The organism is Synechococcus sp. BSA11S (genome assembly GCF_014224355.1).
In the GTDB taxonomy this organism is placed as follows: domain Bacteria; phylum Cyanobacteriota; class Cyanobacteriia; order PCC-6307; family Cyanobiaceae; genus Regnicoccus_A.
The window spans coordinates 163763-219461 of record NZ_VNWP01000004.1 but is presented as its reverse complement, the minus strand read 5'-3'; the positions used below and the strand labels follow the sequence as shown (position 1 = coordinate 219461).

55 protein-coding genes and 1 tRNA gene (1 of these 56 only partly in view) are annotated in these 55699 nt (G+C 66.4%); 17 read left to right on the top strand and 39 right to left on the bottom strand.

Features of this window, described 5'->3' with window-relative positions; all coding sequences use genetic code 11:
• Positions 1-364: 364 nt before the first annotated feature.
• The 4 genes from FPZ61_RS05700 to FPZ61_RS05685 all read right to left on the bottom strand — a co-directional run bounded on the left by FPZ61_RS05700 (position 365) and on the right by FPZ61_RS05685 (position 8085).
• A complete protein-coding gene (locus tag FPZ61_RS05700; protein WP_185465353.1) occupies positions 365-2923 on the bottom strand; it encodes an ATP-binding protein in 2559 nt (852 codons plus the stop codon).
• Positions 2924-3750: 827 nt separating this feature from the next.
• A tRNA-Pro gene (locus tag FPZ61_RS05695) sits at positions 3751-3824 on the bottom strand.
• A gap of 68 nt (positions 3825-3892) precedes the next feature.
• The gene (locus FPZ61_RS05690; RefSeq protein WP_185465352.1) at positions 3893-6901 is read right to left on the bottom strand and encodes an AAA family ATPase; all 3009 of its coding nucleotides are present in this window, start codon (positions 6899-6901) and stop codon (positions 3893-3895) included.
• Entirely contained in the window at positions 6898-8085 is a 1188-nt protein-coding gene (locus FPZ61_RS05685) for an exonuclease SbcCD subunit D (RefSeq protein WP_185465351.1), read from the bottom strand. Before FPZ61_RS05685 ends, FPZ61_RS05690 begins: the two co-directional genes overlap by 4 nt.
• Positions 8086-8197: 112 nt before the next feature.
• Here FPZ61_RS05685 and FPZ61_RS05680 point away from each other — a divergent pair, with 112 nt between their 5' ends.
• A complete protein-coding gene (locus FPZ61_RS05680) occupies positions 8198-8974 on the top strand; it encodes a TIGR01458 family HAD-type hydrolase (RefSeq protein ID WP_185465350.1) in 777 nt (258 codons plus the stop codon).
• Positions 8975-8980: 6 nt separating this feature from the next.
• On the opposite strand, the gene FPZ61_RS05675 is transcribed toward FPZ61_RS05680, so the two are convergent.
• Together FPZ61_RS05675 and FPZ61_RS05670 are read right to left on the bottom strand one after the other, a co-directional pair.
• A complete protein-coding gene (locus FPZ61_RS05675; protein ID WP_185465349.1) occupies positions 8981-9253 on the bottom strand; it encodes a hypothetical protein in 273 nt (90 codons plus the stop codon).
• A gap of 141 nt (positions 9254-9394) precedes the next feature.
• Entirely contained in the window at positions 9395-9790 is a 396-nt protein-coding gene (locus FPZ61_RS05670; protein ID WP_185465348.1) for a RidA family protein, read from the bottom strand.
• Positions 9791-9801: 11 nt separating this feature from the next.
• Here FPZ61_RS05670 and FPZ61_RS05665 point away from each other — a divergent pair, with 11 nt between their 5' ends.
• Complete coding sequence (locus tag FPZ61_RS05665) at positions 9802-11019, top strand: ABC transporter ATP-binding protein (protein ID WP_255441395.1); 1218 nt, start codon at positions 9802-9804, stop codon at positions 11017-11019.
• Here the strand turns inward: FPZ61_RS05665 and gloB are convergent, their stop codons facing one another.
• On the bottom strand, positions 11020-11781 hold the full coding sequence (gene gloB, locus FPZ61_RS05660) for a hydroxyacylglutathione hydrolase (RefSeq protein ID WP_185465347.1): 762 nt from the start codon (positions 11779-11781) through the stop codon (positions 11020-11022).
• A 29-nt stretch (positions 11782-11810) separates the two neighbouring features.
• Here gloB and hisG point away from each other — a divergent pair, with 29 nt between their 5' ends.
• Both hisG and FPZ61_RS05650 read left to right on the top strand, forming a co-directional pair.
• Positions 11811-12479: an ATP phosphoribosyltransferase gene (gene hisG, locus FPZ61_RS05655; RefSeq protein ID WP_185465346.1), complete on the top strand. Its 669-nt coding sequence runs from the start codon at positions 11811-11813 to the stop codon at positions 12477-12479.
• Positions 12479-14278, top strand: a complete 1800-nt coding sequence (locus FPZ61_RS05650) for an ABC transporter ATP-binding protein (protein ID WP_185465345.1) — start codon at positions 12479-12481, stop codon at positions 14276-14278. Before hisG ends, FPZ61_RS05650 begins: the two co-directional genes overlap by 1 nt.
• Before the next feature lie 3 nt (positions 14279-14281).
• Here the strand turns inward: FPZ61_RS05650 and FPZ61_RS05645 are convergent, their stop codons facing one another.
• Entirely contained in the window at positions 14282-15034 is a 753-nt protein-coding gene (locus FPZ61_RS05645; protein ID WP_185465344.1) for an alpha/beta fold hydrolase, read from the bottom strand.
• Positions 15035-15114: 80 nt separating this feature from the next.
• On the opposite strand from FPZ61_RS05645, the gene FPZ61_RS05640 reads away from it, so the two are divergent.
• Complete coding sequence (locus FPZ61_RS05640) at positions 15115-15603, top strand: GNAT family N-acetyltransferase (protein WP_185465343.1); 489 nt, start codon at positions 15115-15117, stop codon at positions 15601-15603.
• A gap of 32 nt (positions 15604-15635) precedes the next feature.
• On the opposite strand, the gene FPZ61_RS05635 is transcribed toward FPZ61_RS05640, so the two are convergent.
• The 3 genes from FPZ61_RS05635 to FPZ61_RS05625 are packed head-to-tail and all read right to left on the bottom strand — an operon-like array spanning position 15636 to position 18144.
• Positions 15636-16346: a TIGR04283 family arsenosugar biosynthesis glycosyltransferase gene (locus FPZ61_RS05635; protein ID WP_370593387.1), complete on the bottom strand. Its 711-nt coding sequence runs from the start codon at positions 16344-16346 to the stop codon at positions 15636-15638.
• Complete coding sequence (locus tag FPZ61_RS05630) at positions 16343-16990, bottom strand: TIGR04282 family arsenosugar biosynthesis glycosyltransferase (protein ID WP_370593386.1); 648 nt, start codon at positions 16988-16990, stop codon at positions 16343-16345. Before FPZ61_RS05630 ends, FPZ61_RS05635 begins: the two co-directional genes overlap by 4 nt.
• Positions 16987-18144: a trypsin-like peptidase domain-containing protein gene (locus tag FPZ61_RS05625; protein ID WP_255476134.1), complete on the bottom strand. Its 1158-nt coding sequence runs from the start codon at positions 18142-18144 to the stop codon at positions 16987-16989. The genes FPZ61_RS05630 and FPZ61_RS05625 overlap by 4 nt, the downstream gene beginning before the upstream one ends.
• 54 nt (positions 18145-18198) lie before the next feature.
• Here FPZ61_RS05625 and dnaA point away from each other — a divergent pair, with 54 nt between their 5' ends.
• Complete coding sequence (gene dnaA, locus FPZ61_RS05620) at positions 18199-19677, top strand: chromosomal replication initiator protein DnaA (RefSeq protein ID WP_370593385.1); 1479 nt, start codon at positions 18199-18201, stop codon at positions 19675-19677.
• Positions 19678-19680: 3 nt separating this feature from the next.
• Here dnaA and cbbX read toward each other — a convergent pair whose 3' ends face one another.
• The 14 genes from cbbX to FPZ61_RS05550 all read right to left on the bottom strand — a co-directional run bounded on the left by cbbX (position 19681) and on the right by FPZ61_RS05550 (position 33688).
• Positions 19681-20604, bottom strand: a complete 924-nt coding sequence (cbbX, locus tag FPZ61_RS05615; protein WP_185465342.1) for a CbbX protein — start codon at positions 20602-20604, stop codon at positions 19681-19683.
• The gene (locus FPZ61_RS05610; protein WP_185465341.1) at positions 20601-20849 is read right to left on the bottom strand and encodes a 4a-hydroxytetrahydrobiopterin dehydratase; all 249 of its coding nucleotides are present in this window, start codon (positions 20847-20849) and stop codon (positions 20601-20603) included. Before FPZ61_RS05610 ends, cbbX begins: the two co-directional genes overlap by 4 nt.
• Before the next feature lie 9 nt (positions 20850-20858).
• Positions 20859-22103: a CO2 hydration protein gene (locus FPZ61_RS05605; RefSeq protein ID WP_185465340.1), complete on the bottom strand. Its 1245-nt coding sequence runs from the start codon at positions 22101-22103 to the stop codon at positions 20859-20861.
• The gene (locus tag FPZ61_RS05600) at positions 22100-23644 is read right to left on the bottom strand and encodes an NADH-quinone oxidoreductase subunit M (protein WP_185465339.1); all 1545 of its coding nucleotides are present in this window, start codon (positions 23642-23644) and stop codon (positions 22100-22102) included. The genes FPZ61_RS05605 and FPZ61_RS05600 overlap by 4 nt, the downstream gene beginning before the upstream one ends.
• Positions 23645-23669: 25 nt before the next feature.
• Complete coding sequence (locus FPZ61_RS05595) at positions 23670-25514, bottom strand: NAD(P)H-quinone oxidoreductase subunit F (RefSeq protein WP_185465338.1); 1845 nt, start codon at positions 25512-25514, stop codon at positions 23670-23672.
• A 132-nt stretch (positions 25515-25646) separates the two neighbouring features.
• A complete protein-coding gene (locus FPZ61_RS05590; protein WP_185465337.1) occupies positions 25647-26117 on the bottom strand; it encodes a ferritin-like domain-containing protein in 471 nt (156 codons plus the stop codon).
• 5 nt (positions 26118-26122) lie between these two features.
• On the bottom strand, positions 26123-26674 hold the full coding sequence (locus FPZ61_RS15800; protein WP_304623089.1) for a BMC domain-containing protein: 552 nt from the start codon (positions 26672-26674) through the stop codon (positions 26123-26125).
• 49 nt (positions 26675-26723) lie between these two features.
• Entirely contained in the window at positions 26724-26975 is a 252-nt protein-coding gene (locus tag FPZ61_RS05580) for a carboxysome peptide B (RefSeq protein WP_185465335.1), read from the bottom strand.
• Complete coding sequence (locus FPZ61_RS05575) at positions 26975-27259, bottom strand: carboxysome peptide A (RefSeq protein ID WP_185465334.1); 285 nt, start codon at positions 27257-27259, stop codon at positions 26975-26977. Before FPZ61_RS05575 ends, FPZ61_RS05580 begins: the two co-directional genes overlap by 1 nt.
• A 1-nt stretch (position 27260) precedes the next feature.
• The gene (locus FPZ61_RS05570; RefSeq protein WP_185465333.1) at positions 27261-28823 is read right to left on the bottom strand and encodes a carboxysome shell carbonic anhydrase; all 1563 of its coding nucleotides are present in this window, start codon (positions 28821-28823) and stop codon (positions 27261-27263) included.
• A gap of 38 nt (positions 28824-28861) precedes the next feature.
• Positions 28862-31300 (bottom strand): CsoS2 family carboxysome shell protein, encoded by a 2439-nt coding sequence (locus tag FPZ61_RS05565; protein WP_185474765.1) that lies wholly within the window; start codon positions 31298-31300, stop codon positions 28862-28864.
• A gap of 159 nt (positions 31301-31459) precedes the next feature.
• Positions 31460-31801: a ribulose bisphosphate carboxylase small subunit gene (locus tag FPZ61_RS05560; RefSeq protein ID WP_094513225.1), complete on the bottom strand. Its 342-nt coding sequence runs from the start codon at positions 31799-31801 to the stop codon at positions 31460-31462.
• A 92-nt stretch (positions 31802-31893) separates the two neighbouring features.
• A complete protein-coding gene (locus FPZ61_RS05555) occupies positions 31894-33306 on the bottom strand; it encodes a form I ribulose bisphosphate carboxylase large subunit (protein ID WP_185465331.1) in 1413 nt (470 codons plus the stop codon).
• 70 nt (positions 33307-33376) lie between these two features.
• Positions 33377-33688 carry a BMC domain-containing protein gene (locus tag FPZ61_RS05550; RefSeq protein WP_035828781.1) on the bottom strand — a complete coding sequence of 104 codons (312 nt, stop codon included), beginning with the start codon at positions 33686-33688 and terminating at the stop codon, positions 33377-33379.
• Between the two features lie 268 nt (positions 33689-33956).
• Here FPZ61_RS05550 and FPZ61_RS05545 point away from each other — a divergent pair, with 268 nt between their 5' ends.
• From FPZ61_RS05545 to bchL, 3 genes are all read left to right on the top strand, one after another.
• Entirely contained in the window at positions 33957-35210 is a 1254-nt protein-coding gene (locus FPZ61_RS05545; protein ID WP_185474764.1) for a ferredoxin:protochlorophyllide reductase (ATP-dependent) subunit N, read from the top strand.
• Positions 35201-36805: a ferredoxin:protochlorophyllide reductase (ATP-dependent) subunit B gene (locus FPZ61_RS05540; protein ID WP_185465329.1), complete on the top strand. Its 1605-nt coding sequence runs from the start codon at positions 35201-35203 to the stop codon at positions 36803-36805. The genes FPZ61_RS05545 and FPZ61_RS05540 overlap by 10 nt, the downstream gene beginning before the upstream one ends.
• A 293-nt stretch (positions 36806-37098) precedes the next feature.
• Positions 37099-38025 (top strand): ferredoxin:protochlorophyllide reductase (ATP-dependent) iron-sulfur ATP-binding protein, encoded by a 927-nt coding sequence (gene bchL / locus FPZ61_RS05535; protein ID WP_255441393.1) that lies wholly within the window; start codon positions 37099-37101, stop codon positions 38023-38025.
• Between the two features lie 23 nt (positions 38026-38048).
• On the opposite strand, the gene FPZ61_RS05530 is transcribed toward bchL, so the two are convergent.
• The 5 genes from FPZ61_RS05530 to psaM all read right to left on the bottom strand — a co-directional run bounded on the left by FPZ61_RS05530 (position 38049) and on the right by psaM (position 41268).
• Entirely contained in the window at positions 38049-38936 is an 888-nt protein-coding gene (locus tag FPZ61_RS05530; RefSeq protein ID WP_185465328.1) for a hypothetical protein, read from the bottom strand.
• Between the two features lie 4 nt (positions 38937-38940).
• On the bottom strand, positions 38941-39450 hold the full coding sequence (locus FPZ61_RS05525; RefSeq protein WP_255441392.1) for a hypothetical protein: 510 nt from the start codon (positions 39448-39450) through the stop codon (positions 38941-38943).
• A gap of 16 nt (positions 39451-39466) precedes the next feature.
• A complete protein-coding gene (locus FPZ61_RS05520) occupies positions 39467-40462 on the bottom strand; it encodes a protochlorophyllide reductase (protein ID WP_185465326.1) in 996 nt (331 codons plus the stop codon).
• 118 nt (positions 40463-40580) lie between these two features.
• Positions 40581-40979 carry a hypothetical protein gene (locus tag FPZ61_RS05515; protein WP_185465325.1) on the bottom strand — a complete coding sequence of 133 codons (399 nt, stop codon included), beginning with the start codon at positions 40977-40979 and terminating at the stop codon, positions 40581-40583.
• A gap of 184 nt (positions 40980-41163) precedes the next feature.
• The gene (psaM, locus tag FPZ61_RS05510) at positions 41164-41268 is read right to left on the bottom strand and encodes a photosystem I reaction center subunit XII (RefSeq protein ID WP_185465391.1); all 105 of its coding nucleotides are present in this window, start codon (positions 41266-41268) and stop codon (positions 41164-41166) included.
• Between the two features lie 89 nt (positions 41269-41357).
• Between psaM and FPZ61_RS05505 the strand changes: the two genes are divergently transcribed.
• A complete protein-coding gene (locus FPZ61_RS05505) occupies positions 41358-41849 on the top strand; it encodes a CRR6 family NdhI maturation factor (RefSeq protein ID WP_185465324.1) in 492 nt (163 codons plus the stop codon).
• Here FPZ61_RS05505 and FPZ61_RS05500 read toward each other — a convergent pair.
• A complete protein-coding gene (locus FPZ61_RS05500; protein WP_185465323.1) occupies positions 41830-42591 on the bottom strand; it encodes a sulfite exporter TauE/SafE family protein in 762 nt (253 codons plus the stop codon). The genes FPZ61_RS05505 and FPZ61_RS05500 overlap by 20 nt on opposite strands.
• A gap of 26 nt (positions 42592-42617) precedes the next feature.
• On the opposite strand from FPZ61_RS05500, the gene FPZ61_RS05495 reads away from it, so the two are divergent.
• Positions 42618-43466: a biotin/lipoate A/B protein ligase family protein gene (locus tag FPZ61_RS05495; protein ID WP_370593382.1), complete on the top strand. Its 849-nt coding sequence runs from the start codon at positions 42618-42620 to the stop codon at positions 43464-43466.
• Here the strand turns inward: FPZ61_RS05495 and FPZ61_RS05490 are convergent.
• Positions 43403-44629, bottom strand: coding sequence for a site-2 protease family protein (locus FPZ61_RS05490; RefSeq protein ID WP_185465322.1), 1227 nt, complete (start codon positions 44627-44629; stop codon positions 43403-43405). The genes FPZ61_RS05495 and FPZ61_RS05490 overlap by 64 nt on opposite strands.
• A gap of 82 nt (positions 44630-44711) precedes the next feature.
• On the opposite strand from FPZ61_RS05490, the gene FPZ61_RS05485 reads away from it, so the two are divergent.
• Complete coding sequence (locus tag FPZ61_RS05485) at positions 44712-45362, top strand: phosphoribosylanthranilate isomerase (RefSeq protein ID WP_370593381.1); 651 nt, start codon at positions 44712-44714, stop codon at positions 45360-45362.
• 12 nt (positions 45363-45374) lie between these two features.
• Here FPZ61_RS05485 and folE read toward each other — a convergent pair whose 3' ends face one another.
• The 6 genes from folE to FPZ61_RS05455 all read right to left on the bottom strand — a co-directional run bounded on the left by folE (position 45375) and on the right by FPZ61_RS05455 (position 50647).
• On the bottom strand, positions 45375-46118 hold the full coding sequence (gene folE, locus FPZ61_RS05480; protein WP_185465320.1) for a GTP cyclohydrolase I: 744 nt from the start codon (positions 46116-46118) through the stop codon (positions 45375-45377).
• A 7-nt stretch (positions 46119-46125) separates the two neighbouring features.
• Positions 46126-46836, bottom strand: a complete 711-nt coding sequence (locus FPZ61_RS05475) for an SDR family oxidoreductase (RefSeq protein WP_185465319.1) — start codon at positions 46834-46836, stop codon at positions 46126-46128.
• 24 nt (positions 46837-46860) lie between these two features.
• Entirely contained in the window at positions 46861-47850 is a 990-nt protein-coding gene (locus FPZ61_RS05470; protein WP_185465318.1) for an acetyl-CoA carboxylase carboxyltransferase subunit alpha, read from the bottom strand.
• A 70-nt stretch (positions 47851-47920) separates the two neighbouring features.
• Positions 47921-48967: a long-chain acyl-[acyl-carrier-protein] reductase gene (locus FPZ61_RS05465; protein WP_185465317.1), complete on the bottom strand. Its 1047-nt coding sequence runs from the start codon at positions 48965-48967 to the stop codon at positions 47921-47923.
• 86 nt (positions 48968-49053) lie between these two features.
• A complete protein-coding gene (locus FPZ61_RS05460) occupies positions 49054-49794 on the bottom strand; it encodes an aldehyde oxygenase (deformylating) (protein ID WP_185465316.1) in 741 nt (246 codons plus the stop codon).
• A 58-nt stretch (positions 49795-49852) separates the two neighbouring features.
• The gene (locus FPZ61_RS05455) at positions 49853-50647 is read right to left on the bottom strand and encodes a creatininase family protein (protein WP_185465315.1); all 795 of its coding nucleotides are present in this window, start codon (positions 50645-50647) and stop codon (positions 49853-49855) included.
• A 52-nt stretch (positions 50648-50699) separates the two neighbouring features.
• On the opposite strand from FPZ61_RS05455, the gene FPZ61_RS05450 reads away from it, so the two are divergent.
• Genes FPZ61_RS05450 through pgeF form a run of 3 tightly spaced genes read left to right on the top strand, consistent with a single transcriptional unit; the run spans position 50700 to position 53707 of the window.
• The gene (locus tag FPZ61_RS05450) at positions 50700-51986 is read left to right on the top strand and encodes a S1 RNA-binding domain-containing protein (protein ID WP_185465314.1); all 1287 of its coding nucleotides are present in this window, start codon (positions 50700-50702) and stop codon (positions 51984-51986) included.
• A complete protein-coding gene (locus FPZ61_RS05445; protein WP_185465313.1) occupies positions 51983-52882 on the top strand; it encodes a Tab2/Atab2 family RNA-binding protein in 900 nt (299 codons plus the stop codon). Before FPZ61_RS05450 ends, FPZ61_RS05445 begins: the two co-directional genes overlap by 4 nt.
• A gap of 12 nt (positions 52883-52894) precedes the next feature.
• On the top strand, positions 52895-53707 hold the full coding sequence (gene pgeF, locus FPZ61_RS05440) for a peptidoglycan editing factor PgeF (protein WP_185465312.1): 813 nt from the start codon (positions 52895-52897) through the stop codon (positions 53705-53707).
• On the opposite strand, the gene FPZ61_RS05435 is transcribed toward pgeF, so the two are convergent.
• On the bottom strand, positions 53677-55332 hold the full coding sequence (locus FPZ61_RS05435; protein WP_185465311.1) for an FAD-dependent oxidoreductase: 1656 nt from the start codon (positions 55330-55332) through the stop codon (positions 53677-53679). The genes pgeF and FPZ61_RS05435 overlap by 31 nt on opposite strands.
• A gap of 121 nt (positions 55333-55453) precedes the next feature.
• Between FPZ61_RS05435 and FPZ61_RS15490 the strand changes: the two genes are divergently transcribed.
• Positions 55454-55588: a hypothetical protein gene (locus tag FPZ61_RS15490; RefSeq protein WP_255441389.1), complete on the top strand. Its 135-nt coding sequence runs from the start codon at positions 55454-55456 to the stop codon at positions 55586-55588.
• 36 nt (positions 55589-55624) lie between these two features.
• A protein-coding gene (locus tag FPZ61_RS05430; RefSeq protein WP_185465310.1) for an MBL fold metallo-hydrolase crosses the window boundary here: on the top strand, positions 55625-55699 show its 5' portion. 705 nt of this gene lie beyond the right edge of the window; 75 of the gene's 780 nt are visible here — the first part of the coding sequence; its start codon is at positions 55625-55627; its stop codon lies beyond the right edge, outside the window.

Below are 55699 nucleotides of genomic sequence, written 5' to 3'. Positions count from 1 at the left end.
GCGATGAAGGTCTTTCGGAGTGCCTCGGCCAAGGATGGGTAGTCCTCCTTTGCGATTAGCTCCTGAATCCAGGCATAGTCCGATGCTGTTAGTCGGAAGCTGCACGGTATTGGACGTTTTTCAGGGGGAATCATCTTGAACGCCTGGCGTCTTGAACGCTTCACTACGCTCACAGCCTATGGAGATAAGCGGCACGTAAGCTGTCTAGATATGACACTTACTGTTCAAATGCCTGGCCGTTTGTCCAGAAGAGTCCATCTGAGTCCATTAGGGCTGACTACGATCAGAACTGGCACAGTGCATAAATACTTAGACGGACTGATTGGGACTAGAAAGCCCCGGTGGTTTACCGGGGCAATGGTGATCAAGCAGTGTCTTCGTCTCTGGCCAATTCCTGGATGGCGTCTTCCCAGCTCAGCCCGGTTCCTGTGATCCTTGCGAGCACCTTCGACCCCAGTTGATCGGGGGATGTAAGAAGTGCTGGATCACCGTCAGCCTGCTGCTCCTCCAGCAGGACTTCCACCGCCGCTTTCAGTGCATCAGTGCGGCGGACGTGCTGGTAAGCAGCGGCAAGGGTCGCCTCGTCCGGCACCACCTTTTTGACGCCGTGGGCATCGAGCTGGCCATGGACGAACTCGATGAACTGCGGTGCCGTCATGGCGTTCAGCTCCACCCGCAGGCCCTTCCACCCGCCTGTAATGGTGTCGCCCTCCTCGACCAGAAAGTCAATCTCATCCTCAGTGGCTCCGCATTTACGCAGGTTGCCGCGAGGATCTGTCTTCTTCTGTCTGGCCGGAAACCGGAACTCCTCACTCTCTAGCCCCATCTCCTGCGCCTGCTTCAGCCTCAGGCCAAGGTCCACCACATTGGGTGGAGTGTTGAACTTGTACCGGCGGCCATCGGTCTGGATCGTGTTGGCGATGGCCATACCAGCAGCATCAAAGTCATGCAGCAGGTAGATGGTGACGCCTTCTGCGCTCAAGCGGTCCACCAAGCGCCGTGCCGCCGTAGTGGACATCCCCTTGGTGCTGAAGATCGCTACGTCGTACAGCTCGGACGTTCGCGCCGCCTCAAACAGTGCAGTGAAGCCCTCCTTCTCGATGAACAGCGCCGCATGGAAGCGACCGCGGGGGCCGTTGGTGCTGATTCTGACCGGAACTGTCGCCTCCACATCACCGATGACGGGGTCCCTCCAACCCTGGATGTAGGTGCGAACTTTGACGGTTCCGATCGGGATGCGGCGACCCGTGTGAGGTTCGATCAGATTGCCTCGATCGTCATAGACCACATCCCAGCCCTCAGTGAGTTGGAAGTTCTCGGCCTGGAAATCCGGTAGCAGGGTCTGGGTGAAGTATTGATCATCCAGTTGCTTACCGGTCATCTCCTGGATCTGACCACGTGCGGCATACATCACCTGCCGAGCATTGGCGGGGAGCCTCCCACCGCCGCTTGCCTTTAGGTAGGCATCCTTCATCAAGGCCCAGGCTGCTTCCTTGATGGTGACGCCACGATGGCGAGTGAGCTTCTCCAGTTCACGTCTGGATGCCTGCTGATCACGATGCATCCGTGCCTTGATGCCCTTCCATTTGGCCAGCACTGAGTCCAGCACTATCCTAATCGCCTCGTGCTGTGCGGCGCTGAAGTGGATGCGCGACTTGCCTCGATCGATGTAGTCAAAGACAGGGCAACTCAAGTGCAGTACCACCATGATCGGATCGAGCTGATCTGCGTTGTTGTCCTGCATTGCATCCCAGATCAGATCCGAAGGACACTGCAGCACTGGCGAATGGTTCAATCCCACCATCAAAAGGCGGCCACCTTCAGCTGGATCCCTGCCAGCGAACCATGCCTCAACGACAAACGGCCTGGTGTCGTCCTCCACGATCGCTTTCTTGTAGGTGAAGCTGTCGGGTCTGACGCCCGCCATTTCTAGGCGCGGCAGGAGGTCTTTCCCGATAGGCCCAAGGCGACCCGCCTTGATCGAGGTGCTCCATAGAACGATGGCACCATGAAGTCTCTCGACTCCCTCGGTCAGCACCTCGCCATCTGCAGTAAAGGCATCAGCGATGGTGGTGCGCTGCAAGCCCAGCTCGTCCAGGATTGCCTTCTGGGTGTAGCTGGCGCTCATCCCATGAAACTGTTGGATGAAGTCCCGGGCGTACATCTCGGGATTGGTCGCTAGGAAGGCGCAGAGCAGCTGCTGGAACTGCTGGGGGTGGAACCACGACGCAGATGGCGGGGCGCTGGGTTTCCACTTGCGGAAGTTGAAGTCCCGATCAGTGCCCGGTGAGGCCGGCCACTGTTTGGCCTGGTCTGTCCCGACAAGCGTGATGGTGACGTGGGGGTTGCAGAGCCCATAGCGCCAGGCCAGCCAAAAAGCCGATGTAAGCGTTCGGTCCTCGAGCCTGCTTGCTGCACCGGGCCAGGCGATCCTTACAATGGTGCCTACGGCGGTGTCGCCCAGCGTCGTGTCATGGTCCAGCGTTGGCTCGTTGCGGATCTGGTCGAAGCCGATCGTGATGTGATGCTGGATCCCCTTGGCCGTGATGGTCACATCGCCGCAGCTATGGCGGACGAATCCAGCGGCATAGAGGCACTTCAACGCATTGCCGAGCTGGCCCCTGGTGGGGGAGACGTAGAGGTTGTTGGAGCTGGTCCGGCTGAGGTAGTCGAGTGACTTCTCGACCGTCTCTGGCGGGATGCCAGGGCCGTTATCGGCAACGATGAAGGCATCCTCCTCAAGGGTGATCGTGATCTCAGGGAGCGCGACTCCGGAGCCTTCTGCCGCATCAAGGGCATTGTCGATCAATTCCTTGAGCAGCATCGGGAGCCAGCTTTCACGACTGGCACCCATCTGCATCTCGAGTTCCTTCTCACTGAAGAACTCGGCCGCACGGCTCACCGTAAAGGTGGTACGGGTCATGCCGCACCTCCTTCCCCGGGCAGGTCGCTATAGGTCTCGGGAGAGGCATCGGGAGTACGGGACTCCTCTATTTGCCACTGCCGAATCGCCGGGACTGACCAGAGGATCCGACTGCCAGATCCGCTTGCATAAATAAAATGCTGGCCGGCTTTGAGGATGCTGGACTGCTTTAACTGATAGAGCCGAGATCGGCTCATAAAGAGTGTCTTGACGGCGAGATCCGTCGGCACCCATTCAGGCTTTGGACAAAACATGAAAACCAGTCAGGTGGACTGGCTGTTACCCCTTGTCGTTGCGCCGCATCTCCCTAGCCTTAAACCAAGCGCGATCACGACGAACGAGATAGTCCATCGCGTGGCGTGGCATCTCGTAAAAAGTGATGCCTGTGATCGCCCACCTGTTGCCTGTGCCTATTGGCGGGATCCACTCATCCATCAAAGCTTCCAACTCTTGAGCAGAGTAGGGAGCGTTCTTCGGGATCCTTGTTTTTCCCAACTTGGAGGTTGAGCGGAAGCGGGCGGATCTGGGCACAGCTGACGTGGAGCAACGACGTAGCGGCAACCCCGATCCGATTCCTGACCGGGTGCCATCCACGGTCGGCTCAGCTTGGAGGCGGGGGCCGAAGCGCTCACCCCATCGGTGTATCAATCGTACCACCTGAGTCCAGATAGTGGCAGCTGAACCAGAGAATCGTGGGAAGTCCGGGGTTACGCCAACCAGGAAAGGGCTAAGTGGGGGCAGTGCTTCCCACGAAACTTCCCACGCGGGCTTCTTAGGGCAAGAAAAAGGGCTCTCGGGATAGCCAAGAGCCCTTGGTATAACTGCAGTCGGGGCGACAGGATTCGAACCTGCGACCTAGTGCTCCCAAAGCACCCGCGCTACCAAACTGCGCCACGCCCCGTCGAGGCGGACTCTAACTGCCGATCCCCCAGTGCTTGTGTCACCTCCGAGCGGCCCATCCGGCTCCGGTCAGGCCAGAGCGTTGGTTCCCAGCTGCACCCGCGAGCCCTGATCGCTGGAGAGCACCTCGATGCCGTAGCGGATGCGTTCCTTGAGGGCTCCCACATGGCTGATGATGCCGATCATGCGGCCCCCCTCCCGCAGCCGATCGAGCTCGTCCATCGCCAGCTGCAGGTTGTCGGGATCGAGCGTGCCAAAGCCCTCGTCGATGAACAGGGCCTCGAGGTGCACGCCACCCGAGTGGGCCTGGACGGTGTCGGCCACCCCCAGGGCCAGGGCCAGGGAGGCCTGGAAGGTTTCGCCGCCCGAGAGGCTGCTCACCTCCCGCTCCTCACCCGTGTAGGCATCGAGCACCCTCAGACCCAGGCCCGCCTGGCGGCCGCCACGGCCCCCTTCATCCGTGAGCCGCAACTGGTAGCGGCCTGAGGTCATCAGCTCCAGCCGATGGTTGGCGTAGCGGCAGATGTCGGCCAGGTAGGCCGAGAGCACCCAGCGCTGCAGGGAAATGAACGGAGCCGCCCTGCCGCAGCAGCGATCGGCCAAGGCACTGAGCAGCTGCGCACGCTCCCGTCGGCTCGCCAGCTCGCCGGCCCCGGCCCGATGCTCCCGGCCCAACCGCTCGATCTCCGTCTGGGCCCCGCGGGCTTCGCTGTGGCGTTCCACGGCCCCCGTGCGGGCGGCGTCAGCGGCGACCACTACCTCCTGGGCGGCCATGGTGTCGGGCCGCTGCTCAGGCAGGTCCGCCAGATCGGGTGAGGCCAGGAGGCCCCTCAGTTCGATCACGTCCGTCTCGAACGCCCTGATCCGCTGCGCCCAGTGCTGACGCACCCTCTCCTCCTTCAGAGCCGCCTCCACGGCCTGGCCATCAGCAAAATCCGATTCGGCCAGGTCCCTCGCCAGACGGGTCGAGGCCAGCTCAAGCCCGGCCGAGCTTCTGGCACTGGCTTCGCAGCTCTTCGAAAGAGTTTTCAGCGCGACCTCCAGGGGCTCGAAGCTCTTCAGCACCAGTCGTGGATCAACGCCGTCCCCAAGCTTCCTGGCGATGTCGGCGGAGAGGGTCTGAGCCCGTTGGGTTTCCTCCTCGGCGGCCCTGGCCTGGATCGCCTGCTCCGTGCTGGCCGCCTGAATGTTCTGCTGCAGCGTCTGGAGGGCCTGGTCGTGATCGCTGATCGCCTGCTCCAGGCTGCTCACGCGCTCGGCCAGGGCCTTCGCCGCCGCCAGTGCCTCGTCTGCCTTCTGAGCCGCCCCGCGCGCGCCCTGCGGGTCGCTGGCGGCAGCGCCTGCTTTCTCGATCAGCGCCTTTCGTTCTCCCTGCACTTTTTCCACGGCCACCGCAGCCTGCTGGGCCGCGCCGGTGGCCGCACTCAACTCGCGCTCCGCCGCTGTGATCGCGTCATCACTGACGGCATCCTCCGAAGGCTGGGCCGGGGCCGGATGGTGCGCCGATCCGCAGACCGGGCAAGGGGCTCCGGGCTCCAGGCCCCTGGCCAGCCGGGCCGCCATGCCGGCGATCTGCCGTCGCTGAAGATCGAGCAGGACCGCATGGGCCTGGTGGAGCCGCCCATCGGCGCCGGCCTTTGCAGCCATGCTCTCGTTCTGCCGCTGCCGGGCCGGGCCGAGGGCCTCCACGGCCAGGGCGCGATCAAGGGCCTCCTGCGCCGCCCGCCGCAGGCCATCGAGCTGGTCACGGGCGGAGCAGGCCTGGATGAAGGCAGCCCCGGCCGCCTGCCGCGCCAGCTGCCGACTCTCCCTGGCGGCGGTGCTAGTGCTCAGCCGCTCCTCCGCTCCCCTGGCCAGTGCCGCGGCTGTGGTCGCCCTGGTTCTCGCTTCGCTGGCCTTGATGGCTTGGTTGACCAGGGCATCCACCTCCGCCCGTCGTGCGGCCAGATCGTTGCGCGCGCCGGCCAGCTCCTCGAGGCTGGGCAACGCCATCAGATCGAGCAGGACCACCGAAGCCGGCAGAGATGGTGCAGCATCCCTGGCCCGGTTTGCGCCCAGCAGTTGCCCTTTGACGGCGGCCTGAAGCGCGCTCAGATCCTCACGAGCTGCCCGCTCGGCCTCCAGGCTGGGTCTCAGGATCTCGGCCCGCTCCGCTTTGCTCAGCCGCTGTCGGAAATCCTCCACCACCTCATGCTTCGCCTCCAGTTCCGTGAGGCGGGAGGTGGCCGCTGCGCGTCGATCCCAGCGGTCGGCCAGCTGGTCGATGGCAGCCTTGGCCTTCTGGGCTGAATCCAGGCCAATGCTGGCCTGCTTCAAGGCGCGCTGCGTGCCCGCCACCACTGCAGCGATCTGCTCCACCAGCTGATCCAGCCCGGCCTGATCGCCGGGAGCCTCCACTGGCTGGATGGCATAGGGGCTCCACTCATGGGCCGCCTGGTGGCGCAGCACCTCCTGGGCCCGGTTCTGCTCAGCCACCTCGGTGCGCGCGGCCTTGGCCCGCTCCTCCAGCCAGCGGCCCGCCTGCTCATAGATCACCGTGTCGAACAGGGTCTTGAGCAGGTCCTCCCGCTCGTCGGCCCTGGCCCGGAGCACCTCCGCAAACTTGCCCTGGGGCAGCAGAATCACCTGGCGGAACTGGGCGGCATCAAGACCCACCAGCCCCTGCACCTCACGGGTGACCTCCGTGGTTCGGCTGGCGATCGGCTCCCAGTCGCCGCTGAGCAACCGGAACAGCACCGCCTGTGGTGCCTTCTCGGTGGTCCCCTCCCCCCGGGTCTTGAGGGCGGTGTAGGCCGGGGAACGCTCCACCCGGTAGCGGGTTCCACCGGAGGAGAACTCCAGGCTCACCCGTGGCACCGCCGCGGGTTCGGCGTGATCCGATTTCAACGCCTTGACGCTGCGATCACCCGACACCTCGCCGTAGAGCGCAAAGCAGAGGGCATCGAGCAGGAAGGTCTTGCCGGCACCGGTGGTGCCGTGGATCAGGAACAGGCCTTCCTGGCTGAGCTCATCGAAGCCGATCTCCACCGGCTCGGCATAGGGCCCGAAGGCCTCGATCCTGAGCTGGTGGGGCTTCAACGCTCCCCTCCCCGGCCAGCCGCCGCCAGCGCTTCCCGCAGCAGCTCGGCCTCGTCAGGGCTGGCGGCGCGCCCCTGCTGATCCGCGAAGAACGCCGAGGCCAGCTCAAGGGGCGAGGCCGCCTGCTGCACCTGCTGGTTGCGCTCGCTGGCGGTGGAGCGCAGCACCTCAGGCGGACGGTGCCGCAGTTCGGCCACATGCGGGAAGCGCCGACGTAGGCGGGCCATGGCCTGCAGGGGCAGCACCTCGTCGCTGAGGATCACCCGCACGCGGGCCTCCTCGGCCGAGGTGAACTGCGGATCCCTGAGCAGTGGCTCGATCCCGCCCTCGATGGTGCACAGCGTCCGCCCCACCTGCAGGGGCACGATCTCCACGGCTGCGTTGCCAGCGGCATCCAGCTCCACGATCCGCACCGACTTGGTGTGGTGCTGCTCCGAGAAGGAATAGGGCAGGGGGGTGCCGGAGTAGGCCACCCGGGGGCCATCCAGCTGCTGGGAGCCGTGCAGATGGCCCAGGGCCACGTAGTCGAAGCCGGCGAAGGCCTCCACGCTCACCCGATCGACATTGCCGATGGTGAGTTCCCGTTCGGACTCGGAGGTCTCCCCGCCAGCCACGAAGGTATGAGCCACCAGCACCGAACGGTGATTGGGCCGCCCCTGCAGATCCCGGCGGATCCGCTCCAGCGCCAGGCGGGTCACGTCTTCATGGCGCAGGCGGGCCGGAATCGTTGCAGCTCCCTCATCTTCAGGACTGGCCAGGCCGGGGCCATCAACTGCTGGCTCCAGATAGGGCAGCGGGTAGATCGCCACTGGGGCGCCGCCCAGCCGGGGGCTCACCAGCACAGGTTCGTGGGCCCGACGCACCTCACCCCGGATCGTCACCCCGAACGAGGCCAGCAGCGGGTCGTACACCGACACCCGCACATGGGAATCGTGGTTGCCTGCGATCGCCACCACCGCGGCTCCGGTCTCTCGCAGCTGGGCCAGGGTGTCGTTGAACAGCTGCACCGCCTCGGCCGGCGGGATCGCCCGGTCGTAGAGGTCGCCGGCGATCAGCACCGCATCGACGGCCCCGTCCCTGGCCAGTTCAACGATCCGCGCCAGGGCCACCGCCTGCTCCTGGAGCAGCGAGGCCCCATGGAAACTGCGTCCCAGGTGCCAGTCGGAGGTGTGAAGCAGGCGCATCGCCAGGAGCTCGCGCTCAGTTTCTCCCTGGCCTCGACGCTACGCGGACGTGCGCTCCGGCCTGCGGGCGCCAGACTTGAACCCAACAAGGGTCACGCCGGCGGGGGCAACCGTGATCAAAGCTGTGTTGCTCGATCTCAACGGTGTCCTCTTCGAGGACGGCAGCCCCTGTCCCGGGGCTGAGACCACGGTGGGCTGGTTGCGGCAGAAGGGGTATCGGCTGCGCTTCCTCACCAACACCGCCAGCCGCTCGCGTGAATCGCTGCAGCGGGATCTTGAGCGGATGGGCCTGGGGCCTGCGGATGACGAGTTGTTCACCGCGCCGATGGCGGCGCGGACCTACCTCATGCGCCATGGCCTGCGCCCCCACAGCCTCGTGCATCCGGCCATCGCCCCTCTCTTTGCTGATCTTCAGGCTGATGATCCGGAGGGACCTGAGGCGGACAGCGTCGTGCTCGGCGATGCCCGCGACGGTCTGAACTACAGCGCCCTCAATGCCGCCTTTCGTCTGGTGCGCCAGGGGTGTCCCCTGGTCGCCATCGGCATGAACCGCTGCTTTCGTGAGGGGGGCGAGTGGTTCCTCGACGCCGGAGCCTTTGTTCAGGCGATCGCCTGGGCTGCCCGGGTGGAGCCGATCGTGATGGGCAAACCGGCGGCACCCTTCTTCCTGGAGCTGTTACACCCGCTCGGCCTCGCGCCAGACGAGTGCCTGATGGTGGGCGACGACGTGGAGGCCGATGTGGCCGGAGCGATGACCGTGGGAATCGCCGGGTGCCTGGTGCGCACCGGCAAGTTCGAGGCGAAGGATCTGGAGCGCCTGCCAACCGGTGCTGCGGTGATCGGGTCGATCGCTGAACTGCCGGATCTGCTCAGCTGCCTGGCCCAGTGAAGCCGATCAGGGCGTCCAGCTGCAGTGGTTTCCGGGATAGCGCAGGGTGCGCCAGTCGCCTCCGGGTGTGCTCACCTCCACGCCGATACCGATCGGGTCCTCGCGTCCATTGCTGTGCATCTGCCACCACTTCTGGGCGGCGTCCCAGGCGGCATCCATCGAATCGAAATGGTCGTCGAGGACAGGATGGGGACAGCAACGCTGGTCGACCAACCGATAGAGGCGCACCCCGGAGGCCTGCTGACCGGCAGGGACGGTACGGAAGGAAGAGAACGTCATGGTCCGCACATCGACAACCTCCCTATGCTGGCTGCTGTGACAGCTGTTGACTGTCACCTTCATCACAAGTCACGGATCTCAAAGGATGCGTGCTGGATCCACGGGGGCAAGGGGGACGGCTGGGCCGGTGGCCACCAGCCCTCAGCCCATCAGGGCGATGCAGTCGATCTCGACGAGGGCTCCCTTGGGCAGTGCCGCCACCTGGACGCAGGCCCGGGCCGGCGAGACCCCGGCGGAGAAGAGCTCCGCGTAGAGGGCATTCACCTTGGCGAAGTCCGCCAGGTCGGTGAGGAACACGGTGGTGCGCACCACCTGCTGGGCCGTGCAGCCCGCCGCGCTCAGCACCGCCTGGAGGTTGGCGAGCACCTGCCGGGTTTCCGCTTCCACATCGCCTCCGCCCACCAGGGTGCCGGTGGCCGGATCCAGGGCGATCTGGCCCGAGCAGAACAGCAGGCCGCCTGCCTTGACCGCCTGGTTGTAGGGACCCACCGGTGCCGGTGCTGCGTCGGTGGTGATCGCCTCGGCGCCGGTGCCCATGGCAGGTGAAAATGGGGATTCGAGTGTACGGACCAGGCTCCATCGCCACTTCCACCCCGGCTTCACGTCCCGCGCCGATCACCCCCCTGGTGGAGAAGCGGCCTGACCCGGTGCGGCTGGAGAACGTGTGGCACCGCTATCCGGTGGCCCGCGGTGGTGCTCCCAGCCAGGACTGGACCCTGCAGGGGGTGAACCTGGAGCTCCATCAAGGGGAACTGGTGGGCCTGCTGGGCCCCTCCGGTTGTGGGAAAACCACCCTGCTGCGCCTGATCGCCGGCTTCGAGCGCCCGGCCCGCGGCCGGATACTGATTCATGGCCAGGAGGTGGCCGGCCCCCATGGCTGGCTGGCGCCCGAGCGGCGCGGGGTGGGGATGGTCTTTCAGGACTACGCCCTCTTCCCCCACCTCGATGCCTGGAGCAACGTCTGTTTCGGCCTCAAGCCCCATCAGGACCGCAGCCGCGCCACCTGGCTGCTCGAACTGCTCGGTCTGAATGGGCTGGAGCGCCGCTATCCCCATGAACTCTCGGGCGGCCAGCGTCAACGTCTGGCCCTGGCGCGGGCCCTGGCCCCTGGGCCGACGCTGCTGCTGCTGGATGAGCCCTTCTCCAATCTCGATGTGGAGGTGCGGCTGCGGCTGCGGGCCGAACTGCCCGGGGTGCTCAGCCGCTGCCAGGCCAGCGGCCTGATCGTGACCCACGACCCCGAGGAGGCCCTGGCCATCTGTGATCGGGTGGCGGTGCTCCAGGCGGGCCACCTGCACCAGTGCAGCAGTCCCCGCGAGATGGTCCGGGCTCCCGCCTCCGCCTTCGTGGGCCGCTTCGTGCTGCAGGGAAACCTGCTCGATGGCCACTGGAGCGGAGATCACCTGCTCACGGCCCTCGGTCCCCTGCGTCCGGAGGAGACAGGATCGGCGGCCTCCGCCGGCCATGGTCCCGGTCCCTGGCAGGTGCTGCTGGGCCCCTCGGCCTTCGATCTCAGCCCCGACCCGAACGGCACCGGCGAGGTGGTGGCGCGGGAGTTCCTCGGCCGTGAGTGGCTCTACCAGGTGCGGCTGAAAGCCACCGCATCGGCGGCGCCGATCGATCTCAGGTTCCGCCTGCCGCTCGAGCGCGACTATCCCCTCGGCCTTCGCTGCCGCCCCTGGCTGCGCCCCGGCGAGCCCGCCCGCCTCTTCCCCTCCGGCCTGAGCCTCTGGCCTGTGGTGGCCCACAGCCCTGAGGGTCCCTGATCACCCCTGCCAGTGGTCCTTGCTGCGACGCCGGGCGGCGAAGACCTCGGCATCGCCAGCCCTGAGCATCAGGTTCGTGGCCCGCTCCAGCGCGATCGTGCTGGGGATGGTGGGTTGCTTCCGGCGCCGCAGCTCTTCCACCGCAGCCAAGCGCTCCAGGATCGCCTGCTGCTCCGCTCCCGGCTGCGGGCTGTTCGCCGCCGCCCAGCGCAGGTTGGAGAGGGTGTACTCATGGGCACACCAGACGCGGGTGTCGCCGGGCAGGGCCCCAAGCCGCTGCAGGGAATGGTGCATCTCGCCGGGGGTTCCCTCGAACAGGCGCCCGCAGCCGCCCGCGAAGAGGGTGTCGCCGCAGAACAGCTCTCCGTGGCCTCCGGGAACGGCAGGAAGATGAAAGGCCAGATGGCATCTTGTGTGCCCGGGCACCTCCAGCACCGTCATGCTCCGCCCCAGCAGCTCGAAGTGATCGCCGTCCTGCAACGGCACGGTCTGGAAGGGGATGCGGGCCCGGTCGGCGCCGGAGGCCAGCACCGCTGCGGCCGGCCAGCGACGCAGCAGCCCCGGGGTTCCGCCGATGTGGTCGGAATGGTGGTGGGTCTGGAGCACCGCCACCAACTCCAGCCCACGCGCCTCCAGCCACTGGATCACCGGTTCAGCCACAGCCGGATCCACCACCACCGCCTGCACCCCGTTGTGAAGGACAGCCACGTAGTTGTCGTGCAGCACCGGGATCAGATCCACCTCGCTCTGGCTCGCGCCCATCGGTACAGTCCAGGTTGCGGTGCAAGTCCATGATCACCGTCGCTCTGGCCAAAGGGGCCCTCCTCAAGGATTCGGTGCGCTGCTTCGCCGCCGCCGGTCTCGACTTCAGCGCCCTGCTCGATGCCGACAACCGCCAGCTGATGGTGCCCAGCCCCTGCGGCAGGGCCCGGGCCCTGCTGGTGCGCAATGCCGATGTGCCCGTCTACGTGGCCTACGGCCAGGCGCAGCTGGGGGTGGTGGGCGACGACGTGCTGCGCGAGCACCAGCTGCCGGTGGCACCGCTGCTGGATCTGGGCTTCGGCGGCTGCCGCATGGCCGTGGCCGTGAAGGAGAACAGCGGCTACAGCCGAGCGGCGGAGCTGCCGGCCCACTGCCGCGTGGCCAGCAAGTTCGTGCGCTGCGCTGAAGCCTTCTTCGCCGGGCTGGATCTGCCCGTGGAGCTGATCCATCTCACCGGCTCAGTGGAGCTGGGTCCGATCACCGGCATGTCGGAGGCGATCGTCGATCTGGTGGCCACCGGCCGCACCCTGCGCGAGAACGGCCTGGTGGCCATTGATGAGTTGTTCCACAGCACCGCCCGCCTGATCGGCAACCCCCTGGCGCTGCGTTTCGATCTCGGTGACCTTCAGGGGATCGTCGACCGGGTCGCCACCACCACCACAGCGGCCGCGTCCGTTTCTGCCCCCTCCCTGCGCTGATGGCCGCTCTCGACCGACAACGGCTCCGGCGTCTGCTGCCCTTTCTCCGCCACGACCGGCGCCGCCTGATCCTGGTGGTTCTACTGCTGATCCCTGTGGCTCTGGCCGCTGCGATCCAGCCGCTGTTGATCGGCCAGGCGATCGCCGTGCTGCGCGGGGAGCCCACCGCTGCCTGGCTGGCGGGGCAGACCGTCTCTCAGGCGATGCGCACCCTGGTGCTGATCCTGTTCGGAGCAGTGCTGCTGAGGCTCGCGTTGCAGGGCGCCCAGACCTACAACGTCCAGGCCCTGGGCCAGCGGCTCACCGCCCGGATCCGCGACGACCTCTTCCGCCACGCCCTGGCCCTCTCCCTGCGTTTCCACGACCGCACCCCGGTGGGCAAGCTGCTCACCCGCCTCACCAGCGACGTGGACGCCCTCGCCGAAGTGTTCGGCAGCGGCGCCGTGGGGGTGCTGGCCGATCTGGTCACCCTGCTGGTGATCGGCGTCACGATGGTCAGCATCGAGCCGCGGCTCGGCGCCCTGCTGCTGGTCAGCCAGGTGCCTGCCACGCTGGTGATCCTCTGGCTGCAGGGCCGTTACCGCAAGGCCAACTACCGGGTGCGCGAGGAGCTCAGCCAGCTCAACGCCGATCTCCAGGAGAACCTGCAGGGACTGGAGGTGGTCCAGATGTTCCGGCGCGAGGCCACCAACAGCGCCCGCTTCGCCGTCACCACCAATGCCTACCGCCGTGCCGTCACCGGCACGATCTTCTATGAAAGTGCCGTCTCGGCCTTCATCGAGTGGGTAGCCCTCACCGCCGTGGCGGTGGTGCTGGCCCTCGGCGGCTGGATGGTGCTCGCCGGCACCATCGGACTGGGCACCCTCACCACCTTCATCCTTTTCTCCCAGCGCCTGTTCGACCCTCTGCGCCAGCTGGCGGAACGCTTCACTCAGATCCAGGGAGGTCTTACTGCGGTGGAGCGGATCGGTGAACTGATGGAGCAGCCGATCGAGATTTCCGACCTGGAGCTGCACCAGCGCAGCCCTGCCGCCCAGCGCTCCGGGCAGCAGCGCGCCAGCGCCGGCGAGGTGATCTTCGAGAACGTGAGCTTTGCCTACCGCCCTGATGATCCGATCCTCACAAACCTGAGCTTCCGCATCGCCCCTGGGGAGCAGGTGGCCCTGGTGGGTCCCACGGGCTCCGGCAAGACCACGATCATCCGGCTGCTCTGCCGGCTCTACGAACCCCAGAACGGCCGGATCCTGCTCGATGGCATCGACATCCGCGAGCTGCCAAGCACCACCCTGCGTCAGAGGCTGGGGGTGGTGCTGCAGGACACCTTCCTGTTCAGCGGCAATGTGGCCGACAACCTGCGCCTGGACGCCCCGATCGCCCAGGCCGAGCTGGAGCGGATCTGCGCCGAGCTGGGTCTGGATCCCCTGCTGCGCCGCCTGCCCGACGGGCTGGCCACGGAACTGCGCGAGCGCGGCGGCAACCTCTCTTCTGGCGAACGGCAGCTGCTGTCGGTTGCCCGGGTAGCGATGCGTGATCCCTCGGTGCTGGTGATGGATGAGGCCACCGCCTTCATGGATCCCTCCACGGAGGCCACCCTCCAGCGCGATCTGGAGCGGCTGCTCACCGGCCGTACCGCCATCGTGATCGCCCACCGCCTGGCCACGGTGGAGGCGGCCGATCGCATCCTGGTCCTGCGCCGCGGACGGCTGATCGAGCAGGGCACCCACCGGGAGCTGCGGGCAGCCGGCGGCCTCTACGCCGAGCTGGCGGATCTCCAGGAGCGTGGGCTGGCCCGCCTCTAGGGATCAGGGAAGCCGCTCCAGCCAGGCATCGATCAGAGCAGCCAGCTGGCGGGGGCTCTCCCGCATCGGCAGATGGCCGCAGTCCGGAATCATGGCCAGCTCGTGGTCGGGCGCGTAGCCGGCCAGGTGGCGCACGTAGCGGGGGGCCATCACCTGATCCTGGCTGCCCACGATCCAGAGGCTCGGCACCCGCAGGGTCGCGGTGAGCGAAGGCAGCTGACTGACAGCGCCGCGGTTGGTGCTGCAGGCCAGCAACCCACGGGCTGCGTGTGTCTCCGCCACCAGCGGGCTGCGGATCGCGGCCGTACCAGGCAATCGCGCCAGCCAGCCCGGGCGGAACCGCAGGAACAGGGAGCCACCGCGACGCACCCGGGCGAAGGCCCTGGGCTGATACACCCCGCCACCGGCGGCGATCTGGATCACCCCCCGCAGCCGACTCCCCAGGGAGCTGGCGGCGTGCAGGGCAATGCTTCCTCCCAGGGAGTGGCCCATCAGCACCATGGGCGAGTCGGGATCGATCCGGTGACAGGCTTCACCCACCCAGCGCCCGTAGCTGGCCAGGCTCGGTTGCAGGCCGGCCGGCCGGGGCTCCGATCCGAAGCCAGGCAGGTCTGGACACCAGAGGCGCCAGCGGGGTTCCAACTCGGCCGTCAGCGGATCCCACAGCCGACCGGAAAGCATCCAGCCGTGCAGAGCCACCAGCAGCAGCCTGGGCGGATCGGGATTGAAGGCCTGGGCGGGTGCAACCAATCCCATCAGGGGGTCAGACTCCAGCCTGCCCCGGAAGGCCCTCGATCGGGCAGGATCGTGCCAATGCGTTGCCTCGGCCGTCTGGTTTGGACACTGACCCGCTCCTCGCCAGCTTCTACGGTTCGGGCTGGCGGCGTTGCCCCAGTCCGAACCCCCAGCTGGAGCTCGTGCTCAGCCTGGAGCGGGAGATCGATCTGGTGGAACTCGAGCAGCTCTGCGATGCCGTCGGCTGGAGCCGTCGTCCGATCCGGCGGGTGCGCAAGGCCCTGCAGCACAGCCTGCTGCGGGTGGGCCTCTGGCGCCATGACTCCAGGGTGCCGCGGCTGGTGGGATTCGCCCGCTGCACCGGTGATGGGGTGCTGGAGGCCACGGTCTGGGATGTGGCCGTGCATCCGCTCTATCAAGGGGCCGGCCTGGGCCGGCAGTTGATGGACTATGTGCTCGAGCAGCTGCGCCGGATGGAGGTCGACCGGGTCAGCCTGTTTGCCGATCCTGAAGTGGTGGGCTTCTATCAGTCGCAGGGCTGGGAGCTGGAACCGCACCAGCGGCGCTGCGCCTTCTGGTATTCCCCCTGAGGCAGGCCTGCCCGAAGCCTCCCGCGGGCTGATCAGGCTTGGTAATAGCGCTCCGCCAGGATCGAGGGATCGACACCCCGGCGCCAGGCGCGTCGCAGCCGGGCATTGCGCCAGGCGGCGCCCCAGACCCCCAGGCGCTGCCAGCGGCGGCCATCCACCTGCACCGACAGGCCCAGGTCGCGGATGGGCCCCAGACGGCGCAGGCGCAGCACCAGCTCGAGATCCTCCATCAGCGGCAAGGCCCGCAAGCCGCCGGCGCGATCCAGCAACCGGCGTGGCAGCAGCAGCCCCTGGTCGCCGTAGGGCAATTGCCCGGGGCCGCTGCGCAGCCTCACGCCCCACTCCACCAGACGCAGGGCCGGGGAAGCCCCCTGGATCCCGAGGCGAAAACACCAGGGAGATTCAGGGCCGGCCATGGCCTGCTCCACAGCCGCCCACCACTGGCGCGGCAGTCGCAGATCGGCATGCAGCAACAGCAGCCATCGGGTTGTGCTGAGCGCCACTCCCCTCACCAGCTGGCAGCCCCGGCCGCCCGCTGTGTGCACCACCTGCGCACCTGCCAGAGCCGAGAGGCATGGGCTGCCGTCGTGGCTGCCTCCATCCACCACCCAGGTCTCGATCAGTCCGGGGGGAGCCATGGCCAGGTCCGCCAGCAGGGCCGGCAGGTGCGCGGCCTCGTTCAGCGCAGGGATCACCACCGCCAGGGGAGCAACGCTGCGATGGCCCACAGACCGCGTCTTCACCCCAGCCAGGGCTCCAGATCCCCAGGTCGGTCGAGATCCTGCCGTTGTGCCAGCAGCACCGGCTCCAGCCCCAGCTGCTGTGCCCGCTCGAGGGTGAGGCGCAGCACATCGGCGCTGCCCCAGGGGATTCCGCTGAACAACCCGGGCTGAGGGCCCGTCAGCCCAATCAGCCAGTAGCCGCCATCGCTGGCGGGACCGAGCACCAGGGAACGGCTTGCGAAGGCGGCGAAGGCCGACTCCAGATCGGCGGTGGCCAGCAGGGGCAGATCGGTGCCGATCAGCAGCACCTGCCGGGCCCCCTCACGGCAGGCCCGCGCCAGCTGGCGCACCATCCGGCTGCCCAGGCCACCACCCCCCTGAAGCACGGCCCGGTCGGCCCCCAGGCTCTGCCCCCAGCGTCTGGCCCCCCGGGGACCCAGGCCTCCCACCGCCAGCACCAGCTCCGTGCCCCAGCCAGGCTGGTGCTCCCTTCGTCCCAGGGGCCTGGCCGCCGCCAGGGTGTGCTCACTCAGGCGCCGCTGAATGCCGGCAGCCGCCGCCAGGCCGATGCCCGCTCCCAGGCGGCTCTTGCACCGACCCCTGGCCGGCCAGCGGGCCATCACCACCACCTGACGCCAGGGCCGACGCACCGTCGCAGGGTTCACTCTCTGGATGGCAGCTCCGCCGGCTCGAGGGTGATGCTGCGGCTGCCTGAGCCCCGCCGGATGGTGATCGTCAGGGGTTGGCCGACCTTGCCCTGATCGACGGCCACCTGAACCTCGGAGGGGTTCTTGACTGCCTGGCCACCAACGGTCTGGATCAGATCACAGGGTTGCAACCCCGCCTTGGCCGCCGGACTGCCGCTGAGCACCTCCACCACCACGACCCCATCGGTCTCCGGCAGGCGGCACTCGCTGGACGTGGCATTGATCTCCCGCGCCAGCTGGGGTGTGAGCGCCTGAAGGCGCACACCGATGTAGGGGTGGGAGGCGCGCCCCTTCTCCAGGATCTGAGCGGCGATCTGCTTGGCCTGATTGATCGGGATCGCGAAGCTCAGGCCTGCCCCCGGAGCCTGGCGGATGGCGGTGTTCACCCCGATCACCTGGCCGCGGTCGTTGATCAGTGGGCCGCCACTGTTGCCGGGATTGACCGCTGCGTCGGTCTGGATGTAGGGCACCCGCTGGCCTTCGCCGATGGCGTTGGTGCGCTGGATCGCGCTGATGATGCCAGCGGTCACGGTGTTGTCGAGGCCGAGGGGGTTGCCGATCGCGATCGCCCACTCACCGGGGCGCACATTGCTGGAATCCCCCAGGGGCGCCACCGGCAGCTTCTGGGCCACCACCCGAACCACGGCGATGTCGGTGAGGGGATCGGCGCCCAGCACCTTGCCGTTGAAACTGCGGCCGTCCGGCAGGGTCACCGACACCTCACTGGTCCCCTCCACCACGTGGGCGTTGGTGAGAATCACCCCGTCGGAGCGGGTGATGAAGCCTGATCCCTGGCCCTGCTGCTGCTGGATCGAGGGACCACCGCCGAACAGCCCCCCCAATGGGTTGATCACCCGCTTGACCGTGTCGATGCGTACCACCGCCGGACCGACCTTCTCGGCAGCGCTGACGATCACGTTCCTACCGGCCTGCAGGGGCGCTGCGGGGAGGGCATCACTGACCCTGGGACCCGGAGCATCTGGGGCGCGCTTGGGCAGACCGGGCATGTTCGGCAGCTGGAACCCGCAGCTGCCCAGCAGGATTCCGCAGAGCCCCGCAGCGGCCAGAGCCCTCAGGCGCACGGGAAGGCCATCGGGCCGGTGGGGAGTCATGGCATGGAAGCGGAGCTGGGCCGCAAAGCGCTTCATTAAAGACTGAGCCCGTCGGTGAAGCTGCTTATATTCGGCCACTGGCTGAGAGGGGGGTGGACGGTGCAGCAGGGACAGGAGCTGTGGCACCGCGTCCAGGAGGCACTGCAGGCCAACCTCAGCAAGCCCACATTCGAGACCTGGATCCGCCCGGCCCGCTGCACCGGCTATGCCGATGGACAGCTGCAGCTGGAGGCTCCCAACAGCTTCGCCAGCGGTTGGCTGCGCAAGAACTATCTCGTCATGATCGCAGCGGTGGCTACCGACCTTGCCGGTCAGGCCATTCAGGTGGAGGTGGGAACCGCGGCGGTGCAGGAGATGGATGCGGCCCTCAATGGGTCCGCCCCCGCCGAGCGTCCGTCCAGCGCCCAGCAGACCGTGGCCGGTGCCTCGCCGGGGGCGGTGCTGCGAGCCACAGCTGGCTCCGCCGGCCCCACCGCCAGCGGCGAGACCCCCCGCCGTCCGGCTCCCGGTCTCAACCCCCGGTATGTCTTCAACCGTTTCGTGGTGGGTCCCAACAGCCGCATGGCCCACGCGGCGGCCCTGGCGGTGGCCGAGGCGCCCGGACGTGAGTTCAATCCGCTCTTCCTCTGCGGCGGCGTCGGCCTGGGGAAGACCCACCTGATGCAGGCGATCGGCCACTACCGCCTGGAGATCGATCCGGAGGCCCGGGTCTTCTACGTGTCCACCGAAACCTTCACCAACGACCTGATCCAGGCCATCCGCAAGGACGGCATGCAGAAGTTCCGCGACCGCTACCGCGCCGCGGATCTGATTCTGGTGGATGACATCCAGTTCATCGAAGGGAAGGAGTACACCCAGGAGGAGTTCTTTCACACCTTCAACGCCCTGCACGAGGCCGGCCGTCAGATCGTGATCGCCAGTGACAGGCCCCCCAGTCAGATTCCGCGGCTGCAGGAGCGGCTGATCTCTCGCTTCTCGATGGGCCTGATCGCCGACATCCAGGCGCCGGATCTGGAAACGCGCATGGCGATTCTGCACAAGAAGGCAGAGCAGGAACGGATGGCCCTGCCCCGTGACCTGATCCAGTATCTGGCGGGCCGTTTCACCTCCAACATCCGCGAACTGGAGGGCGCCCTGACAAGAGCGGTGGCCTTCGCCTCCATCACCGGTCTGCCGATGACGGTTGAATCCGTGGCGCCGATGCTCGATCCGGTGGGCAATGAGGTACAGGTCACCCCTCAGCAGGTGGTGGAGAAAGTGGCGGAGGTGTTTGGCGTGAGCGGCGAGGAGATGCGCAGCAGCAGCCGCAAGCGGGCGGTGAGCCAGGCCCGCCAGGTGGGCATGTACCTGATCCGGCAGAGCACCGATCTGAGCCTGCCGCGCATCGGCGATGTCTTCGGAGGTAAGGACCACAGCACCGTGATGTACGCAGTGGAGCAGGTGGAGAAGAAACTGGCCATCGATCCCTCCCTGGCCCGTCAGCTGCAGCAGGTCCGTGATCTGCTTCAGATCGACAGTCGCCGCCGGCGCTGAAGTTCAGGTGAGCGGCAGGCTGGGGTCGAGCCCCTCCACTTCCCCCTGAAACACCCGGCTGGCGGTGATGTCATCGGCCTGGATCGTGATCAGATCCAGCTTGGTCAGGCCACGCCCCATGTGGTTGAAGAGCCGGTTGGCCTGACGCATGCGCGCCCGGTCGATGGCATTGCGGATCGAGCGGGCATTGGCGAAGAAGGGCAGCTGCATCCGCCGCTGGATGTATTCATAGAAGGCGGCCTTGGCCTCATCGCCGAAGCGGTAGCTCTCAGCGGCGAGGATCAGCTGGGCAATGGACAGCAACTCTGCGGCGGTGTAGTCGGGAAAGTCGATGTGGTTGGCCACCCGCGAGGAGAGCCCTGGATTCGATTGATAGAACACATCCATCTTGTCCTTGTAACCAGCGAAGATCACCACCAGATCATCGCGATTATTCTCCATCACCTGCAGCAGGATCTCAATCGCTTCAGAGCCATAATCCCGTTCATTCTCTGGCCGGTAGAGATAGTAGGCTTCATCGATGAACAACACGCCACCCATCGCCTTCTTGAGCATGTCACGGGTCTTTGGCGCGGTGTGGCCGATGTACTGACCCACGAGATCATCCCGGGTGGCGGTGACGAGATGGCCCTTGCGCACATACCCCAGCCGGTGCAGGATCTCGGAGATGCGCTCAGCCACCGTGGTCTTGCCGGTGCCCGGTCGACCGGTGAACGACATGTGAAGGCTCGGGGCCGTAGTAGGGAGCCCCACCTGCTTTCGAGCCCGCTCGACCACCAGCAGGGCGGCAATCTCACGGATTCGGGTTTTCACCGGGCGCAGTCCGATCAACTCGCGATCGAGTTGATCGAGCACCTCACTCACTCCGGTGCCGTCGTAGGCGGCGCGCAGATCGACGGGGGTGTCATCGGCGCTGACCTCCGTCATGGCAGGAGTGCATCGATGGCTGCTGCGATGGAATGGTCAACGGCCTCGATGGTGCCGTCCTCCTGCTGGGGCCTGAGGGTCAGGTTGACATAGGTGCGGCCGAAGCTGATATCGGGATAACGCTTCTCCTGCTCGGAGAGATCGTTGAGCCGCTCGAGGAAGACTCGGGTGGTTTCGTAGTCGGCGAACTCGATGCGGCGCTCCAGCCGTTCGGGACGCTGCCGGTGGGTCCAAGGCTGATCCATGGTCGAAACCTAGCCCAGCCTTTGGTTTGCCTCCAGCTCGATTCCATCCTGGGCCAGAGGCTCCGGCGCCACGACCCCGCTGGCGGGAAGGCAGTCGATGCGGGCGATTCTGAGACGCTCCACCCAGGCGGCGGCATAGGCGTGGTTGGCCTCGCGCTCGAGCGGATCATCGCTGGTCAGGGGGTGGGGGAAGGTGCCGGCGATGGCGGCATTGGTGACACAGAACATCGCCTTCTGGAAGCTGGTGCAGATTTTCACGTAGAGGTCGCCCAGGCCCCGCCCCTCCCGGGCGTAGTGCTGCTCCAGCTCGGGAGGCAGGTGACGGCGCATGTCCTGCATCAGCAGGCTGGGGGGGATGCCCGCCCCCATGGTCGGCAGAGGATCGGCATAGAGGGCGCCGTAAGTGAACTGGCTTTGGTCGTGGGGAATCTGACGCGCCTGGGCGTTGAACGACACGGTGCCCAGAAAGGGTGTGCCCCGCAGAAACACCGCTTCGACGTAGGGGACGGCCACATCCACCAGGAAGGTGAGGCCGGCCTCGGGCGGAAGGATCCCGAAAGCCACTCCCCCCACGTCGACGGAGTAGGTGATCGGTGCGCCGGCGGCGGCCACCAGCCCGTCCTGGATGAAGCGCACCACCGCGGCGATGGAATTCACGGCTCCGCTGCGCTGAGCCCTGGCCAGATCCAGAAACAGATCGCTCATCACCCGCCAGAACTGCCCGAGGGCGCTGGCGGTGGCGGAGGAGCGAATCTGCTCCGGCAGGAAGCCCGGGAAGCCCCGCTGCAGGGCCGCCAGCAACGGGTCGCGCCGGCAGCGCTGACGGATCACCCTGGTGCAGGTTTCGAGGAAGGCCTCGCTGTCGAGGTAGGTGTCGAGGCCGCCGGTGCCATGCCAGAGCATCGAGCGCTGGCAATACTCCGCGTACTCGAAGTTGATCCGATCGTGCAACAGATGGCGCCAGAGCCGTGCCGGGGTGAGGGCGCCGTTGAAGAAGCGGAACACCGGCAGCGGGTTGAGGAACTCACGCTGGGCCTGGTGAATCAGGTTGAGGCTGTAGGCATCGAGCACGTGGCCATAACTCTCGAGCACGGCCACCACCTCCAGCACATGGTCGCTCGACTCCTCCAGCAGGGTCGTGCCGCTCAGCAGCCGCTCCAGCAGCAGCTGGGCATCCCCTTCCGGGCCCTGAAGCTGGCCCTGGCCCTGGGATGGGCCGCAGTGGTGCGGGAGGCCGGGGGTGGGCTGGTTCATCCCTGCTCCAGGCGGATGGCGGGTGTTGTGGTGGCTGAGGAGATGGCTGAATCGAGGCTGGCGGCGATCACCCGGGGCGGCAGGGTCAGAGCGAAGGAGCTCCGCTCCATCAGGCTGCCCAGACCCTGGGGCAGCAGCCCGATGGCCAGGATGGCCACGGCCAGGGCCATGGCAGGAATCTGATGGCCCAGGGGGATCGAAGGCAGCACAACCTGCTGGGTGGTCGGGGGGGTGTCGAGGCGCCCGAAGAAGGCCCGGTTCACCAGCAGCAGGAAGTAGACCGCCGTCAGGCCCGAGCCCACCATGCAGAGCAGCGTCTGTAGAGGGAAGGCCACCAGACTGCCGCGGAAGACCAGAAACTCCGCCACGAAGCCGGCCATGCCGGGGATGCCGGCGCTGGCCATCACGCCCACCACCATCAGCGAACCGGTGAGGGGAAGCCCCCGCTGGGGATTGAGCAGCCCCCGCAACACGTTCATGTCGCGGGTACCGGTGGCGCTGTAGACCACACCCACCAGCAGGAACAGCAGAGCGGAGATCAGCCCGTGGCTGATCATCTGGAACAGGGCCCCCTGCAGGCTCACCGGAGTGGCGGCCGCCGCCGCCAGCAGCACATAGCCCATATGACCCACCGAGCTGTAGGCCACCATCCGTTTCATGTCCTGCTGCTGAATCGCCGCCAGGGAACCGAACAGCACCGACAGGGCCGCCCAGCCCGCCAGCCAGGGGGCCATCACCCCCCAGGCCTCGGGGAAGAGGCCGAGGCAGAAACGCAGCAGGCCATAGGTGCCCAGCTTGAGCAGCACCCCGGCCAGCAGCACCGACACCGGAGTGGAGGCTTCGGTGTGGGCATCCGGCAACCAGGTGTGAAAGGGCACCAGTGGGATCTTGATGCCGAATCCCACCAGCAGCGCCCCCAGCAGCAGCAGCTGGACCCCCAGGCCCACGTCCTGGGCGAGCAGGGGGTTGAAGCTGAAATCGGCACTGCCCGTGGCCAGGGCCAGCCCGAAGAAGGCCCCGAGAATCAACATCCCCGAGAGGGCTGTGAAAATCAGGAATTTGGTGGCGGCGTAGGCACGGTTGCGGCCGCCCCAGATGGCGATCAGCAGCCAGAGCGGGATCAGCTCCAGCTCATAGAACAGGAAGAAGAGCAGGGTGTTCTGGGCCAGAAAAGCCCCGTTCACCGCTCCGCTGATCAGCAGCAGCAGGGCGTGATACAGACGAGGACGGCTGGTGTCTGCCGCCGTCACGGCCACGGCCACAAAACTCAGCACACCATTGATCAGCACCAGCGGCAGGGAGAGGCCATCCACCCCCAGCCGGTATTCGAGTCCGAGCGTTCCCACCCAGGGGGCCACCTCCAGCAGCTGGGCCCCGCCGATCGCTGGATCGAAGCGCAGCAGCACCGCCAGCGACCAGAACAACTGCAGCCCCAGCAGGGCCAGGGTGGCCCACCTCCACCGCTGAGACTCAGGGTCTCCAGGCCAGACCAGCAGGAGCAAGGCCCCCACAAGGGGGATCAGCAGCAGGGCGCTCAGCATCGGCTCGCTCCGAGAGTGGTGGCAGTCATCGCACCAGCCAGGACATCGAGGTGAGCAGCAGCACGATCGCCACCACACCTGTGAGCACGTACGTCTGCATCTGGCCGCTCACCCCCAGCCGCAGTCCCTCGGCACTGGCCAGCGACAGCCGCCCCAGCCTGTTGACCAGCCCATCCACCACCCTGCGGTCGAACCAGTCGATCGCCATGGCCAGATTGGCCACCAGAGCCACGATCGTGACCCGGTAGATCCGGTCGGTGTAGAAGTCGAAGGCCAGCAGGTCCTGCACCACCCGCCAATAGGACTGGATCGGCCGCGACCAGGCCTTGTGCAGGGGAATCCTGCTGCCGATCACCAGCCCCAGCACACTGCTGAGAATCAGCCAACCGAGCACCTGGGGAGAGAAGGAGGCCAGGCCAGGGACCGGATCGATGCGGGCCATGATCCAGGGGGTCACCAGCACCAGCACGGTGAGCGCCACCATCGGCACGGCCATCGACCAGTTGGCTTCAGGGGCGCGTCTGGTTTTGGGCTGGGAGGGACCCAGGAACACCAGCCTGAACACCCGGGTGAGATTCACCAGGGTGAGACTGTTGGTGATCAGCACGATGGCGGCAAGGGCCGGAGCCGTCCGCCCCAGCGCCTCCACAGTCAGGGCGAACGCCCAGAAGCAGCCCAGGGGCACCAGAGCCGTGCATCCGGCCCCACCCACCAGGAAGGCCAGGGTGGTGGCGGGCATGCGGCTGCCCATTCCCCCCAGTTCCGAGAGGTCCTGGCAGTTGGTGGTGGCGATCACGCTGCCCACGCTCATGAACAGCAGCGCCTTGGCCACGGCATGGGCAAAGAGCAGCAGCAGGGCGATGGCGGGCAGCTGCAGGGCGATGGCCACGAACACCAGGCCCATGTAGGCGCTGGTGGTGTAGGAGAGCGTGCGTTTGATGTCGGCCTGGGCGATCGCCACCAGCGACCCGCCCACTGCTGTGATCGATCCCAGCGCCACCAGCACCGCCAGGCTCAGGGGCGAGAGCTGCAGGATGGGCATCAGCCGCAGCAGCACCAGGGCCCCGCAGGTGACCACGACCGAATTGCGCAGGATCGAGGCGGGGTTGGGGCCCTCCATGGCCTCATCCAGCCAGAGGTGCATCGGGAACTGGGCGCATTTACCCAAGGGTCCGGCGATCAGCCCGAGACCGAGCAGATTGCCGGCCAGAGGAGAAAGACCGGCCTGGGGGACCCAGCTGTAGAGGTCCTCGAACGTCATCACCCCGGCCCAGGCCGACAGCGCAACCACGCCCATCAGCAGCAGCACATCGCCGACCCGCTTGGTGAGGAAGGCATCGCGGGCAGCGGTGACCACCAGGGGCTGGGCATACCAGAACCCCACCAGCAGGTAAGTGGAGAGCGTGAGCATCTCCAGCAGGAAGTAGGTGAGGAACAGGGAGCTGGAGAGCACAACACCGGCCATGGCTCCTTCAAAGAAGCCCACCAGCGCGTAGAACCGGGCCAGCGACCACTCCTTGTCCAGATAGCCCAGAGCGAACACCTGAGCCAGCAGACTCAGCCCCGTGACGAGCTCCAGGCTGGCCAGGCTGGTGGGAGAGAGTTCGAAGCTCAGCCGCAGCTGCAGATCAGCGGTCTGAAACCAGTCGTGGCTGAGGCTGTAACTGCCATCGCGCAGCACGATCACCATCAGCAGGCTGCCGTGCAGAAAGGCCAGCATCGTGACCAGGATGTTGAGGTACGCGGCGGGCCTCGGTCCTGTGAGCCGGAACCAGCCGCAGGCCCAGGGCAACGACAGGCCCACCCCGAGGAAGCCATAGATCGGAATCAGCCAGGCCAGCTGAACGGGCAGGGGGAGAGCCGTGGGCAAGGAGAACTGAAACGACTGCTGGCCGACAATTCAAGGCCAGGACGCCAGCGGAATCCAGTTGTGGCGCGCTTCGTCGTGCACCGTCACTGATCCGAAGCCGAAACCCCGCCTCCCAGGCACCGGACAGGAGGCTCAGAAGGTGACCCGCTGGGAGGTCCTGGAACGCTCCAGGCCCGCCAGGTCCCGGACCCAGGCCTCAAGCTCCTCACCATGCTGGGCCTCCTCCTGCCAGAGGTCGTGGAAGAACTGGGCATTGGCCTGATCACCCACCAGCAGGCAGAAGCGGTTGGCCTCGGCGTAGTGCTGGATCAGTTCGTCCTCCAGCACGATGTTGAGGCGAAGCAGCCCGATCAGATCGCGGGCGGTGCTCACCGGCTTCAGCTGGGACGCGGCCGGGGCCACGCCGAGACGCAGCATCTGCTGCACCAGCCGCTCGGCGTGCTGCATCTCCTCGACCGTCTCCTGGCGGAAACGGTCGGCGGAGGCGGCATCCCCCCAGAGCGCAAGCAGGGAGGCCTGGGTCATGTACTGCTGAACCGCGGAGAGTTCGAGGCTCAGCGCCCGTCCCAGGTAGCCCAGCACCCTTGGGTGAACGGTCTCCATGCCGATCAGCTCCTGCGCTCAGCGCCACTGAAGGCGAGCACCGGCTCCAGCTCGCTGTGGGGGCGGGCAATGATGTGGGCGGCCACCAGGCCGTCGCCGACGCGCTCACAGGCATCGGCACCGGCGCGCACCGCGGCGTTGACCGCGCCTGTTTCGCCCCGCACCATCACGGTCACATAGCCGCCACCCACGAATTCACGCGAGATCATCGTGACTTCAGCGGCCTTGGTCATGGCGTCCGCCGCCTCGATGGCGGGGACGAGGCCACGGGTTTCGATCATGCCGAGAGCGATGCCGTGCGGGGTCGAAGCCATGGCTTTGGGAGAGGAGGAGGACTTGGAGGGAGGGGTCGAGCCGCCGGAGCTGCCGGTGGCCTTGGCCGCCGGTGGACCAGCGGATGTGGATGAACCTGAGGCGGTAGGCGGGTCCACGGGGCTGTCGGCAGGGGGAGGGGTGCTTGCTGAAGCGGGAAGAGCCTTGGCGGCTGCAGCTCGGCTCACACCACTGCTGGCACTGGTGCGCCGGGAGGAGGGTTGGCGGGAGGAGGGTGTGGCCATGGATCGAGCTGGGGGGACGACTGCGGAGAAAACGGGCGGGCGAAGGGGATCAACCGTCTGGATCCCAGAGATCAATGATCCCCGCGATGGTCAGGTCGGTCTGGGTCTCGGGGTTGCCGGAGGCGAAGCGGGCGGCGGAGCCACTGGCGGTGAACACCCAGTTGCCGGGTGAGGCTCCGACCGGGTCGACGGCGACCATCAACTTGCCCTTGTTGGAGCGCAGGATGCGCAACTGCCAGTGGAGCAGGCCCTCAACACGTTGGCTGCAGACCAGGGAGCCGGTGACTTGCATGATTTCCATCAGCCTGCTCCAGGAGCGGGTGCCGGGTTGGGTTTGCCCGCATCGGGATCCCAGTGGTCGATGATCCCCACGATGGTGAGATCGCTGGGGTAAGACTTGCTGCCGGCGGCTTCGCGGGCAGCGGAACTGCCCACACAGATCACCCAGTCGCCGGGAATGCACCCCACGGCGTCGACAGCCACCTTCTGGGAACTGCCATCCAGCACCACCTGAAGGTGCTTGTGCTCGAATTCTGGGATCCGATTGGTGGACACCAGCGGCTTGAGAACCCTGCAGATCAGCATCTCAATGGCCTCCGCCTGTTTCCAGCCTGATCGAGGACCCTACCGTTTCGGCGGGGCTGTGCTGATCCCGATCGCGCACGCTGAGCAACGTGTGCAACTGGCCGCTGGCCACGAGCTCGGGGTAGCGGTTCTGAATGGCTTCATCGGTTCGCCGGCAGTAGAGCACGGCACGATCTCGGGCCCCGGGAACACTGCCGTGGTAATCGAAACGGATCACCACCGGGATAGGCAGGCCGCGGGACACGTTCAGTCCAGTGAAGATCTTGACGCCCACGTCGAGGTCGGCAGCCCCTTCCTCGACGGTGTCCATGTGGGCGAAGTAGGTGAGATTGCGGAGATGAATCTCCTTGAAGCCAATGCCGACCCCAATGAAGCGCTCGGCATGGCCCGCGTCGGCGTAGGCCCCGTGGTGGTAAGCACGCACGAAGTCGATCTGGGAGATGTTGTGCTCGATCAGGCGCGCGATCAACCGGGCCATGCCTGGATCAACCGCCACCCCGCTGCCCTGCTCACCGCTGTCTGAGCGGGCGGCCAGCACCAGGGCCAGGAGCCTGTCCCTGGCAGCCTCGGGCGAGAGCCCCAGGGTGGCGGCATGCAGATCGAGGGCGTCGAGCCAGTGCTCCAGATCGGTGTGACCGCTGACATCGGGAACATGCACCCGGATGGCATCGGTGTCGGTGTCCAGCCCGATCAGCAACAGATCGACGGAGGCCCCACAGCAGAAGCTGTTCTCCACCGCCTGCCGGAACTCCTGCAGCCGTTGCAGGCCAGCGGCGGCGGCGGCGGCATCGTTGGAGCCATGGGCGGCACAGCCTTCATGGCGGGGATCCCGGGAGCTGAAGTGATACACCACCACCTTCAGGTAACGGGTGGGCTCATGGGCGCCGTTGGGGCGAGCCTCCCGGAAGCGCAGATGCTCGGTACGCACCCAGCGGTCGACGGTGTTCTCCACATCGAACATGGCCCCGGCATGGGGCCGGCGACGCACCGAACCGAAGGGAATGCGCAGGGCATAGGCGATGGCATGGGCCAGGCGCCCATCGGCGCAGGGGCTCACATCCAGCAGGTGAAAGCCGCAGGAGAGGAGGAACGCGTTGAAGGCCTCGGAGCTTTCGCTGCCGTCCCGACCCTGGAGTGGGTCGTCGCGGAAGAAGGAGGAGCTGACCTCTTCATAGGCCTTGAACAGGCACCAGGCGAACAGGCTGCGCATGTCGAGCTGGGTGACCCAGGCCGATTCCAGAATCGGTGGCGGAAGCTCGTGGCCAAGCTCCCTGCGGGCATGACGCTGAGCCTGCTCAACGAAATCATCGTCGTGCTGGAGGGCCGAAAGCCGCTTGAGCACAGGCACGATCCGATCAAAGCAACCCTTCACCTGGCTGTCGTAGGCCTCGAGGCGAGCGTTGGCGGCCCCATCGGTGAGCGGGTGACGCTCAACCGCGTTGGCGGCATGGCTTCGCCCGCCCGGGATTGAACCGGAGAGCCTGAAGCTGGAGGGGGGACGGCGTGCTGGTGCAGTGGGAGCCAGGGGCCTCTCGGCGGAGCCGTAGCGGCGGGGGCGGGGCAAGGTTCAGTGCTGCGACAGGGTGGGACGGGGGAGGGGAATCAGCCGCGGGCACCGCCGGAAACGGTGATCAGCGAACCCTTGTCGGTGTTGCCGCTGGAGCCCGTGACGCGACTGACCGGTTGCATCACCTCGTCATTGCGCTTGAGGGGGATGTTGGACATCGCCGACATCGGCCCCGTGCGGGTGGGGTTGCGCCGACGGGCCGAGGCCCCCTCGGTGCCGGTGACCCTCTTGCCCCGATCCCAGTCGTCACCGGTGATGTTCAGGCCGGCGGAGATGCCTTCACCGGTGACGCGGCTGGTGGGCCTGACGTCTTCATCAACGCTGACGGGGGCACTGGAAGCCGGCGCATCCACCGGGGGGCGGGAGGGCAGAACGGAGGTCTGACGCCGTACAGGGGTGAGCGGCTGGGGGCCGCGGTTGTCGAAGCGAGCCTGCTCGGTGCCGGTGACCTTGCCACCGGCCAGATCAAAAGGGCCGGTGATTCTGGCGCTGGTTTCGTAGCGGGTGCCGGTGACGGCGGAGCTGCGCTCCCGTTGCTGATGGGCGGCGCGGGCCGGTGATTGCACGCTGAACTCCTGCCAGGGCTGGGCTTCCAGCGGCTGGGGGAAATCAGCTTCATGGCCCTGCGCGGCGCTGCAGGCTTCGTTGTACTGATCGACGCCCACGTAGGGGGTGCCGGAGATCGGTTCACAGGCGCCCCTGGAGGCACCGGTCATCACCCCGCCGATGCCGGGTTGCAGGCCACTGAGGCGAGGACCGGGGGTGCCGGTGCGGGCCGGGGTCCGCTGGCGGATGGAGCGCACCGAGCCGGCATCGCACCAGGCGCTGGCCTGCTCCAGACCTGCGTAGGGGGTGCCCGTGACGGCCTTGCAGGTGCCGGGCTCATCACCGGTGACCCTGGAGGAGCGACCGGTGTTGGTACCGGAGACGATCAGCTGCTTGTTGGTGAGGCTGAAGCCCACCTTGGCCGCCTCGGGTTCCGGGCGGCCGCCGCAGAAATTCTGGTACTGCTGGCTGCCGATGTATTCGTCACCGGTGACGCGGCGGCAGGAGCCGGGCTCGTCACCGGTGACCCTGTCGCTGCGACCCACAAGCGTCCCGGTGATCCCCGTGCCACGCAGGGTCTGAACGCTGGCCACCTTGGCCGGTGCCTCGCCGGGGGTCGTGATCGAGTCGGAGCCCACGTACTGGGTGCCGGTGGGCTGAATGCCGGCGCCGTGCTCATCGCCGGTGACCCGCTCGGAGCGGCCCACCATCACCCCCGAAACGGGGCGCCCGGCAACGGTCTGGCTGAGGCCGACCTTGCGGGGACTCACGGAGGTGGTGCCGCAGAAGGCTTCCGCCTGGTTGGCCGCGATGTATTCCGTGCCGGTGATGCTCTTGCAGGTCCCGGGCTCATCCCCGGTGACCTTGTCTGAGCGACCCACTTCGTTGCCGGTGACCCGGTTGCCATGGCTGGTGGCCGTGACGCGGACCTTGGCGGGTTGAAGCGGTTCGGGCTCGCTCTGGCAGAAGCTGCGGAAGATTTCCGCACCCATGTAGTCGGTGCCCGTGACCGGGCGGCAGGTGCTGGCCTCGTTGCCGGTGGTCTTCTCGGAGCGGTTGGCCTGGGTGCCGGTCACCACCTGGCCACGCATGGTTTCACTGGCTCCCACTTTCCAGCTGGCATCCTGGGCCCCGTCCACCTTGTCGGCCCTGCGACGTGGTCCCGTGGGGCGGGTGACTCCGGTGCCCCGGCAGACAGCACCTGCTCCGTTCTTGCTCTTGAGATCGCGAATGCGGTGGGCCAGTTCCCGGCTGCTGATGTCGGGGTTCGACTGGCGCACCACCGCTGCGGTGCCACTGGAGCTGTTGGTGGAGGCGGATTTGCCGCGCTTGGAGAGCGCTTCCCGGCGGGCCATGACGATGGCGCGGCTGGGGTTGAACTGGGCGGAGCGCTTGCTCGTGGGCCGGCTGCCGTTGCTGCGGCGATCACCGCCGGAACTTGCAGGAGCGCTGCCCAGGGACAGAGTGGGAAGGCTGGAGGTGCCAGCGCTGGGTTCAGGAGTCACTGCCGGCCTGGCTGTGGTTGCACCGGGGCGGGAGCTCCCATCACGGCTGCGGTCCTTGCTGGTGTCGGCGCGCTTGCCACGCTTGCTGAGAGCTTCGCGCCGGGCCAGCACCAGCTCCCGGCTGGGGTTGCTGATCGCCGAGCGGCTGATGGTGCGCGAAGGGATCGAGGATTCCCCGGCGCTGGGGCCGAACAGGGACTGGGAGCGGGCCGAGGCGCGGGAAGACTTGGGCTCGCGGGCAGAGCTGATGGGCTCAGCTTCGCGGCTGACGGGCATCACCGGCGTGGAGCGGCTGGGTCGCGCTTCGGCCGCGCTGCGGGTGCGGTTGGCACTGTTGGCATACCTCTTCTCCGCCGTTTTACCGGCCGTGGAGAGCGCCATTCGGCGCGCAAGGGCCGCTTCGCGACTGGATTGAGATGCCATGTCCGCCCTGTGAAGAAACAACCTTGAAGGAAACGGCTGGAGCGAGAAGAGAAACAACAGGCCCAGAGGCTTGCTGTTGTCACCCTCCGTTCACGAGCCGGCGAAGGAAAGAAAAAGGTAGACAGCAGGGTCAGGTCCAACCTGGCCCTGCTGCGCAGATCAGCGTGCTTCGAAGACCACGAAGCAGGAACCCTGGCTCTGGGTGTAGGCGTCGTAGCCGACCAGACGCACGTGGTGGTCGGGGTAGGCGCGGTGGCAGGCCTCGAGTTCACTGACGATCACGCCCAGATCCTTCTCACCGAAGAACGGAAGTTTCCAGTACGACCAGTAGGTCGCCATCGAACGGCTGGGGTGGACGTGTTCCACCAGGGGGCTCCACCCCTGGGCAATGATGTAGGCGATCTGATCATAGATCTCGTCCTGAGACATCGGCGGGAGGAAGCCGAAGGTCTCCAGGGTGGCGACTGTTTGGTAGTCACCCACGGTGCTCTTGAAGGGCATGGGGATCCTTGAGTGGAATCAGGTGAATGGAAGCAAACCGGATGTGACCGCGGGGAGGAAATGTCTCCCTCCCCGGCGGCCATCAGGCCCGATCAGTTGACGTCGAGTTTGTCGACGGTGTCGAACTCGAACTTGATCTCCTTCCAGGTCTCGAGCGCGATGGCGAGCTCTGGGCTGTGCTTGGCAGCTTCCAGCAGGATGTCGCGGCTCTCCTTCTCGATCTCACGACCGGCGTTGCGGGCCTTGACGCAGGCTTCGAGGGCCACGCGGTTGGCAGCGGCACCAGCGGCAGAGCCCCAGGGGTGACCGTGGGTGCCACCACCGAACTGGAGAACGGAATCGTCACCGAAGATCGCCACAAGCGCGGGCATGTGCCACACGTGGATACCGCCGGAAGCCACAGCGAAGACGCCGGGCATCGAACCCCAGTCCTGGTCGAAGAAATTGCCGCGGCTGCGATCTTCGGGAACGAAGGATTCACGCAGCTGATCAATGAAGCCGAGGGTGGTCTGACGATCACCTTCGAGCTTGCCCACCACTGTGCCGGTGTGCAGCTGGTCGCCCCCGGAGAGGCGGAGGCACTTGGCGAGCACCCGGAAGTGGATGCCGTGCTTGGGGTGACGGTCGATCACCGCGTGCATGGCACGGTGAATGTGCAGAAGCATGCCGTTCTTGCGGCACCACTTCGACAGACCGGTGTTGGCTGTGAAGCCCCCGGTGATGTAGTCGTGCATGATGATCGGCTGACCGAGTTCCTTGGCGAACTCAGCCCGCTCGTACATCTCCTCAGGCGTGGAGGCGGTGCAGTTGAGGTAGTGCCCCTTCTTCTCGCCCGTTTCTTCCTGGGCCGATTGCACAGCTTCGGCGACGAACTCGAAGCGATTCTGCCAGCGCTGGAACGGCTGGGAGTTGATGTTCTCGTCGTCCTTGGTGAAGTCGAGACCGCCACGCAGACATTCGTAGACCACCCGGCCGTAGTTCTTGCCCGAGAGGCCGAGCTTCGGCTTGATCGTGCAGCCCAGCAGCGGACGGCCGTACTTGTTCATCCGGTCACGCTCGACGCAGATGCCGTTCGGCGGGCCGGGGCAGGTCTTGATGAAGGCCATCGGGAAGCGGATGTCTTCCAGACGGAGGTGACGCAGGGCCTTGAAACCGAACACGTTGCCCACCAGGGAGGTGAGCACGTTGGTGATCGAACCTTCCTCGAACAGATCAAGGGGGTAGGCGATGAAGGCGTAGAACGACTCCTTGTCACCGGGGACGTCTTCGATCCGGTAGCAGCGGCCTTTGTAGAAATCGAGGTCGGTGAGGAGCTCGGACCACACGGTGGACCAGGTGCCGGTGGACGATTCGGCAGCCACGGCAGCGGCCACTTCTTCCTTGGGGACGCCTTCCTGGCCTGTGACCTTGAAGCAGGCCAGCAGGTCGGTGTCCAGGGGGACGTAATCGGGAGTCCAGTACGTGTCTCTGTACTCCTTGACCCCAGCGTCGTACTTCTTGCTCATGGGGAAAATCTCCTTGTTGGTCGGGTGGGAAAGATGAGAGTGCTGCGCTCCCTCAGGGGCGCGTCAGATCTCAGTCCTTGGAACCCAGACCGAAGTTGCTGTTCAGAGCCGGCTCCACTTCACGGTGGGGGCGGGCGATGATATGGGCGGCGACAAGGCCGTCTCCAACACGCTCACAGGCATCGGCACCGGCACGCACGGCGGCGTTCACAGCACCGGTTTCTCCACGGACCAGAACGGTCACGTAGCCACCGCCAACGAACTCACGGCCGATCAGACGCACCTCGGCGGCCTTGGTCATGGCGTCGGCCGCTTCGATCGCCGGCACGAGACCACGCGTTTCGATCATGCCGAGGGCGATGCCCATGGTTTCATTCGCCATTGCCTACTCCTGAAAAGGGGGGGGAGGTTCGCTAAGGACCATGGTCTGCGGCATACCCCCCCGTCAAGCGATTCGGGGGCTTTGAACGATCACCGTGTGTAGGGAGCCCAATAAGCCCTGCTCATCGGTGCCTGAACGTGTTAAGGACCGTAACGCAGCCGCTTGCGGCCCCTCTGGCCGGCCTCGCCGCGGTTCCCGAAGACTTGTCAACAGCGACGGGTTTCGGTCGCCGGGGTGGCTAGTCCGTAATGATCTCCGGTTCCCGCCCATGGCCCTGACGTCCACCCTGCCGCCCGTGCTGCGTGAAAGCGGACAGCGGGAGGTGTTCTGCGGCCTCACCTCGATCGTCTGGCTGCATCGGCGCATGCCCGATGCCTTTTTTCTGGTGGTCGGGTCCCGCACCTGCGCCCACCTGATCCAGTCGGCGGCCGGGGTGATGATCTTCGCTGAACCCCGCTTCGGCACAGCGATCCTGGGCGAACGTGACCTGGCCGGCCTGGCGGATGCCAACGAGGAACTCGACCGGGTGGTGGGGGATCTGCTGGCCAGGCGGCCCGAGATCCGCACCCTCTTCCTGGTGGGCTCCTGCCCATCGGAGGTGATCAAGCTGGATCTGGCCAAGGCCGCCGAACGCATCAACACCCGCATGCAGGGGCAGGTGCGGGTGGTGAACTACTCCGGCAGTGGCATCGAAACCACCTTCACCCAGGGGGAGGACGGCGCCCTGCCCTCCCTGGTCCCGCTGCTCCCCAGCAGCGCTGAGCCCCAGCTGCTGATCGTGGGCACCCTGGCTGATGGGGTGGAGGAGCGTTCCCTCTCCCTGTTCGCGCGCATGGGCCTCGAGACGGTGCGCCCCCTGCCGCCGCGCCAATCGACAGCCCTGCCGCCGGTGGGCCCGGGCACCCGCCTGCTGCTGGCCCAGCCCTTCGTGGCCGACACCGTGAGGGCCCTGGAACGCCGCGGCGCCCAGCGCATCGCCGCTCCCTACCCGCTCGGGGTGGAGGGCAGCTGCGCCTGGATGGCGGCGGCGGCAGCGGCCTTCGGCCTTGATCCCCAGCGCGTGGCCGAGGTGCTCGATCCCCTGGCGGAGCGTGGCCGGCGCGCCCTGGAGCCCCTGCGCCGCAAGCTCGAAGGCAAGCGCCTGTTCCTGCTGCCGGACTCCCAGCTGGAAATCCCCCTGGCCCGCTTCCTGCATCGGGAGTGCGGCATGGAGCTGGTGGAGGTGGGCACCCCCTACCTCGACCGCCAGCTGATGGCCGAGGAGTTGCCGCTGCTGCCGGAGGGCACCCAGCTCAGCGAAGGCCAGGATGTGGAGAAGCAGCTGGAGCGCGTTCGCGCCAGCCGCCCCGACCTGGTCGTCTGTGGCATGGGTCTGGCCAACCCGCTCGAAGCCGAAGGTTTCGCCACCAAGTGGTCGATCGAGCTGGTGTTCAGCCCGATCCACGGCTGTGATCAGGCCGCCGATCTGGCTGAACTGTTCGCCCGCCCCCTCAACCGCCGGGAGTTGCTGCAATGGAACTGACCCTCTGGACCTACGAAGGCCCTCCCCATGTGGGGGCCATGCGGATCGCTGCCTCGATGGAGGGTGTCCACTACGTGCTGCACGCGCCCCAGGGCGACACCTATGCCGATCTGCTGTTCACGATGATCGAGCGGCGGGATCGTCGCCCCCCCGTCACCTACACCACCTTCCAGGCCAGGGACCTGGGCGGGGACACCGCCGAGCTGGTGAAACGGTCGATTCAGCAGGCCGTGGATCGCTTCCAACCCGAGGCCCTGCTGGTGGGGGAGAGCTGCACCGCCGAGCTGATCCAGGACCAACCTGGTTCCCTCGCTGGCGGCATGGGGCTGGGGCTGCCGGTGGTGAGCCTGGAGTTGCCCGCCTACTCCAAGAAGGAGAACTGGGGGGCAGCCGAAACCTTCTACCAGCTCTGCCGCGGGCTGCTCCGGAACCAGGTTCCCGCTCCCGGTGCGGACAAGCCGGGGCCCGAGCGCTGGCGGGCGGAAGGGCGCCGTCCACGGGTGAACCTGCTGGGCCCGACCCTGCTGGGCTTCCGCTGCCGCGACGACATGCGCGAACTGCGGGGCCTGCTGGCCGACCATGGCATCGACGTGAATGTGGTGGCACCCCTGGGGGCCAGGCCGTCCGACCTGATGCGCCTGCCCCAGGCCGATGCCAACCTCTGCCTCTACCCGGAGGTGGCCGGACCGCTGTGCAGCTGGCTGGAGCGCAATTTCGGGACCCCGGTGGTGCGCACCGTTCCGATCGGGATCGGAGCCACCGCCCAGTTCCTGCGGGAGCTCTGCTCCCTGCTCGGCCTGGATCCGCCGGAACTGCGGGAGGCCGACCGGCGCTCCAGGCTGCCCTGGTACTCGAAGTCGGTGGACTCCACCTACCTCACCGGCAAGCGGGTGTTCATTTTCGCCGACGCCACCCATGCGATCGCGGCGGCCAGGATCGCCTCGCGGGAACTGGGCTTCACCGTGGTGGGGCTGGGGAGCTACAGCCGCGAGCAGGCCCGGGAGGTACGCGCCGCCGCCAAGGAGCTGGGCCTCGAGGCTCTGATCTCCGACGACTACCTTGAGGTTGAGCAGGCCATGGCCCAGGCGGCTCCCGAACTGGTGCTCGGTACCCAGATGGAGCGCCACAGCGCCAAGCGGCTGGGGATTCCCTGCGCCGTGATCAGTGCGCCCCTGCATGTGCAGGATGTGCCGGCCCGCTATGCCCCCCAGATGGGTTGGGAGGGGGCGAATGTGATCTTCGATTCCTGGGTGCACCCCTTGATGATGGGGCTGGAAGAACATCTGATCGGCATGTTCCGCCACGATTTCGAATTCGTCGATGGCCACCTCAGCCATCTCGAGGGAGCCTCCGCCCCCACGAAACAGCCCGTCGGCGATCAACCCAACGAGGCACCGGAGGTCACGCCACTCTCTGCCACTCCCGAAGGTGGAGCTCTGCGCTGGACCGCTTCCGGTGAGGCCGAACTCTCGCGCATTCCTTTCTTTGTTCGAGGGAAAGTGCGGCGGAACACCGAGGCCTATGCCAGTGAACGTGGCGTGTCTGAGATCACTGAAGAAACGCTCTACGAAGCCAAGGCCCATTTCAGCCGCTGAGGGAGTTCGGCTGCCATGCCCGTCTCCATCCCAGAGGAGCCCAGCGGGCCTGAGATCCTTGGCGTTGGCCAGCGAGCTAGGTCTTTGTACTCAGATGGGTCGGCTTGAGCGGCCCGCTCATGGGCCTGAGTGCAGGCAGCGCAGCCATGCTGGACAGGAATCACTGGAGATGGGTGAGCATTCCAAGACCCTGATTGTCGTGATGTTTCGGTTTGTCCAAGACCCCTTCATCGGCCACCGCTTCTGCACTTTGATGAAGGCAATGCCGATGTCGACTCGGCCAAGGATGCACTATGACCACAACTCTGCCGCCCAAGCAGACAACAGCTCCCGCCAAGGCTGCCTCCGGCAGCCATGAGGACGGTGAAGGAAGCCTCCAGGTCCATCAGGACGCCTCGATGCACATCGAGGAAGGAGCCCTGGTGATTGCGGTCTATGGCAAGGGTGGCATCGGCAAGTCCACCACCTCCTCCAATCTTTCTGCTGCGTTCTCCAAGCTGGGCAAGCGCGTGCTTCAGATCGGTTGCGATCCCAAGCATGACAGCACCTTCACCCTCACCAAGAAGATGGTGCCCACGGTGATTGACATCCTCGAGACAGTAGACTTCCACACTGAAGAATTGCGTCCTGAAGACTTCGTGTTTGAGGGCTTCAACGGGGTGATGTGCGTGGAATCCGGTGGGCCACCGGCCGGCACCGGTTGCGGTGGTTACGTCACCGGACAGACGGTGAAGCTGCTGAAGGAGCACCATCTGCTTGAAGACACCGACGTGGTGATCTTCGATGTATTGGGCGATGTGGTCTGTGGTGGCTTCGCAGCGCCCCTGCAGCATGCCCACTATTGCCTGATCGTGACCGCCAATGACTTTGATTCGATCTTTGCGATGAATCGAATCATGCAGGCGATCAACGCCAAAGCCAAGAACTACAAGGTCCGGCTGGGTGGTGTGATCGCCAATCGTTCGGAAGACACTGATCAGATCGACCGCTTCAACGACCGCACCGGCCTGCGCACCATGGCCCACTTCAAGACCGTGGATGCGATCCGGCGCTCCCGCCTGAAGAAGTGCACGATCTTCGAGATGGACCCGAGTCCTGAGGTGGAAGCCGTCCAGCAGGAGTATCTCAGCCTGGCGCAGAAGATGCTCAGTGATGTGGAGCCCCTTGAGGCCGAATCGCTCAAGGATCGTGAGATCTTCGACCTGCTCGGTTTCGACTGATCCCGGCCTGGGCCGATCCTGGCTCAGATCTCGGCGGCGGCCCGCTCCACCAGGCGGCGGGCCACGGCCTGGACTCCTGTGTGGGCATAGGTGTCGGTGAAGGCATCCAGGAAGACCGCCAGTTGATCCATTCGCCCCTGCCAGGGCCCCAGGGTGGTTTCCAGAGCCTGGACGGCCCGCTGGCCGCTCAGGCCCAGCTGGGACACCAGGCCTTCGGCCCAGCCAACCCACTGCTCCACCCCTCGGCGAACGAAGCCCATGTGGGCCTGATCGTTGCGGCCGGGCATCAGGCCGGCCATGCGCCGGTAGGCGGGGAGCTGGCGCAGCTGGGTCGTGCTCGCCTGCCCGAGCAGTCCATCCAGGCGGCGCAGGGCCTGATCTCCGAGTGGCAGCAGACCATCAAATGTGACCATGGCGGCCATGCGCAGCCTTGCTTCAGAGCCGTAATCAGCTAGAGCGGCCGCAAAGTCCGAGAAGCTGTCGCCAGGCAGGCCGTTCACCTGCGTGAAAGCCAGCAGCTCGGCCGAAACCTTCAGTCCCAGGTCCACCGCCTGCAGCGTGTCCCCCGGTGGGGTGAGATCGGCGAGGCGCTTGAGCAAGGGGACACCGGCGCTCACACCTGCGAGCACCCGTAGGCCAGCGGTGGCGTGCTGAGAGCGATTCACGGCGTCATAGACGCTCAGGGCCCGGCCATAACCTTCATGACGTGCCCGGCTGAGTTGATCGGCCCTGGCTCGCACCTGAGCGACCAGGGCCTGATCGTGGCTGCCGATCACTTCGGCGATCAGAGACTCGGCGCTGGTGGTGTTGCTCCAGCCACCGGGCACCAGCAGGCTCAGTCCCTGGAGTGAGAGCACTGTGAGGCCCCGCCTTGGCAGGCGCTCCAAACGGGTGAGAACAGATCTGCCCATGGCCTCAGCTGCGGGGGAGGGATGGCGAGCCGAGAGAGGCCAGTCCCTGGAGATCAAAGTCTTCAAGGAGGCTGTGACGATGGTCAGCATCGAGGGCGCTGCCCTGCTCGATCACCTTCACCTGGAAGCGATCGGCCACCAATAGTGCACTGGCATGGGGCCCCTGCTCCACCAGGGGCCACCCCTCCAGCTCTTGCTTGGCCTGATCGAACTTGGCTCGGGCTTCAGGAGCGGTGATCGTGTCGGAGATGGCCAGCAGGGCGATGACCTGGTCGCCCTGTTTCAGACGCGCCTCACTGAACCCCCGCTTCTCCTGCGACATCGTGATCCGGAAGTCGGGATCCGAGGGGGGAAACAACCGGTTGAAGTTGGAGCCGTTCACCACCTGCTGCAACGGCAGATCGGCGACGGTCCCTCCGGGCAGCCAGTCGGCGAAGGGCAGGAGCAGCACCCCCCCCACCAGCAGCGCACCGGCGAGCAACAGACCAACAATCCAGCGAAATGGGCGGGGCATCACCATCAGATCCTCCTCAGGCCAGACCGACGAGTTTCTTCGACAGGTCCCAGGTCTTCGCAGCAGTTTCGGGATCGCTGGCCTTCTCGGAGAGTTCCTGGATGAACTGCTGTCCGTTTTTCTTCTGGCGGTTGCCCCAGCTCCAGTGGGCGCCCGACACGGCGAAGCCTGAATCGGCCACCACCTGGGCCACCCGCTCACCGGCCAGCTCCTGGCTCACGTACCCGCCGGTGATGGTCTTCTGGAACCAGGGGAAGATGGCCTGAAAGGCCTTCGGCGTGTTGCGGAACAGGGGGGTGTCGGCCACACAGCCTGGATAGAGCGAGCTGAAGATGATCCCCGTGGAGTCGTGCAGACGGCGGTGCAACTCCTGGGTGGTGATCATGTTGCAGAGCTTGCTGTCCTTGTAGGCCTTGCCGGGCTTGAAGGCCTTGCCGCTGGCCATGCTGATCGGCGCCTTGAAGCCTGCCTCGAACCCCGAAAGGTCGCCGAGATCGGCGGGGGCCGGGATCGGAATCTTGCCGCCCAGTTCCCTGGAGTTGGCTGTGACGGTTCCCAGGATCACCAGCCGGCGCGACGGATGTCCTGACTTCTTCAGGTCATCGAGCAGAGCATGAATCAACAGAAAATGGCCGAAATGGTTGGTGGCCATCGAGATCTCATAACCCTGGGGCGAGCGCTCGGGTTCCTTCAGCCGCGGTTTGTAGACAGCGGCGTTGCAGACCAGCGCATCGAGGCTGAGTCCGGTGGAGTGGAACGCCTCAACCAGCCGACGCACACTGTCGAGATCACCCAGGTCCACCTGCAGGTGGGTGAGGGAGCTGTCGGGAATCGCCAGGGAGCGGGCGGCAGCTCTGGCCTTCTCCACATCCCGGCAGGCCATCACCACATGCCAGCCACGGGCGGCAAGGGCTTTGGCAGCGTACAGACCAACCCCGGAGGAGGCTCCGGTGATCATCACGGTTCCGCTCTGGCCACGGCTGCTGTCGCCGGAGCTGGATGCTGTCGCCATCGGGGCGCGTCGGTTCGGGAGGCCTCAACCTAAGGACAAGGCCCAGGGCCAATGCCTTCTCTGGAGCGAAGTTCAACACAAGGACACGATGAAGGTGCCGAAGCGGCACCCAGCGGTGTCAACGGTCAGCAGGTTGAGTACCAGCCTGGGACTGAGAGGGCTCCTGGCTGATCAAAGGCCTCTTGGCGGCAGCCGGTGCCGGCTTGGTCTGGGTTGGCTCATTCCAGACCACGCGCAGACGGTTGGGGGCGATCCACTGGTCCTGTTCCCGGATCAATCGCTGCTCACCGCTGGTGATGAAGAGCTGATCAAAGCGCTTCTGAGCCTTCTGCAACTTGGCTTGCTCAATCTGAAGAATGGCGCTCAGTTCGTCATGCTGGTTGAGCCGTTGCTGGTAAGCACTGGCCAGGTGAACCAGGCTGAGACCGGCCAGCAAGGTCACGCCGAGCTTGACGCTCAGGCCGATCACGCTGCAGAGCAACTCCTGCCGGTCGGTGGATCCCTGATGAATGGCCACAGCCGCCGCGGCACTGGTGGGAGCTACGGCGGTGGGTCGCGATGGAGTCCGTCGCCGGGATCCCGTCCGGCGCCTTGGGGCGGACACAGGCCTGAGCTGCTGCGCGGCGGACAAGGGAGGGAAGGAAAACGTCTGGCCCGCTTCTAGCAGTTCGTGGAGGACCTGCCAAGGGCCAGCCCCGGATTCAGGCGCGGTAGAGGCTGACGCAGAGACGAACCGCCAGGATGCCTGCGTGGGCGGCGACCACCAGGGCGATCAGAACCTCTGCCTGGCTGAGTGTTGTGACCATGGCCAACGAAGGGAAACAGATGTCGCCACCATTGTTCGGCTCCGCTCCGCCCGAAGTCACCTGATGGCATCGGGCTGTCACAGCTCTTGATGGCCCACCCCCCTTCCAGCCTCTCCGTGTCCACGCAGAGTGTCCGCGCCCTTGATCTCTCGCCTCTGCAACCCTGGAGCACGTGCGCTCCAGGCGAACTGCTCGCCTCCGCCGGATCGCTGGGCCTGGAATTCGACTGGCCCCGTGAGGCCGAAGATCCCCGCGAGCTCTCCGAACTGCCCGAGCTGCGGCTCTGGAGCCTGAGGGCCGATGCTGTTCACCCCTGGCTTCCCCTGGTGCTCGACCGGAGCAGCGGCCAGCTCTGCCGCCACGTGGCGATGCTGTTGCCCCACGGCTTCAGCCGCAACGAAGGGATTCGCTTTGCACCGGAGAGCCTTGAGCTCTGGATCACCCACCGCTTCTTTCTGCTCGATCACTGGAGCCAGGAGCGGGGCCTGAACTGCCGTCAGGGTCTTGGCCAGATGGCCGCCGTGCTTGGTTTCGAGCTGGATCCCAGCTTCTGGGATCCAATCAGCCCAGCAGCAGGCTGAGGGCACGCCGTCCACTGTCGAGAGCCAGCAGTCCGGTGAGCCCGCGCAGCAGGAGCACCAGAAGCGTTTCCGGTACCCGATCCAACCGGGCTGCCGACCAACGGGCTGCCAGCGCCGCTGTGCCCCCGAGCACGAGGGCCATGGTCCCCTGGGCCCTGGCCTCGAGCAGAAACGTCACCGAGGCAGCCGATGCGGAGCAGAGCACCGCCAGGGTGCTCAGGCGGATCGCCTCCCGCACCGGCAGCCTCAGGCCGCTGATCATCAGCGGGACCATCAGCAATCCACCCCCGACCCCCAGCAGCCCTCCAGCCAGGCCGGCCATGCTGCCCACCAGGGCCAGGGCCAGTGGGGGCACTCGTCCGGCCGGTGAGTCCTGCTCTGGGCCCTGTCCCCCTCTGATCGTCAGAGTCAGGACCAGGAACATCACGGTCTGCAGGCCCAGCAGCTGCCAGCCGCTGAGCAGTCCCCCAAGCCGGCTGAACAACAGTCCGCTCAGGGCAGCACTCAGGCCGATGGCCAGGCCAGGCGCCGCCTGCACCCGACCCTGGCGCAGATGCACCCAGCTTCCCGCCAGGGTGGTGGGGACGATCGCCAGGGTGCTGGTGGCCAGGGCCTGATGGGGTGGGAGCCCTACCAGCAGCAGCATCGGCGAGAAGACCAGACCACCTCCGATCCCCAGCAGCCCCGAGAGCAGCCCGGCCACCACCCCCAGAGGCACCAGCACCAGCAGATCGCTCAACATGATCTGATCTGAACGGCGATCGCCTGGTGGCACCAGCATCCCCTGCTGACTTCCGCTTCCCTCCCAGTTGGCGCTGGATCCCCCCCCTCTGTCTGCGGGGTGACTGGCAGATGGCGATCGACGACTGGCTGCTGGATCAGTCGCTGCTCAAGGGCGGTCAGGCTGTGCTTCGCCTCTACACCTGGAGCGAGCCGACCCTCTCGCTGGGCCACCACCAGCACAGCCTGGCCCCGGCCTGGCGAACCGCTGAGCGACAGGGGCGCCTGGCCCTGGTGCGACGGCCCAGCGGCGGCGGCGCCGTGCTCCATGCCGGCAGCCTCACCTATGCCCTGGTCTGGCCTGATCCCCCGCGCCAGCGTCAGCAGGCCTATGCCCTGATCTCCGCCTGGCTGGTGGAGGCTTTCGCAACCCTGGGTCTGACGCTCTGCGCGGGCCAGGACGGAGCCACGGCGCCTGCTGCCAGCTGCTTCGCCACCAGCACCGTCGCTGATCTGGTGGGCGCCGATGGCCGGAAACGGGTGGGCAGTGCCCAGCTCTGGCGCAGGCGCCAGCTGTTGCAGCACGGCAGCGTGCTGCTCGACCCGCCGGCTGGCCTCTGGCAGGAGCTGTTCGGCTCCGATCCGCCGGTCACCTCAGCCTCACAGCGGCCAGCCACGGATGCTCTGAACGACCAGCTGCAGCGTGCGGCGATCGCGGGCCTGGGCGGCGGGTCGCTGGAGTGTGAGCCGTTGCGGCCCGCGGAGTGGGCGGCGATCGATCGCCGTCGCCACCGTTTTCGCCTCTCGAGCGGAACCGCTGGGGGGCAGCAGGATCACCCCTCTCCACTCTCGGCGATTCCGCGGGCCACCTGGGCCAGCGCCAGACCGAGGGGGTAAGTGCCCTGGCGTCGGGCGGCCTCCAGCAGGGGCGGTGGCAGCCGCAAGCCCAGGCGGGCCAGCACCACCTCCGACAATTCCGGTCGCTCGAGGGTGCCGCTCGGCAGACCCGCCGAGCCCATCACCAGGAGACGGTCGACCCCCGGCTCATCCAGCTTCAGGGCCGCCTGCCAGAGGGGCGCATCGTCCTGAATGCTGGGAAGCGTGGCAAGGGGCTCAATGTGGTCCAGCACCCGCTCCTGATCCCAGCGCTGGACCGGCAGAGCCTGCAGGGGATCGTCGCTGATCACCCCCCTCCAGCGACCCCGTTCACAGACCAGAACCCAGTCAGGACGACCGTTGCTGTCGTCCCGTCGGATCCGCGAGAGTTCCCGCAGGGGCGCATCCCCCTCCAGAACCCGGAAACGGCGGCGGGAGGCCTCGCTGACCTTCAGGTCCTTGAGAGCCTTCTGCAGAGCCAGCAGCTGAATCTGGTTCCTGGAGGCCCCCAGTCCGAACCAGCCCAGCAGAATCAACCAGAAGGCTCCCATCCCGCCGCCCCGCAGCAGCAGAAGGGTGCCCATGCCCACGGCCATCAGGGAGAGAAACCGCCCCATGGCGGCGGCCACCTGAACACCGCGCCGCTGGCTGCCGGTCCACTGCCACACCAGCGCCTTGACGATCAGGCCTCCATCGAGGGGAAGGCCTGGCAGAAGGTTGAACAGGGCCAGCACCAGGTTGAGGGCTCCGAGCTGGCTGACCATTTCGCCCAGCAACGGAGAGGCATGGGCCACCGCATGGCTGCTGCCCAGCAACAGACCGGCCAGCAGCAGGCTGACCAGGGGGCCGGCAGCGGCCACCTGCAGGGCTGCCATCGCCGTGGCACATTCCTTCTCGACACTGGCCACCCCACCCAGCAGAAACAGGGTGATGCTGCGGACCTTCACCCCATGGGCGATGGCCACCAGGGAATGGCCCAGTTCATGCAGCAGCACCGAGACGAACAGCAGCAACGCCGTGGCCAGGGCCAGCAGCCAGAGGCTGACAGCCGAGGCCTGTCCGGCCAGCTGCAGTCCGTACTGCTGCTCGAACCCCAGGGTGGCCAGCAGGAGGATCACAAACCAGCTGGGATGGATGCGCAGGGGAATGCCGCGAATCTTGAGGAGCTGCCAACCTTCACCCACGCGGTCTCGTCCTGCCGATGCCCAGGCAGGTCCTGGGCGGTGTTACTTCGATCCTAGAAAGGGTGGCCCGGCCATCCCTGTGGTGCCTTCCCCCCGCTTGAAGATCTGCGGACTGCGCCGCCCGGCCCAGGCCCAGGCTGTGGCTGCCCTGGGCGTCGATGCTGTGGGTGTGATAGCGGTGTCCTCGTCCCCGCGTTGGCTGGCCCCCGACCGGCGGCTTGAGCTGTTCCAGGCCATGGCGGCCGGCCGTGAGGGCTGCAGGGGGGTGCTGGTGGTGGCTGATCCTGAAGACGGGCTGGGCGCACAGCTGGATGGCTCCCGTGGTCACCAGGTGCTGCAGTTGCATGGGCGGGAATCCCCCTCGCGATGCAGGGAATTGGCGGCTCAGACGGGCTGTGAGATCTGGAAAGCGCTGCGGATTCGTTGCCCGGAGGATCTCAAGCGGGTGGAGGACTACGCCGGGGTGGTGGACGCGGTGCTGCTGGATGCCTGGGTTCCCCACCAGCTGGGAGGCAGCGGACAGCAGATTCCAACCGCCTGGCTGGCCGGATTCAAACCCGGGTTGCCTTGGTGGTTGGCTGGAGGTGTGGGGCCCGCGAATGCAGCGGCCCTGCTGAAGGCCTTTCAACCGGATGGCCTGGATGTGTCGAGTGGGGTGGAGAGCACACCTGGAGAGAAGGACCTCAATCAGGTGCGCGCTCTGGTGGAGGTGGTGAAGGGATGCAGCAGCTGAAGCTGGCTGAACTCAGGTGCTGAGCACCGCCTCCTGTTGTTTCACCAGCTCAAAGAATTCCTGCTTGAGGCTGGGGTCGTGGCGGAAATCTCCACGTACAACAGAGTTCACCATGCTGGTCTGGGGTTCTTTGACCCCTCGCCACTTCATGCAGTAGTGCTGAGCCTTGACAAGAATGGCCAGACCCTGGGGCTTGCAAAGTCGCTCGATCTCATCGGCGAGAATCATCACGGCCTCCTCCTGGATGTGGGGACGTGAAAACACCCAGTCGGCAACCCTGGCGAACTTGGAAAGCCCGATCACACGATCTCCTGGCTTGATACCAATCCAGCAGTTGCCCAGGATCGGCACGAGGTGATGGGAACAAGCCGATCGGACGCTGATCGGGCCAACAGTGTAAATCTCATCCAGCTTCTTGACGTTGGGAAAGCTGGCGATCTTCGGCTGGTGATGGTAACGACCCTTGAACACCTCGTGCAGATACATGCGAGCCACGCGCTCGGCTGTCTCTTCGGTGTTGTGGTCGTTGTCGATGTCGATCACAAGGCTGCGGAGCATCTCCCGCACTTTTCCAGCCACCTCGATCTCAAGCTGATCAAGCTCGCCATCGAGCAGGTGATCAGCGAGGTTGTCGTTGGCGAAGAAAGAGACACCTGCCTGCTGCAGGCGCTCGCGAATGCGCGCGCTGACAGGGCCTGGGGCCGCCTCGGGTGTGATCGGCCTGGACCGGGGGGTGGAAGGGATGGTGGATGTCATGAAAGACTCAGAAAGCGCCAGTGGCGGGCATGAGGGTCAGGTCCTCCACCACCTGGGACGGAGGCTGCTGAGCAAGGAACAGCAAGGCTTCCGCGGCTTGATCGGCGTCAAGCATGGCACGGCGATCGAAGGAACTGTGGACGGTTTTCGTCACCCAGAGGGGTGTGTCCACCGCTCCGAGGGTGAGGGTGGAGACGCGAATGCCATGGCTGCGTTCCTCCACGGCGAGGCATCGGCTGAAGGACTCCAGCGCCGCTTTGGTGGTGCAATACGCCCCCCATTCAGGGAAGGCATTGCGCGCGGCATGGCTGCTCACGTTGATGATCAGGCTCGACGGCTGTCGGCGTAACCCTGGCAGGACGGCCTGGCAGACCTGGAACACGCTGGTGAGGTTGAGCTGGAGCAACCACTGCCACGACTCCAGGTCCATCCCGGCCAGTTCACCCGTGAAGGCGGCTCCGGCATTGTTGATCACCACCGTGGGCTGGAGTCCGCGGCCCAGCAGATCAGCCAGGCGGTCTGGAATGCCGGCGGGATCGGAGAGATCAGCGCTTGCGCATTCCACCCGCCTGCCGGAGGCCCGCAGGGGTTCAGCCACGCGCTCCAGATCAGGGATGGAGCGAGCCAGAAGGAGAAGATCCCAGCCAGCCGCCGCAAAACGTCTGGCGGCGGCAGCTCCGATGCCCCTGGATGCGCCGGTGATCAGAGCTGAAGCCAAACAGAATCCATATCGAAAGGAACCTTAAGGGTTCGGCGAGAATTCTGTGGCCTCTGGATCCAGGATTCTCCCCATGCGCCGGAACTTGGCATAGCGCTGTTCCAGCAGTTCAGCCTCGCTGAGCTCGCCGAGGTCCTGCAGCTGCTGCAACAGGGCCGCCTGCAGGGTCTCGGCGGCCTGGAGCGGTGCCCAGTGGTTGCCGCCGGAGGGTTCACTCAGGACGGCGTCGATCACCCCAAGTTGAAGCAGGTCGTTGGCGGTGATGCGCAGGGCGGCAGCGGCGGCGGGGGCCTTGGCCGCATCGCGCCACAGGATCGAGGCACAGGCTTCGGGACTGGCCACGGTGTAGACGCTGTGCTCGAACATCAGCAACCGGTCAGCGACACCGATGCCGAGGGCACCGCCGGAGCCACCCTCACCGATCACTGTGGCGATCACCGGAACCCTGAGGCTGAACATCTCACGCAGGTTGACGGCGATGGCCTCCCCCTGCCCCTGCTCTTCGGCCAGGACGCCGGCGTAGGCGCCGGGGGTGTCGATGAAGCAGAGGATCGGCAGCCGGAAGCGGTCGGCGTGCTCCATCAAGCGCAGAGCCTTGCGATACCCCCCAGGAGAGGCCATGCCGAAATTCCTGGCCACATTCTCTTTGGTGTCGCGCCCCTTCTGATGGCCGATCAGAACGACGCCCCGGTCGCCGATGCGGCCGATGCCGCCCACCAGGGCCTGATCATCGGAACCCCGACGATCCCCGTGCAATTCGAACCATTCATCGGTGATCACCTGGATGTAATCCAGAGTGCTGGGCCGCTGGGGATGGCGGGCCACCTGAATTTTCTGGGCGGGGGTGAGAGAGTTGAAAATCTCCTCCCGCCGACGGGCCGCCAGGGTTTCCAGCTGCAGCAACTGCTGACTCACATCCACCTCCGAATCCTTGGCGAGCTGGCGGATCTGCTCGATCTGATCCTCCAGTTCCACCAGGGGCTTTTCAAACTCAAGCAATGGACGGCGGACCATGACGATCAATGGGGTTGGCTCAGGGCGGATCAGCGTGGGTCGCGCAGGCCTCCTCGCCTGCAAGTGGTCGTCACGCGGCCGCCAGTTGCCTGAGCTGAACCTGATTCAGCCCGATCGAACGGAAGCCATGACGGAGGGACGCGGCACCGATCAGCTCCATGTTGTCCAGACTGATGTTGTTGCGACCCCAGCTGAAATTGGTGTGAAGCCCCTCGAAGTCCAACAGCATCGCTTCAGCGAAACAGGCAAACAGCTGACGCTGGGGATTGTCCATTTCGGCCACCTCCATCATCTGCCAACCGATGTCCTGCCAGAACTCAACGATTCCTCCCTTGATCACATGCACGCCGCCGCCGGCCACCTTGGCGTCCAGATTCTTTGGATAGCCACCATCGATCATCAGGCAGGGCTTCTTCAGACTGGCCGGGTCGATCGCCAGGCCCTGGGGCAGGCTGGCCACCCACACCACCACATCAGCCTCGGGCAGTGCCTCTTCGAGGCTGAGAATGCGACCTTCTCCAAGTTCGGTCTGCAGGTCGAGCAGAGGCTGCTGCTGGCGTGCCACCAGCAGCAGCTCGCCAACGCCTGTGTTGCGGCTGAGCCAGCGGCAGACGGCACTGCCGATGTCGCCGGTGGCTCCCACCACAGCCACTTTGGCCCGGCTCAGCTCGATACCGAGCTCGGGGGCATTGGTCTCCACCTGCTGGGTGATCACCCAGGCGGTATGGGTGTTACCCGTGGTGAAACGCTCCCAGTCCAGAGAAGTGCTGCGGATCTGCTGGGCCTTGAGCAGGTTGAAGTTCTCGAAAATGATCGAGGTGAACCCCCCCAGTGCGGTGATGTCGATTCCGCTTTTCTGGGCAAGATCCATGGCGCTGAGCACCTTGCGACGGGCCGTCTTGAAGCGGCTGAGCATCTCGGGAACGAACACCGAATCGATGTAGGCGCCCTCGATGGTTTGACCCGTGAGGCTGGTGATGCTGACCGTCTCCACCAGCTGAGGTGGAGCCACGCACCAGAGGTCGAGATCGCCATCGGCATATTCGGGGAAACCCAGATCACGAGCCTTGCTCCGAGCCTGCTCAAGGCTCGTTGAGTGACCGATCAAACCGAACATGCAGCTGGGGCGGGGCGGAGAGGAGGCGGCTGTGGCCGTCGACACATCCTGCCATGGCTCCAGGGTGTGCTTCGGGCCCCAGCCTCTCAGCCGAGCAGGGCAGCCGTGGCCATGCGGGCGATTTCTCGTGGGGTGAAGCCGATGTCGGTGAGGGCCTCCTGGTAGGAGGTCATGAAGTCGGCCATCAGATCTTCCTGATCCATGTGGAGCACGGCGGCGTCGCCCGCGACCTGCTCAAGCATCTTGCGCACGAGGGGAAGGTTCGCCCGATTGGCCTGCTCCAGCTCCTCGCGGGACGCCTCGAGATTGGCCTTCAACCATTCCTGGCCATAATTGAGGTGGGTGTACTCATCCTTGACAACGCCCTCGGTGATCTTGCGGGCGAAGGGATCAGCCACGGGAATGTAGATGTGGTAGGCGGAGATGGCGAAGGCTTCGATCAGGATGGCCTGGATCAGCAGGCAGGTCACCACCTTTCCCTCGGCCAGAGCCGTCTGGAAGTTGCCATGCAGGGGTGAGAAGAACTCCCTGGCGAACTCCATGTCGGCCGTGACCGAAAGGTTGTTCGCGCAGGCTGTGAATCCCTTCTTGTGCTTGAGCTCCATGCGGGCCAGCCGGGCCAGCTCCTCAGCCTGATCCGGAATCAGGCTGCCGAGGGAGATGTAGTTGTCGTGGGCCTCCTGCTCGCCCTCGATCACGATCGCGTTGATGCGGCTGTAGGCGTCTTTGTAGAGGCTGCTGCTGAAATCAGGCAAATCCAGACCGAGCTCCTCTCCGCCGGGGGTGGCTGTTGCGGTGGCGGCCAGGGGGGTGTCGAGGCTGGGCATGGCGTCGCCTGTGAAGACATGGGTGAGGGCGACTGTAACCAGTCTGGCCGGAGTTGGTTCATGAGCGCGGCGGCCAGGAGCTGGAGAGCAGATCGCCCAGCAGCGCAACCCAGCCGTCAACCAGGCGGGTGAACAGGGCCTCCCCCAGGGCCGCGTCGGCGCCGGTGGCGTCGCCGACGACGCCACCGGCGGAGAGGTCGGCGGTCAACCAGGCGTTCGGAACAGCTCCCTCCAGGCTCCAGCCCGGCGGGGGGGCTGGGTCAGGGTGACCCTCCCGGGGCCGCTCGGGTCCCACCAGTTCAGGGGCCAGATGCAGCATCAGGCTCGTTTCAGCAAGGGCCGCATGCAGCCCTTCGCTTCGTTCCGGTTCCGGCACCAGCGCACTCACTCCCGGAGGACCGCTCCAGAGGAAGCAGGGCATCACCGCCAGGCGGGGATGGGCGGCCCGCAACTGGCGGGCTGCCACCTGCAGCAGCGCGATCTGCCCACCGTGGGCGTTGAAAAGCACCAGGCGCTGGAAGCCTGCCCTGGCCAGATCGGCCCCCACGGACATCACCACCTGCAGCAGCACCTCCGCCGGCAGGCTGAGGGTGCCCGGGAAGGCCCCGTGCTCAGGTGAAAATCCGAGCTGAAACAGGGGCAGTCGCCAGATCGGCAACTCCTGGGGCAACCGCTCCAGGACCGACTGCAGCACCTCTTCGGCGAAGAGAGCATCGGTGCCCAGGGGCAGATGGGGACCATGCTGCTCCACAGCGCCGAATGGCCAGATCACCGTGCTGCCTGGCCTGGAGGCCGCTTCCCTGGCCGCCATCCAGTTCAGGGAATCCAGGGCGTGCTTGGGGAATGCTCCCATCGACTCCTCGGGTTGATCCTTACAGTGTGGTGCTGTCCGTTCACCCTGGGCCATGGCTGGATCGCAGCGTCCCGTTCCACCCTCCGCCCCCCGGCCGAATCCGCAGGCCCCCACGAGGGTCGAGCCGCCGTTGCGCAAGCCTCCCCAGTTGATGTACATCAGCCGCAAGGAGGAGGAAGGCGAGGAGCAGAACCCCCCAGCGGGCTCCTCCGCTCAGGCCGGAGTCGATGCGCCCGCACGGGCCGTGTCTCCGGAAGCGTCCAGGCCGGTTTCACCCCCCGAGGCCGCCGGAGCGCGTGCCGGTGATGACGACCGATTCGAAACGGCCAGCCTCGAGGGCATGACCATGGCTGATCTGCTGGGCGCAGCCGATGGCCCACCCCGCCGGGGGCGCTCCAGCCGCCCGGCCACTTCCGAATCCGGCGCCTCCAGGCCCGCCCGCACCGTCGACGATTTCGACTTCGACGAGGACGCGTTCCTGGCGGCGCTGGATGAGAACGAGCCGGTGGGAGCCACCGGTGATGTGGTCACCGGCACGGTGATCAGCGTTGAGAGTGATGGGGTGTACGTGGACATCGGCGGCAAGGCGCCGGGTTTCATGCCCAAGGCCGAGGCAGGCCTCGGAGTGATCAGCAACATCAAGGAGCGCTTCCCCAAGGGGCAGCCGGTGGAGGTGCTGGTCACCCGCGAGCAGAACGCCGACGGCATGGTCACCATCAGTGCCCGGGCCCTGGCCCTGCGCCAGAGCTGGGAGAAGGTGAAGCAGCTGGAGGCCGATGGCAAGGTGGTGCAGGTCAAGGTGAGCGGGTTCAACCGCGGCGGTGTCACCTGTGACCTGGAGGGCCTGAGGGGGTTCATTCCTCGCTCCCAGCTTCAGAACGGGGAGAACCACGAGGAGCTGGTCGGGACAAGCTTCGCCGTGGCCTTTCTTGAGGTCAATGCCGAAACCCGCAAGCTGGTGCTCTCCGAGAAGCGTGCCGCCAGCGCCTCCCTGCTGGCGGAACTGCAGGTGGGTCAGCTGGTGGATGGTCAGGTCGTGTCGGTCAAGCCCTACGGATTCTTCGTGGATCTCGGAGGTGTCAGCGGTCTGCTGCACCAGTCCTCGATCACAGGCACCCATCTGCGCGACATTCGCACCGTCTTCAGCCAGGGAGAGCGGCTCAAGGCACTGGTCACCCAGATCGATCCATCCCGGGGCCGGATTGCCCTGAACACAGCCCTGCTCGAGTCGCAGCCCGGTGAGCTGCTCACCGCCAAGGAGACCGTGATGGCTGAAGCGGAAGACAGGGCCAACCGGGCCCGCACGGTCCTGCGTCAGCAGGAGCAGGACGCAGGATGAGTTCGATCGCCCACGCTGCTGCCGAAGCCAGGCTCTCCCTCGACTGGGAACTGGACTTCTATTCCCGTCCCGTGCTCGAGCCCGATGGCAAGAAGCGCTGGGATCTGCTGATCACCGCCACCCCGTCCAACGCCGCCGGTCAACCCCGGTTTCGCTGGGCGAAGAACTGTCCGGCCAGCACGGTCAATTCAGTGTGGCTTCAGGGGGCCCTCAACGAGGCGCTGGCGGCAGCTGAGGAGCAGGGCCTGGGTCCACCCCGCCGGCTGCGTTGCTGGCGGGCCACGATGCGCACCATGGTGCAGCGCGCTGCCGAAGCCGTTGGGCTGGAAGTCATCCCCAGCCGTCGCTGTTATGCCCTGGCTGAATGGCTGATTGAGCGGGAACGGGAGGTTTACCCCGCCGAGGAGGGTTACATGGCCGGCCCCCTGGCACCGCCGCCCCAGCCGATGCGTTCGTTGCCCCTGCCCCTGCCGGAGGCGGCACGGGGAGATTCCTGGGCCTGGGCCTCCCTGCCCCTCGGCGCCCTGCGGGAAGCCTCCGACTGGGAGATCGGTTTTGAAGGGCTCTTTCCTCTGCCCGATCAGCTCTCCGATGAGCTGATGGTGCCAGGCCTTCGCCTGTTCAGCCGCAGCCGTTCCCTGGCCATCGCCGGCTGGTTCGCGGGTCTCGAGCCCGCCCGCCTGGAGATGGACGGCACCAGCCTCGTGCTCGAAGCCGGCCTGGAGGACCGTTGGCGGCTGGACACCCTGGCGGAGCCTGAGGCGAGCGAGGTGAGCGAAGCCTTCGCCGCCGCGCGCGAGGCCGCCTCCGGTCTCCAGTTCATCGCCGTGCAGAGCGATGCGCAGTCGCAGCGGTTCGATGGCTTCTGGCTGCTGCGCGACCTGCCGACGTTCTGAGGCCCCTGAACCGTGGCTGAGGCCGTCGATCCCCCGTTTGATCGCCCCGATGTGGGCTTCAACGCCCTGGACGGCTGGACCTGGGTGGGAACCTATGGCGGCTATGTCCTCCAGTGCGATCTGCTGGGGGAGTTCGAGCATGGCTTCTTCACCCGTCAGTGGAGTGGGCGTGGTCCCCAGGAGCTGGCCGCTGCGATCACTGCCGGGGTTTCGGTGCACCGCACCCGTCAGATTCACAGTTCCCTGGTGCTGCCCGCCAGCGAGGCCGCCGCAGAACCCTGGCCAGAAGGCGATGGGCTGGTCAGTGATGGCGGTGGTCAGTCGCTCTGGGTCTGCGGCGCCGACTGCACCCCGGTGCTGATCGCCGATCGGGCCCGGGGCTCCGTGGCCGCGTGCCACGCCGGCTGGCGTGGGGTGGCCTCCAGAATCCTGCCGGCAGCGATCGAAGCGCTGGAGCGCTCGGGCAGCCGGCGCTCCGATCTGGTGCTGGCTCTGGGGCCGGCCGTGCGGGGTGAGGCCTACCAGGTGAAGCAGGATGTGGCCCTGCAGGTGGCCAGCGCCTGCTGCGCCCCTGGAGAGGATCCCCTGCAGAGCCTGATGGCAGCAGGGGGTCTGACGCCCGAATCTTCCCTGGAGTTCCCTGGGGATCGCTGCCGCCTCGACATCCGCAAGGCCGCCCGTTCCCAGCTGCTGAACGCCGGACTAGAGGCGGAGCAACTCCGCCTCTGCCCTCTCTGCACAGTGGGGGAGCCGCTGATGTTTCACTCCTGGCGCCGTGATCAGGTCAAGGCCGTTCAGTGGAGCGGCATCGTTGCCCAGGCCTGAGCCACCGCCTCCGCCACCCGGATGCCATCGATGCCGGCCGAGAGGATGCCACCGGCGTAGCCGGCCCCTTCCCCTGCCGGGTAGAGGCCGCGGGTGTTCACGCTCTGCAGATCCGGCCCCCTTGGAATCCGCACCGGCGACGAGGTGCGGGTTTCGACTCCGGTGAGCATGGCGTCGTCCATGGCGTAGCCGGGAATGCTGCGCTCAAAGGCCGGGATCGCCTCCCGCAGGGCCTGGACAGCGAAATTCGGCAGGCAGACGCTCAGATCGGCTGGTGTGGTCCCGGGGGCGTAGGAGGGCTGGATCGAGCCAGGAGCCCGGCTCACACCCCCACCTGCGAGGAAATCGTCGAGCCTCTGCACAGGAGCCCGGTAGGTGCCGCCACCGAGGGCAAAGGCCTTCGCTTCCCAGTGGCGCTGGAAGGCCACCCCGGCCAGGGGGTCGTCTGGCCCCCGGCCGTAGGGAAGCAGATCCTCGAGCTCCAGGCTCACCACGATGCCGCTGTTGGCATTGCGCTCGTTGCGGGAGTGCTGGCTCATGCCGTTGGTGACCAGGTGGCCGGGCTCGGAGGCCGCCGCCACCACCAGCCCACCGGGACACATGCAGAAGCTGTAGACGCTTCGGCCATCGCTGAGGTGGTGAACGAGTTTGTATTCCGCCGCCCCCAGCTGCGGGTGGCCGGCGCAGGCCCCCCAGCGGGCCCGGTCGATCAGCGACTGGGGATGCTCGAGCCGCACCCCGATCGAGAAGGGTTTGGGGGCGAGGCTCACACCCTGGTCATGCAGGCTGGCGAAGGTGTCACGGGCGCTGTGGCCCACCGCCAGCACCACGTGGTGGGCCGTGAGGCAGGAGCCGTCGGCGAGCACCACGCCGCAGACCCGCTGGCCCCCGGCCGCAGCTTCGGTGGCGAGGCTCACCACCTGGCTGTTGAAGCGGATCTCCCCACCCAGCGCTTCGATGCGGCTGCGCAGACCCCGCACCACCGTGGCCAGCTTGAAGGTGCCGATGTGGGGGCGGTGGAGCGTCAGGATCTCCGGATTCGCTCCGCAGGCCACCAGTTCCTCCAGCACTTTCCGCCCCAGGTGGCGGGGGTCCCGCACCTGGCTGTAGAGCTTGCCGTCGGAGAAAGTGCCGGCCCCGCCCTCGCCGAACTGCACGTTCGAGGCCGGATCAAATTGGCGCTGACCCCGCCAGAAACCGAAGGTGTCGGCCGTGCGCTCCTTGATCGGCTTCCCCCGCTCCAGCAACAGAGGCCGCAGGCCCATCTGGGCGAGCACCAGCGCGGCGAAGTAGCCACAGGGCCCGGCGCCGACCACGATCGGCCGTTCCTGCCGCTCTGCCGCCCCGGGCTCCAGGCGAATCACGTACTGGTAGGAGGTGTCGGGAGCTGGGCGGAGATGGGGATCCTTCGTCCAGCGCTCCAGGAGAGCCTTGGGATCAGCCACGTCCAGGTCAAGGCTGTAGCTGAGGCGAATGGCGTTCTTCTTGCGCGCATCGACGCTGCGCCTGACCACCGTCCAGCTCCGCAGGCTCCTTGCCGGGATGCCCAGACGCTTCAGCACCGCCTGGCGCACGTCGTCGTCGGTGTGGTCGAGGGGGAGTCTGAGTTCGCTCAGCCGCAGCACGATGCCTGCCTGGTCCCTGGGGGGCGTGTCGCTTGTCCCTGCATTCCAGCAGGTTGCCCCCTCCTGCCCAGCAGGGCTGTCAGGCTGGATCCAACAAACCTCTGCCGCAGCGCTCCATTCCATGGGTCTTGCCCACTGCCCGCTCTGCGTTGGCCTGGCCGTTCTCAGCCTGCTGCGATGCAGCGCCCTCGCTTTGATGCTCTGGCGCCTCTGCGCCCGCGAGGCCCAGCCACGGCTGCGCCTGGCTGCCTCCTAGCTTCAGCCTCCCCAGCGGCCCCTGAGCTCTGACGCCATGGCACTGCAGGCCACGTATTTCGGCGCGAATGGCTGGTTGTTCGATTTCGCCGGATTTCGCGTTCTGCTCGAC

Coding starts and splice junctions, on each gene's coding strand:
- FPZ61_RS05505 (WP_185465324.1), top strand. CDS start 41,358: ATGGCCCACCCCCCTTCCAGCCTCTCCGTGTCCACGCAGAGTGTCCGC.
- FPZ61_RS05545 (WP_185474764.1), top strand. CDS start 33,957: ATGGCCCTGACGTCCACCCTGCCGCCCGTGCTGCGTGAAAGCGGACAG.
- FPZ61_RS05555 (WP_185465331.1), bottom strand. CDS start 33,306: ATGAGCAAGAAGTACGACGCTGGGGTCAAGGAGTACAGAGACACGTAC.
- FPZ61_RS05650 (WP_185465345.1), top strand. CDS start 12,479: ATGGCCGCTCTCGACCGACAACGGCTCCGGCGTCTGCTGCCCTTTCTC.
- FPZ61_RS15490 (WP_255441389.1), top strand. CDS start 55,454: ATGGGTCTTGCCCACTGCCCGCTCTGCGTTGGCCTGGCCGTTCTCAGC.
- FPZ61_RS05600 (WP_185465339.1), bottom strand. CDS start 23,644: ATGCTGAGCGCCCTGCTGCTGATCCCCCTTGTGGGGGCCTTGCTCCTG.
- FPZ61_RS05700 (WP_185465353.1), bottom strand. CDS start 2,923: ATGACCCGTACCACCTTTACGGTGAGCCGTGCGGCCGAGTTCTTCAGT.
- FPZ61_RS05625 (WP_255476134.1), bottom strand. CDS start 18,144: ATGACTCCCCACCGGCCCGATGGCCTTCCCGTGCGCCTGAGGGCTCTG.
- FPZ61_RS05460 (WP_185465316.1), bottom strand. CDS start 49,794: ATGCCCAGCCTCGACACCCCCCTGGCCGCCACCGCAACAGCCACCCCC.
- FPZ61_RS05590 (WP_185465337.1), bottom strand. CDS start 26,117: ATGGAGACCGTTCACCCAAGGGTGCTGGGCTACCTGGGACGGGCGCTG.
- FPZ61_RS05580 (WP_185465335.1), bottom strand. CDS start 26,975: ATGGAAATCATGCAAGTCACCGGCTCCCTGGTCTGCAGCCAACGTGTT.
- FPZ61_RS05670 (WP_185465348.1), bottom strand. CDS start 9,790: ATGGGCACCGGCGCCGAGGCGATCACCACCGACGCAGCACCGGCACCG.
- FPZ61_RS05665 (WP_255441395.1), top strand. CDS start 9,802: ATGGGGATTCGAGTGTACGGACCAGGCTCCATCGCCACTTCCACCCCG.
- FPZ61_RS05525 (WP_255441392.1), bottom strand. CDS start 39,450: ATGCCCCGCCCATTTCGCTGGATTGTTGGTCTGTTGCTCGCCGGTGCG.
- FPZ61_RS05500 (WP_185465323.1), bottom strand. CDS start 42,591: ATGTTGAGCGATCTGCTGGTGCTGGTGCCTCTGGGGGTGGTGGCCGGG.
- FPZ61_RS05530 (WP_185465328.1), bottom strand. CDS start 38,936: ATGGGCAGATCTGTTCTCACCCGTTTGGAGCGCCTGCCAAGGCGGGGC.
- FPZ61_RS05610 (WP_185465341.1), bottom strand. CDS start 20,849: ATGGATCAGCCTTGGACCCACCGGCAGCGTCCCGAACGGCTGGAGCGC.
- FPZ61_RS05445 (WP_185465313.1), top strand. CDS start 51,983: ATGAGTTCGATCGCCCACGCTGCTGCCGAAGCCAGGCTCTCCCTCGAC.
- FPZ61_RS05645 (WP_185465344.1), bottom strand. CDS start 15,034: ATGGGATTGGTTGCACCCGCCCAGGCCTTCAATCCCGATCCGCCCAGG.
- bchL (WP_255441393.1), top strand. CDS start 37,099: ATGACCACAACTCTGCCGCCCAAGCAGACAACAGCTCCCGCCAAGGCT.
- cbbX (WP_185465342.1), bottom strand. CDS start 20,604: ATGACGGAGGTCAGCGCCGATGACACCCCCGTCGATCTGCGCGCCGCC.
- FPZ61_RS05540 (WP_185465329.1), top strand. CDS start 35,201: ATGGAACTGACCCTCTGGACCTACGAAGGCCCTCCCCATGTGGGGGCC.
- FPZ61_RS05550 (WP_035828781.1), bottom strand. CDS start 33,688: ATGGCGAATGAAACCATGGGCATCGCCCTCGGCATGATCGAAACGCGT.
- FPZ61_RS05575 (WP_185465334.1), bottom strand. CDS start 27,259: ATGCTGATCTGCAGGGTTCTCAAGCCGCTGGTGTCCACCAATCGGATC.
- FPZ61_RS15800 (WP_304623089.1), bottom strand. CDS start 26,674: ATGGCCACACCCTCCTCCCGCCAACCCTCCTCCCGGCGCACCAGTGCC.
- FPZ61_RS05685 (WP_185465351.1), bottom strand. CDS start 8,085: ATGCGCCTGCTTCACACCTCCGACTGGCACCTGGGACGCAGTTTCCAT.
- FPZ61_RS05450 (WP_185465314.1), top strand. CDS start 50,700: ATGGCTGGATCGCAGCGTCCCGTTCCACCCTCCGCCCCCCGGCCGAAT.
- FPZ61_RS05565 (WP_185474765.1), bottom strand. CDS start 31,300: ATGGCATCTCAATCCAGTCGCGAAGCGGCCCTTGCGCGCCGAATGGCG.
- FPZ61_RS05465 (WP_185465317.1), bottom strand. CDS start 48,967: ATGTTCGGTTTGATCGGTCACTCAACGAGCCTTGAGCAGGCTCGGAGC.
- gloB (WP_185465347.1), bottom strand. CDS start 11,781: ATGGGCGCGAGCCAGAGCGAGGTGGATCTGATCCCGGTGCTGCACGAC.
- FPZ61_RS05470 (WP_185465318.1), bottom strand. CDS start 47,850: ATGGTCCGCCGTCCATTGCTTGAGTTTGAAAAGCCCCTGGTGGAACTG.
- FPZ61_RS05675 (WP_185465349.1), bottom strand. CDS start 9,253: ATGACGTTCTCTTCCTTCCGTACCGTCCCTGCCGGTCAGCAGGCCTCC.
- FPZ61_RS05520 (WP_185465326.1), bottom strand. CDS start 40,462: ATGGCGACAGCATCCAGCTCCGGCGACAGCAGCCGTGGCCAGAGCGGA.
- FPZ61_RS05605 (WP_185465340.1), bottom strand. CDS start 22,103: ATGAACCAGCCCACCCCCGGCCTCCCGCACCACTGCGGCCCATCCCAG.
- FPZ61_RS05455 (WP_185465315.1), bottom strand. CDS start 50,647: ATGGGAGCATTCCCCAAGCACGCCCTGGATTCCCTGAACTGGATGGCG.
- folE (WP_185465320.1), bottom strand. CDS start 46,118: ATGACATCCACCATCCCTTCCACCCCCCGGTCCAGGCCGATCACACCC.
- FPZ61_RS05560 (WP_094513225.1), bottom strand. CDS start 31,801: ATGCCCTTCAAGAGCACCGTGGGTGACTACCAAACAGTCGCCACCCTG.
- psaM (WP_185465391.1), bottom strand. CDS start 41,268: ATGGTCACAACACTCAGCCAGGCAGAGGTTCTGATCGCCCTGGTGGTC.
- hisG (WP_185465346.1), top strand. CDS start 11,811: ATGATCACCGTCGCTCTGGCCAAAGGGGCCCTCCTCAAGGATTCGGTG.